The organism is Bradyrhizobium sp. WYCCWR 13022 (genome assembly GCF_030435535.1).
Classification (GTDB): domain Bacteria; phylum Pseudomonadota; class Alphaproteobacteria; order Rhizobiales; family Xanthobacteraceae; genus Bradyrhizobium.
Genome location: NZ_JAUIZJ010000020.1, coordinates 1 through 54,950 on the forward strand (window position 1 = coordinate 1; position 54,950 = coordinate 54,950).

The following is a 54,950-nucleotide window of genomic DNA, read 5'->3' on the forward strand; positions in this document are numbered from 1 at the left end:
ATGGCCGTGCTGATCGCCACCCCAAACTGCTTGGCGGCTCGATTGCGGGACATCCCGCCCTCGATCGCAGACACGACACGCTTACGGAGATCCAGAGAATAAGGCTTGCCCATCCATGCTGGCCTCCTATCCAGCCAGCATGGTGAATCAGAAACACACTGATTTGGGAATCCCAAATCGATTCAACCTAACCTCATCCCGCTTTAGACTAGAGGCAGCCGCCTCTGCCGCGTTCGGGGCAGAGCCGCGAGGCGCTCGACAGGGTGAAGAGGAAGCGCGGGCTGCGCCGCTCGTTGTGGGCTCAAGATCGACCGTTCATTCGTGCTCGATCTGCTCGCCGATTCCTACGATGCCGCGATCGTCGGCTCGACCATCGGGCTCAGCAAGCAGCCTGGCTTGGCCGTTGTGGCCGGAGGAATCGAAAACCGCGCGACGGCCGACTTCCTGGTCAGCATGGGATGCGAGGCGGGGCAGGGCTATTTCTTCGGCCGTCCGATGCCTGCCGACGCGTTCGATACCCAATTTTTGTCAGTTGGGCTCGAAGCTGTCAGTGCCGCCCGAACCTGTTTGCGCTGGTCCTAGCGTCGACGCGCGACAGCTACGCCAAAGAGGAACGCAACGAACAGGCTTGCCAAGGGAGCCTCGCGCGTGATCGCCGCGACCGTAGAGAGCGGCCGGCCCGGCTTTCGTGCTTCACTGATCGCGTAAGTGAGGCGATCGACGGCGGCGCGCAACCCTCCGGCAACCTCGCCGATGGTGTGGGACACGTCTGTGGCCGCATCGATGGCGCGCTCGGTCATGCCGGGCTGAGGGTTGGGCTGCGGTATGTCCATGCTCAAGCTCGCGTCCTTCAGACCGAACGAAGAAACCGAGGCCGGCACCTTTGGCTATCCGCGCGTGCGCTCGTTTTGAACAGCGGGTCAGATGACCTTTGGCTATCCGCGACAGGCGCCGTTTTGAACGGCGGGTGCCGGCCTTGCTGGGAAAATGCGGCGCGCAGGAATTTGTTCCGGTTTCCCCGTGAAACGACGGGTGCGAATCTCTGTTAGGCTGGTGCAGCCTTGCTGACCCCGGGAGATTGCCGTGACCGATCAAACCATCGCGGATCGAGCCCGGCGCATCGCGTTGCTGGGCGCGCCGATCGACATGGGCGCTTCACAGCGCGGCACCCTGATGGGTCCTGCGGCGCTGCGGACGGCCGGCCTTGCAACGCTGCTCGAAAGCCTGGATTTCGAAGTCGTCGATTACGGCGATCTTTCCGTGGCCGAGGTCAGGGATCTCGCTGATACGCCGCCGGAGAAGGCCAATCATTACCGCGAAATCCAGCGCTGGACGCGCGTGCTCAGCCGTCGCGGCTATGAGATCGCGCAAACCGGCGCCCTGCCGATCTTCCTCGGCGGCGACCACACGCTGTCCATGGGGTCGGTCAATGCGATGGCGCGCCACTGGCGTCAGCGCGGACGCGAGCTGTTCGTGCTCTGGCTGGATGCCCATGCCGACTACAACACGCCGGAGACGACCATCACCGCCAACATGCACGGCATGTCCGCGGCGTTCCTGTGCGGCGAACCTGGGCTCGACGGCCTCCTGGGCGATGATCCACGGGCTTCCGTCAATCCCGATAAACTCGATCTGTTTGGTGCACGTTCGATCGACAAACTCGAAAAAGAGCTGATGCGCACGCGCCGGATCAGGATTGTCGACATGCGTCAGATCGACGAGTTCGGCGTTGCCGTGTTGATCCGGCGCGTCGTCGAGCGGGTCAAGGCGAGCAACGGCGTGCTGCATGTCAGCTTCGACGTCGATTTTCTCGATCCTTGCGTGGCGCCCGGCGTCGGCACCACGGTGCCGGGCGGTGCGACCTATCGTGAAGCGCATCTGATCATGGAATTGCTGCACGATTCCGGCGTAGTGGGATCGGTCGACATCGTCGAGCTCAACCCGTTCCTGGACGAGCGCGGCCGCACCGCGCGCACCGCGGTCGAGCTGATCGGCAGCCTGTTCGGCCAGCAGGTCACCGACCGGCCGACGCCCAGCAATGCGATCGCGCCGGGCGAATGACGGTCGGCAGCTTTTCTGCCTTATGCGGCAGCCTTGTCCGACTTCATCCGTCGCGCCATGCCGCAGAATGCGCCAAGTCGCTGAGCAACGAAGACGTCAACGCCGTGTCGGCCTATATCCAGAACCTGAATGGGCTTGTGGGAGCGGATACGACACGCGATGCCAAATCGCTCGCGGCAATCAAGATGCCGGACCGCGACAGGTTCGTCCGCGATGCGAGACCCGACGTAAAGTGAACGATGCAGGATGGGCAAGTTCCAGGCATTGGCTCGGAACTTGCTAGTTCAGGCGCGGAACTCGCGGGCCGCATTTGAATTGACCTGCGAGAGGAAAACGATGGGTTCTTCGATGACAACTGACCGCTTCGCAAACTCCATGTCGTCAGCGCTTCGCCATCCCGGCGTAATCGCGCTGATCGTGGCCGGCGTGACCATCTCCGCGATGTTGATCGTTGATCATGGGCCCTGGAGCCGCGCCAAGACCCAGCCGGCTCATGTCGCGATGTATGCGACCACGGGCGAGGCCGCCCACGCCGCAGGCGCCAAGGTGCTTCCGACCGAACCAAAATCCGCACTCGAGCCGGAGCGGCCGGGGCCGAAGACGTCCCCGACCATCAATCCGGTGCAGCCGTAAACGTCAGCTCTTGCGGCCGTAGCTCAGCAATCCGCCCGTCGCCTTCGGCGGGTGGGCGCGAAGGGCTTCAGCGTGCCCGCCGTGTTCGCGGCCTTCGTGTCGCCGCTCTAGCCAATCACCGACGAGCCCAGCAAGGCGAGGACGGCCAGCGCCATCAGCGCGGTGCCGAGCCAGCCGAGCGCGACCAGCCATGACCGGGCCTTGAAGCGCCCCATGATTGTCCCGTTCGAGACGATCACCATCATCATCGCCATGATCGGGACCGCGACGATGCCGTTGAGCACGGCGCTCCAGACCAACATGTGGATGGAGTCGATTCCCGTAAAGCCAAGGCCGAAGCCGATCACGGTCGCGGCGGCGATGATGGTGTAGAAGCCGACCGCCTTCTCCGGCTTTGCCTCCAGCGTGGCGCGCCAGCCGAAAATTTCGGCAACGCCATAAGCCGCCGAACCCGCCAGCACCGGGATCGCCAAAAGCCCAGTGCCGATGATGCCGAGTGCGAACAGTGCAAAGGTGAAGTTGCCGGCGAGCGGGCGCAGCGCGTCGGCCGCTTGCGTCGCCGAACTGATGTTGGTGACGCCGTTGGCGTTCAGCACCGAGGCCGTGGTGAGGATGATGAAGAAGGCGATGCCGTTCGACAGCAGCATGCCGACCGCGGTATCGGCCCTGATGCGCGCGATTTCAGGGTCGCCGCCGCTCGGCAGGTCGCGCAGCGGCCTGTCGCGCTTGCCCTGGTTCATCTCCTCGACCTCTTGCGATGCCTGCCAGAAGAACAGGTAGGGGCTGATGGTCGTACCGAGGACCGCGACGACCATCATGAAATAATCGGCGTTGACGGTTGCCTTCGGCCACACCGTAGCAAGCAGCGCCGTGCCCCATGGGATCTTGACGGTGAAGGCGGTGGCGACGTAGGCGAACAGCGTCAGCGTCAGGAATTTCAGCACCGGCGAGTAGCGGCGATAAGGCACGAACACCTGGAGCAGGGTCGAGCCGGCTGCGAAGATCAGCGCGTGCTCGTGATTGAGCCCGCCGATGACCAGCGAGAGTGCCTCCGCCATCGCGGCGATGTCGGCGGCGATGTTGAAGGTGTTGGCGACGACGAGCAGCGTCACGAGCCCCATCACCAACCAGCGCGGTGCGAGCTGCAGGACGTTGGCAGCTAACCCCTTGCCGGTGACCCGGCCGATCTGCGCGCTGACGAGCTGGATGGCGATCATGAACGGCAGGGTCAGAAAGATCGTCCAGAGCAATCCGTAGCCGAATTGCGCGCCCGCCTGCGAATAAGTCGCGATTCCCGACGGATCATCGTCGGCGGCGCCGGTGATCAGACCAGGCCCCAGCCGCCGCAACAGCAGCAACGGAGCGGACTTCGCCGGCGCGTCCGAGCGCTCGTGGCCGGCGAGGTGATAATGCGATCGGTTCGACAGGGCTCACCCTCCGGAATTTACGAATTCAAGGCTTAAGCGCGAACATGGCCGGAAGGTTCCATACCCGGCCGGCAATGCGCCACGCACGCGGCGTCACCGCGTGCGTGGCCTTTCCGTTGCGCGGTCTAGCTCCACTTCAAGACAAGCCTGCGACCCGCTTGCGGGGACGCGCGACACACTTGCACGCGGCACGTTTAAATTGTAGGGAGCCATCATGAGCCATCGCCTGATGCCGACGAAGGTCATTCCGCTCGTTGCCGATCGGGCGGACGCGCTCATGCGCGACGGCTACCTTCTGCTCCGCGGTGCGGTCCCCGAAGGCTGGCGCGATGCGCTGCGGGGTGCCTTCGATGCCGGTGTGTGCAGCGGCGAGCAATGGGCGGCGCCCCGTGGCGCCGGCTGGCGCCATGCCCTGGTCGATCTCGATCCGATCGTGCAGCGAACCTGTCGTCTGCCGCCGCTGCTGGCGGCGGCGGCCGAGATGCTGGCCGGTCCGTTCTTTCTCGCCCAGGTCGAGGGGCGCGAGCCGCTGAGGGACGGCGGCCATCAACCCTTGCACCGCGATGGTGTGGGCACCAAGACGGTCGCAGCCCTGGTCTTCCTCGACGATTACGGGCCGGACAACGGTGCGACGCGCCTCGTTCCGCGTCCTCTCGACTGTGGCGAGCCGGACGAAGCCTCGTCGCTGATCAGCGTGGGAGAGGCGGGGGACGTCCTGGTGTTCGTTGCCGACTTGCCGCACGGCGCGACCCGCAATCGCTCCGGCGCGCGGCGACGTTCATTGCTGTTGAGCTTCATGCCGGCGCGCATGCGCGAGGCACAGGAGTCCAGCCGGGCTCTGCGCAACGTGCGCATGGACACGAGCGAAATGTTCGTCCCTGGGGAGCGCGGTTCGCCGGTCTAGGACAGTTGCGACAAATGCAGATAGCGGCCGTCGAACTGGGCGAGCTCCTGGAGCTTGTGCTCGTTGAGAATCCTTACCGTGCCGCGCTGAAGCTCCAGGACGCCGTCGACCCGCAGTTCGCGGAGGATGCGATTGGTGTGAACGCTGGTCACGCCCATGGCCTCGCCGAATTGCTCCTGGGTCAGCGGGACTGCGAAGGTATTGTCGATCACGCGGCCGATCAGGCGCAGCCGCTCGCGCAATTCGACGATCAGATGCGCGAGCCGATTGTAGGTCGAGCGCTGGCCGACATTGACGATCCACTCCCGGGACACGGCGGCATCCACCAGCGTATCGCGCCAGAACATGTCGCCGACACCGGGGCGCTGGCCGATGAGATCGTTCAAGGCCTTGTGGGCGACGAAGGCCAGCGTGCAGTCGGACAGCGCAATCAGGTCGTGGTCGACGGTCGGGAAATGGAGGTTTTGCAAGTTAGGCAGGTCGCCGGGAATGTGGATCGACAGGATCTGGCGCCGGCCATCCGCGATCGTCTTGGAACGGACGCAGAAGCCGTCGGCGATCAGGCAGCATTCGCTCGGTTGTTCGCCGTCACGCAGCACGGCTTGGTTTTCGCGAAAGTTGCGGAGTGTGAACGGCAGCGCCGCGAGGGCTAGCAGATCCCGGTCATCCGCACCGGTCGTCGTTTTCAGGCGCTGAAATAGCGGCGCCCAGATCATGTCGCTCGTCACGTCGCTCGATCCCCCACGCGCCTGAGCACGTGAGGGCCAGAAAGCACAGACCCCGGCTTGTTGCGGATAACAAAGGTTAAGTGACGTGGGCCCGGTTTTTCAACATTGTGGACGACAGGTTAGTGAGAGACGACACAACAAATGTTAAGTGTCGCAGGCGAGCCCCACGGCGCAGGTTCGTTTCGGAACGGCCGGTGCATCGCGACGTTCTCAGGTTAGGAGGACGTCGCGATGGACCATCTGACGAAGCGTGAACAGCCGGATCGGAGCAAGATCAACATGCACGAGGCCTGGGAGGTCAAGTACTGGACCCATGCGCTCGGCATCTCCAGGGAGGAGCTGCAGCAGGCCGTCGACAAGGTCGGTAATTCGGCAGCCGCCGTCCGCAAGGAGCTCGCGCTCTAACTCGCGACGTTCGACCCGGGACCCGATGGTCGCAGGTTTGCTTACTTGATGCTGACGAACATGCCCCAGGCCGCGGCGAGCGCCGCGCCGGTGAAAACGATCACCGGGCTATCGCAGAAGGTGCCGCCATAGCTGCACACGTCATGTCCGAACGAGCCGAGTTCGTGACGGCCCGCCGAATAGAACAATCCTGAAAGCCCGAGCAGTCCAGCGGCGACGTAGTACATGGCTCCCTCATGCGAGAACGGACATGTGCCAACATGGCGCGAACAGATTTCATTCCACCGAATACGGTTCGTCGCATTCGATTAAAGTTTGATCATTCGGCTGAACCTGCATCCGCTCCGGCGACACAAAGACAAGCAGGGCTGTTGCCTTGGCCGCACTCGCGCAGGAGAACGTATGTTTGCATGAACCCCGCTCTTGATCTCCTTTATCGCCTCGTTGCGATCGGGTTCGGTATCTATTGTGCCCGCAAGGCCTGGCATGGCTATGTCGAGAGAAAGATCCTGTTCGTCAGTGACGACTGGTGGGATTGGTCGAGATGGTCGCGGCAGGAGTTTTGCCGCGACACCATGCCGATCCGGTACTGGATACAGATGATCGGAACGGCCGGCGGCGCGCTGCTCTGCCTCGTCGGCGCGATCGTCGGGTGGCAGCCGAGCAGCTGAGCGTCATGGTCCCGGGCGATGCGGCCTGCACTGACGACGAAACAATTGAAACATGCCTGAAACCAGATCGTCCTGAACTCCCTCGCAGCCGGACCCGACCAACCGAGCGAAAAGGAGAAAGCCATGATCCAGGTCGGTTCGAAGGAAGAAGTCGCGTTGCTGCTGGCGCTGTTTGGGACGCATACCCAGCCCGTCAGGATGCCGAAGCCAAAATCACCGCGCAGCTAAGGCGTACCCATGGCTGGCCTGGCTGATTGCCTGAGCTTTCTGCGCTTGCTGATCGCGAGGGGAGATCCAAAAGGTATCCCGCTGGCGACAGGCGCCATCGACGACTACCTGGCGATGGCGCCTGTCAGCGCACGCAGGCGCGGCCTGCGCGTGCTCCAGCAGGACGCGCTCGAACTGCACGTCAGCTCGGTCGGCGTGCAGCGCTCCTTCGCCGAGACGGTCGACGCCTATATCGAGCGCAAGCTGACGGAAGAGTAGGTGCGCTCGGGGCCCCGGCTCTGCGTGTCCAAGAAAGGGTTGGCATCGCTCTTGCTCCACGACGTCTCGAACCCGGCCCGGCCCATCGGGCCGTTTCAGAATGAGGCGATCACATGCAGTCAACGTCCCGTTTCGAAGCGACCGCGTCCTTGCAACTCCACGCCCTGATCTCCGATCTGCACTGGCGGATCCAGATGCTCGAGAGCGACATTGCCGAGGAGGAGCGCAACGCCGGCAATGCCGATCCCGGCAGCCCGACCTATTCCATGCTGGCGCAGGCGTTGCGTGCGCGCCGGGACAATCTGCGGACCTCGGTTGCCCTGCTGGAAGCGCGGGTCGAGCGGGCGGCGCAAATGTCGCGCGCGGCTTAGACTAAGCGGCCGCTCGGTCTTCCGAACGCGCATTTTGGCCAACATAGGTCGGTTTTGCCTGCGGCTCGAAGCCGCTGGGGACGACATTCTTCGACCCGGTTCGGAACAAGTGTGCACTTTGGCACTTAGGAACTCCGCTACCTCGGAGTTTCAGGTCGTGACCGACAAGACGGAAGTGGAGGACTACAGGCCCGGCCGCGCGCAGCCGAGGCCCTCCTGTCCGACATGCAAGACGCCGTCGCGCTACATCACGTCGATGCTGGACGTGCGGCGCGACCGGTCTATCCTGATCTATCGATGTGACACCTGCCGCGAAGAAATCTGGCAATGATGTCGAGGGAGACGATGTCATGAAGGATTACCAGACGCAGCTCGAGAAGCTGCGCAAGGATGCCGCCGAATGCGCCTTGATCCGCGATCTTGCTACCGACAAATCCAAGCGTGAGCTGTTCGAAAGGCTCGCAAGCCATCTGACGGTGCTGGCGGACCAGGTCGAACTGGCGATACGAGATCACACGTCCGGCTCCGCAGCTTGAGCGATCCCGAAATACGACGGACCGCACGCGCAAAATTCTTCGATCTGGTTCACCTTCGAGTTGAAGGCTTCAGACCTGAGATCTCAGCTTCAGGCCTCTGGCGGCCACGTGCCCTTCAGCAAGCCGATCTTCCGGCCAAGCTGCCAGACCTCGACATCGCCGCGGCGCGCGAGCCGCTGTGCGTAGGCGAGCGCAGTCGTGTCGCTGGGAGCCTCGAAGGCCTCGGCGGAGCGGAAGACGCCGTCTTCGCCGACGAGATAGGCTCGGTATTGCTGGGTCATGTCGGCGCCCTCAGGCCGCGCGAATGCAGCCAGGCGTCGATCTGCATGGCCATCTCGTCCTGCCGCGCGCGGAGCAGCAGCATCTCGCGGTGGCGTCCCGGCGCAAGCGCGCGTGCTTGCTCGCGCAATTGCGCGGCTTCGTCTGCGAGCCTCTGATGAAGTGTCCTGGTCTGCTTGAAACGACGTCGCTTCAACATGGCGCTGCTTCCTCTTTCGAGTGGGGCGGGAGCGCGACGGGCGTTCTCATCACCGATATCTGCCACGGACCTTGCGGTGATGTTCAACTGTACGACTTGCCTCGCAGAGAGTCTGCATCATTTGATAGGTTCGCGAAGAAACTTCTCCGCCGTTTTCAATGCGTTGATTGCGCACTTTGAGCCGCTTACTCATTTTGTGCGAAGGCCGAATTTAGAGTTCACTTTTGAACAAAGCAGCGAGCCCTGGCGACGCCGCGGGCTTGCCGATTCCGGCGGTGCGCACGACGGTCTTACACTGGGCCGAACCATGTCGTCAGCGTCTCCAGAAGTCCGTCTCCGATCTCATCTCCGACCCACGCCACGTGTCCATCGGGCCTCACCAGCACGGCTTTCGGCGCGGCGACCAATCCGATTGCCGGAAGCTCCCATGTGCCGTCGTAGACGGCATCGACGCGCGTGACGCGATCGGCCCAGGGCGAGATGTCGAGCCGATGAGAGTGGGCGAAATGGAACAGCACGCCGCGCGGATCGTGCAGCAGCGTGAACAGCCGCAATGCGCGGCCCTCGATGTGCAAGGGGAGATCGGGCATGCGGCGGCCGAGCAGGGGATGCCCGCCGCCGAGGTCATAGCGGATGTCGAGCCCACTCATCATCGCGCCAAAGCGCTTGCGTGGCTCGTCCATCGCGAGCAGCTCGGAGACGATTTCGCGCGCGGCGTTGCGGCCCTCGTCGTTGCGGCGGAGAAGGGCGATCTGCGCCCTGGTGTTGCGCAGCACGCGTGCGGCCACGCCATGGCGTTCGACATGGTAGGTGTCGAGCAGGCTGTCGGGCGATTTGCCGTTCACCACCTGCGCCAACTTCCAGCCGAGATTGACCGCATCCTGCAAGCCTGTGTTGAGGCCCTGTCCACCGACGGAGTGATGGATATGCGCGGCGTCGCCGGCGAGCAGCACGCGCCCCCTGCGATAGGAGACGGCCTGCCGTGCCGCATCGGTGAAGCGCGAGATCCAGGCCGGGCTGTGAGCGCCGAAATCGGTGCCGTACACGGCGACCAGCGCATCGCTGAGATCGCGCAAGCTTGCTTCGCCGCTGCGTGCGAGCGTTGCTTCCGTCACGACCACCAGCACGCGTCCGTTTTCCGTCCTACAGAGGCCGTGAAAGCCGATTGCATCGTGACGCAGACCCCATGCCGGCGTCTCGCGCATCTCGACTTCGGCCATGAGGTTGCTGAGCGTCGGCTCGGAGCCGGCAAAATCGATGCCGGTCAGCTTGCGCACCAGGCTACGACCGCCGTCGCAGCCGATCAGATAGTCCGCGCGCAAGATTTCGCCGCTCGCAAGCCTCACGTCGATGCCGGTGTCGTCTTGCGTGAAGCCCGCCACCTCGCGATTGCGATAGACGGGGACGCCGAGCTCCGCGACCCAATCGGCCAGGATGCGTTCGATATGGCCCTGCCGCAGCGCGAGTCTGTAGGTGTGCCGGGTAGGCAGATCGCCGATGTCGAGCCGCTCCCAGGCAAATCCCGCGAGCTGGATGATGGTCCCTTCGCGCAGGAAGCGATCGGCAACGCCGCGCTGATCGAGGATCTCGATGCTGCGCGCGTGTAAGCCTCCGGCTCGCGTGCCGGTGAGGTCCTGGCTGGCGCGGCGCTCGACGATGGCGACATCGGCCTTCGCGAGCGCCAGCTCCGCCGCCAGCATCAATCCGGTCGGCCCGCCACCGGCGATCACGACGGCATGGTCGGCCGGCGCTGCCTTCTCGTTGCGAGTTGGCAACGCGCGGGCGGTGCGCCGGCGGGACGTCGGAAGCAGGACAGGCATGTGGTGACCCCTCTCGGTGCTGTGAGGCGCGGGGTGTACACCGACGTCGGGAGCTTGAAGCAAGTCCCTTGCGCACCACATATCAAGCTGGGAGGAAGGGCGCGGGCTCGCCAGATCGTTGGTTTGACACATCGGGCAAAACACTGGCACAATGGCATCATCGAAATTTTGGTTCAGCCCGCGCGGAACAATCCGCCGCGGGCATTTTTAATGCCGCCGTCCTGATCGGAGTGCACGCATGAGCCCGTCCGGTTCCCTCGTCGCGATCCTGCCCTGCAATGACCTCGATGCGTCGGAGCGGTTCTACAACCGCTTGGGCTTTTCGCGCCCGGACTGCGATCGGCCAGCTGCCGGAGAGGCGGACACCTATCGCATATTGTCGAACCGGCAGGGCGGATATCTGCATCTGACCAATGCAGTCGAGGGATGGTTGAGCCCGGGCCGAAACCCTCTCGGGCTTTATCTCTATCTCGAGGATGTCGACGCTGCCGCGCGCGAATTTCAGCAATCAGCGGAAGACAAGCCGTGGGGGATGTACGAGTTTGCGCTGTCCGATCCGGATGAGACGTTGGTGCGGATTGGATGGCCGAGCCGGCTGCGCGGTGGGGGCAATCGTTCGTCTGCAACTGGCTGAGGCCGGCCTCTATACGGTCCGCCGAGCCCACCAAGCTTGCTCGTTTGACACGTCGGGCAAAACACTGGCATTATCGCATCATCGAAAAAGTTTGGCTCAGCCCGCCGGAGTGATCCGTGGCGGGTTTTTTTAATGCCGTCTCGCTTGTCGTGAGATCGCAGCGTCGCCATCGCGACGGGCCGCGATCCAATTGCAACTCGAGGTTTGACACGTCGGGCAAAACACCGGCATAATGGCATCATCGAAACGAGTTTGTCAGGCCCGCGCGGGAGCATCCGCTGCGGGCTTTTTCGTTTCGATCTCAGGAATCGGACGGCGTCCGGCGCATCGCGGCCTCGCCCTCGTTGAAAGGCCTTCGTGGAACGCCGATCAGCGCGCCGCCGTCCGAACCACTTTGTTGGCCGTGCACGCGCGAACGTGCCGGCCGGCGGCGCGAGCCTTTGCTTGCGCCGCCGCGGTCCCCGGAGGGGATAAGTTCGCGCCGAAACGATCGCGCTTCGTCTCGCGATCTGCCGCACTGTTATTTTCTTGGAGAAGCGATGACGCTCTATCTGATATCGCTCGCGCTGGCGGGCCTGATCGCAATTGTTGTGTGGGAGAGTTTCGCTTGAGTGACGGTCTATGGCATGAGCCAGACAAGCTGATCGGCTACTGCGTGACGATCTATTTCGCGAAGCTCCTTGTCTGGGACAAGGTTCTGGGCCTCGGATCGACGCATCCTCTGACGGGGTTTGCGGCAATCACCGCAAATCTCGTCGTTTCGTTCTACTTCGCCAAGCGCGGCTTTGAGAATGTTGCAAGGATCATCAAGCGGTGAAGATGCCAGACGACGAGATCAGGGCAGTCTTGGCCGAGACATTGGCCGAACAACAAAAGCACCAGCAGGAGAGTATCGATGCGATCGTGTTGAAAGCGGTGGCGTCAGTGTTGGCGTCCTTTGGCATCGAAGACGATGACCGAAAGGAGATGAGGGCGGACTTTCAGCACCTGCGGCGGTGGCGAAGGAGCGTGGAGCAGGCACAGAGCTATACGTGTAAGGCGGTCATTACGGTGATTGCGGCCGGCCTGATGGGGGCTGTCTGGTTCGGAGTGAAGGTCGTGCTGAGCAAGTAAATTTCTGGTCGTGGCGCCGCCGTCGCACTGCCAATCCAATTCGATAAGTCATGCCATGTACAGAATCCCGTATGGTCGATGCTTCAGATGATGACGTTGCCGATGCCTTGACTGATCTGCATCGACTGACGTTCTTCGATGCCGCGGCCATGCCGGATTTCGAACTCGGGGCGTGGTGGCTTGCCCACCAATGTGATAATGCAGTCGCCTTCACAGGCGTCGTGCCGTCCACCTATGCACGAAATTGCGGCTCTTTTTCCAGAGTCGGAGTCTTGCAGCGGCATCGGGGCTGGGGACTTCAACTTCGTTTGATGCGGGCGGTAGAAGCGCGGGGCCGGCGCATGCGATGGAACGGCATCGTTTCAGACACGACGGATAACAGCTTCTCCGCAAATAATTTCATTCGGGCGGGCTATCGGCTCTATGAGCCCGAGGCGCCGTGGGCCCGGCCGCATATGCTTTATTGGCGAAGGTCGCTTCGTTGAGCAGGTTTCCCGTGGCGCGGAAGGCGGCTCGAAACGTAAATGGAGTGCGGCGCTGAAGTAGGCGCTGCCTTGCCGCCTGGAATGCATAAGGACCCGGCAGCTTGACCGCTGCCGGGTCCTTTTGCGTTTCGAAGTCTTGCTGCCGAGGTACTTGCGAAGTCCGGCCTCCCGGGCTTTAAGTTCACTTGCAGCAAATTCGGCGAGCACAAGCCGATGTAGGGGAGCGCCCGGGATGTCCACCAAGCCTCAATTGCCTGAGCGCCCGCTTCGGGCGGCGGGAAGGCCAACCGCGCTTGATGGTCTGCTAGTCGTGGATTTCACGCGCGTGGTCGCGGGGCCCGCCTGCACACAGACGCTCGCCGATTTCGGTGCACGAGTCGTCAAGATCGAGAACCCCGATGGCGGCGACGACACGCGCGCCTACGAGCATGCCGAAATCGGCGGCGAGAGTGCGGCCTTTCTCAGCCTGAACCGCAACAAAACCGGCATCGCGCTCGATCTCGTCGTGCCGGAGGCGCGCGAGATTGCGCTCGATCTGATCCGCAAGGCGGACGTGGTCGTCGAGAATTTTTCCAGCGGCGTCATGAAGAAGTTCGGCCTCGACTACGAGGCGGTCGCGCCGCTCAACCCGCGCCTGGTCTATTGCTCGATTTCCGCTTACGGACGCACCGGACCCTTCGCCTCGCGTCCGGGCTTTGACCCTATCACCCAAGCAGAGAGCGGCTTCATGTCGCTCAATGGATTTGCCGATGGTCCAGCGGTTCGCACCGGCCCGCCCATTGTCGACATGGCGACGGGGATGTCGGCCTGCAATGCGATCCTGCTGGCGCTCCTGGCGCGGGATCGGCTCGGCCGAGGTCAGCATGTCGAAGTCGCGCTGTTCGATGTCGCGATGGGCATGACTGGATTCTACGGGATGGCCTATCTGATCAACGGAGAGAATCCCGGACGGTTCGGCAATTCGCCGAACGGGTCGCCCACTGTCGGTGTCTACGAGGCATCCGATGGTCCGCTCTACATGGCTTGCGCCAATGATCGGTTGTATCGACGGCTGGTCGTCGAGGTAATGAACCGTCCGGATCTCATCAATGAGCCTCAGTTCGCCACGCGCAAGGCGAGGTCCGAGAACAAGGAACTGCTGCGTGCGGCCATCGCGGAGGTGTTCGCCGGCGACACGCTCGAGAACTGGATGGCGAAGATGAAACTAGCCAACATTCCGGTCGGCTATCTCCGAACCGTCGAGGAAGGTTTCAACGCGCCCGAGGCACGCGAACGCGCGCGCTTGAGCCGAATCCCGCATCGCACGGCGGAGTGGGTTCCGAACATCGAGCCGCCGATCAGCATGAGTGTGACGGCGGCAATCGATCCAGTGGCTGCGCCGCTGCTGGGCGAGCATACGGAAGGCGTCATGCGCGAGACGCTTGGTTACGATGAGAAGCGGATTGCGATCTTGACCGAAAAAGGGGTGTTCGGACGGCGCAGGCCGTGACCTCGGACCGAGCGCGGCAATTGCTTGATTTGGCCAGGTTCCCGCCGCATAAATATATGAGAGCGAGGGACACGAATGGCGCCAGGTCAAGAGCCGAGGATGGGGCAGTCGGTAGCGACGGTCTCCGGCGAACGAGCCTATGCGACGATGATTGCCAAGGCCCGGTCGCTTGTGCCGCAATTGCGGGAGCGCGCGGCTCGCACGGAGGAGCTGCGGCATCTGCCGCCGGAGACCGAGCGGGACCTGCATGATGCCGGCCTGTTCCGGATGCTTCAGCCGAAGCGCGTCGGCGGTGCCGAACTCGATTACGTCGCCCTGATCGACTGCGCCGAGCTGCTGGGACGGGCCGACGCATCGGTGGCGTGGAATTTGGCCAATCTGGCGAGCCACCACTGGATGCTCGGCATGTTCGAGCAGCGTGCGCAGGAATTGGCTTGGGGGAAAGACCCCGACGTCCTGATTGCGTCGTCGTTCATCTTCCCCGCCGGCCGCGCCCGGAAGGTCGAGGGCGGATACCGGCTGCACGGAAGCTGGCCTTTCTCATCCGGCGTCGGCTCATGCGCGTGGAACATGCTCGCGAGCGTCGTGTCATCCGACGATGAGGCCGACGGTATAGAATACCGCATCTTTCTGCTGCCGAAGGCCGACTACAAGATTCTCGACACCTGGAATGTCGCGGGATTGCGCGGCACCGGGTCGTCGGATGTCGAAGTCAGGGATGCCTTTGTACCAGAGCATATGACGGTCGCCGTGGGCGATCTTGCAGGAGGAGCGACGCCCGGCAGCAAGGTGAACCCGAATCCGTTGTACGCGCTGCCGGTGTTCTCGCTGTTTCCCTATGTTCTCTCTGGCGTCGCGCTCGGGAATGCGCAGGCCTGCCTGGACGACTATACGGAAGTCGCGCGTCATCGCATCTCGACGTACAACCGCGCCAAGCTGAGCGACTTCCAAAGCACGCAGATCAAGATCGCCGAAGCCTCCGCCAAGATCGATGCCGCGCGCCTGATCATGCGCTCGGCCTGTATCGAGGCGATGGAGCATGCGCGGCGCGACCATCCGCCCGACATGGCGACCAAAACCAGATATCGGCGAGATGGGGCTTTCTCGGTCAATCTGTGCACGGATGCCGTCTCGATGCTGTTTGCGGCGAGCGGGGCGCGGGGATTGTTCACAACTGGCGTGCTGCAGCGCCAGTTCCGCGATGCGCATGCGATCAATTCTCACCTGGCGTTCAATTTCGATGCGGCCGGAACCAATTATGGACGCGTGGCACTCGGCCTGCCGTCCGAGAATCTTACGCTGTGAGGCCGGCCGATGAATGATCTGCCTAAGCAGCCGGCCATTCCCGACCCGGCCAACGAACTCGCGAGCGACAGTTCGTCGATCGATCCTCGCGATTTTCGCAACGCCCTCGGTACCTACGGAACGGGTGTCACGATCATCACGGCAACGGCCGCCGACGGAAAGCCGTATGGCATCACCTGCAACTCGTTTGCGTCGGTCTCCTTGAATCCTCCCTTGGTCCTTTGGAGCCTTGGAGTTTATTCATCAAGCCTGACCGTGTTTCAGAACGCCAGCCATTTCACCGTTCATGTGCTGGGCACCTCGCAGCAGGCGCTTGCAGACAAATTCGCAAAGTCGTCGGAAGACAAATTCGCCGGCGTGGAGTGGATACCGGGCCTTGGTAACGCTCCGGTGCTTGCCGAGAGCGTGGCGAATTTTCAGTGCCGATCCGTCAATCGTTATTATGGCGGTGATCACGTGATCTTTCTCGGCGCGGTCGAGGCCTACGCCTACCACGCCAAAGAGCCGCTGCTGTTTGCGCGGGGGACGTATGGCCGGTTTCTGGCTGACGACGAGCGCAAGAAGCCGTAAGGCGATTCAGTCGTCTGTTGCCGAGAGCTTGTAGATTTCCAAGGCGTCCGCGTCTGCGCCGCGCGCAGCTTTGGCGAGCCTGAAAATCTGTCCTGCCAGGGTGGCCATCGGCACCGGCGTTGATGTTGCCTGGGCGACGTCGGCGACCGTGTCGAGATCCTTCAGCATCGTCGCAATGTGACCGAGCGGTGGCGAGTGGATGCCCTGGACCATGCGCGGCACGAAGAGCTGAAGCGGGATCGAATCCGCAAAGCCGCCGGCAAGCGCTTCGGGCAGCCGGCTTGCGTCAATTCCCGCATTGGAGGCAAGGCGCGTCGCCTCCGCAAGCACGGCCATCGCGCATCCCACGATCACCTGGTTGCAGAGTTTTGTGGTTTGGCCGGCGCCGGTCGGACCCATGTGGGTGAATCGGCGCGCCATGGCCAGCACATAAGGCCTCGCCCTCTCGATATCAGCTGCTTCACCGCCCGCCATGATGGCCAGTGTCCCTTCCTCAGCACCCTTGGTGCCGCCGGACACTGGCGCATCGATCCAGCTCGCGCCGTTCGCACCTTTCAATCGTGCCGCGAGATCGCGCGCGGCGTCAGGGTGAATCGACGAGAAGTCGACCACGAGCTTGCAGGCGCCGGGAGCCGTTGCAAGACCCTCCGGCCCGAAAATCACCTCTTCGACGGCGGCGGCATCGGTTACGCACATGAAGACGATATCGCAATTCGCCAAGAGGTCACGAGGTGTGTCAGCAGGCTTAGCGCCTGCCTCGATGAGCGGAGCTGCCTTGCCTTCCGAACGGTTCCAGACGTTGACGTGATAACCGGCCCTGAGCAGCCGAAGGGTCATCGGCGTCCCCATCAATCCAAGGCCGAGATAGCCGAGCCTCTCGACGCCCTGCGGGTTTACCTTGCTCGCATCAGCCATAGGTTGCCTCTTTCTGTCGCGGCGCAACGCCACCCGACCGCTGCGCACCATACATAACGTGTCTCGCAGCGAAACCGACCGGCTTGCATGGCTTGCCTGATTGTTTGAACCATGAAACATTTAGGTTGGTCGGGTTGGGTGGCGTCGGTGGGCGCCGGAGCAACGGAGTGGGCACGATGCGGGCAGTTTCGAGGTGGATGCTGGCAATGGGGGCTGTGGCGGCCATGATAGCCGGCGCGAGCCCCACAAGGGCCCAGCAGACGATCCGCGTGGGCTGGACCATCCCGGCGGAGGAATCCAAATACTGGATGATGCGCAGGCCGGCCGAATTTCCCGATATCGGCAAGGCCTACAATATCGAATGGACCCAGTTTCAGGGCACTGCGCCCATGACGCAGGCCTTGGCGGCCGGCGCACTGGATTGCGCAACACAAGCGCCGCTCTCGCTCGCCAACGGCGTGGTCGGCGGCAATCTTAAGGCCTACATCGTCGCCCAGCATGTCTTCGAGAAGCCCGGTGGCTTCTCGGTCTATTGGGCGGTCATGGATGATTCCCCGATCAAGACCATCGCAGATCTCAAGGGCAAGACGGTCGGCATTTCCGTGATCGGCGGCGGCACGCAAGGCCCGTTCAACCTGCTTCTGAAGCAGAACGGCGTCGATCCGGCCAAGGACATCAAACTGGTCGAGGTCGGTTTTGCCGTCTCCGAAGATGCCCTGCGCCAGGGCCGCGTCGACGCGGTCAACATGAACCAGCCTTTTGCGGCGCGGGCGGAGGCCAAGGGCGGCATCCGCAAGCTGTTCTCGTTGTCGCAGGCCATGCCGAACATCGTGCACATCCTGGAAGCCTGTCGCGCCGATTTCGTCGACAAGAACCCCGAACTGGTGAAAGCCTATGTCCGCGACATCACGTTGGGCATGAAGAAGGCGCTCGCGAACCGCGAAGAGACCTTGAAGGTCGTCAACGAAGTCCTGAAGGCGCCGATTCCGGTGCTTGAAACCTATCTGCTCAAGGATAACGATTTCGGCCGTGATCCCGGTGCGGCGCCGAATTTTCCCGCGATTCAGAAGATGCTCGACATCTATGCGGATACGGGAATGTTGCCGAAGCTGGATGTGGCGCAGTTCAAGCACCCGACGATCGTCGCGCCGCTGCAATAGGCGATTGGGTCGTCCGCCGGATCAATGAGGTGGCAATGTCCCTCCCGTGCGGGACGTTGCATGAAGATGATGCAGGCATGAAGAAGCTGCGGTCACGGACAACGACTGACGGGCTCGACCGGGCTCCGCATCGCGCCTTCATGCGTGCGATGGGTCTGGATGATGCGGCCATTGCCAAGCCGATGGTGGGCATTGTGAGCATGAAGGGCGAGCAGACGCCCTGCAATATGACCCACGACTTCCAGGTGGCCGCGGCCAAGACCGGGATCGAGGAAGCCGGCGGCACGCCGCGCGAGTTCTCGACCATCTCGGTATCCGACGGCATCAGCATGAATCACGAGGGGATGAAGTTCTCTCTGTTCTCGCGTGAACTGATCGCCGACTCCATCGAAGCCGTCGTCCACGGCCTCGCCTACGATGCGCTGATCGGGTATGGCGGATGCGACAAGACGCTTCCGGGCGTGATGATGGGCATGGTTCGCTGCAACGTTCCTTCCATCTTCATTTATGGTGGCAGCTCGCTGCCGGGGCGCGTGGACGGGCGGACGCTGACGGTGCTCGACTCCTACGAGGCTGTCGGCAGCTATATGACCGGCGATATCGACGCTGCGACGCTCGAGCGGATCGAGCGCGCCTGCCTGCCGACCATCGGCGCCTGTGCCGGGCAGTTCACCGCGAACACGATGGGGATGGTGTCGGAGGCGATGGGCCTGACCATTCCCAACGTGTCGATGGTGCCAGGAGTCTATGTCGAGCGCGCCCAGATCTCGCGGCGTGCCGGACGGCTGATCATGGAGATGCTCGAACGGGGTGGTCCGCTGCCGCGCGACATCGTAACGCGCAAATCCCTGGAAAACGGCGCGGCCATCGTTGCCGCGACAGGCGGCTCCACCAATGCCGCGCTGCATTTGCCGGCAATCGCGAATGAGGCCGGCGTCGCGTTCACGATCGATGACGTCGGCGAGGTGTTTGCCAGGACGCCGTTGATCGGAAACTTGCGGCCAGGAGGCAAGTACACGGCGAAGGACGTCTATGATATCGGCGGCGCGGCCGTCGTGATCCGCGAATTGATTCGGAGCGGACATGTCGATGGCAGCTGTCTGACTATCACCGGCCGCACACTCGCGGAGGAATATGGTGCGGCCAACGCGCCCGATGGCGAGGTCGTCTATGCGGCCCGCGCGCCGATGATGCCCGATGGCGGTGTTGCGGTGCTGAAGGGCAATCTCTGCCCTGATGGCGCAGTTATCAAGGTTGCGGGCTTGAAGAGCCAGTTCTTCGAGGGCGTCGCGCGGGTCTTCGAGGATGAAGAGGCCTGTGTCGCGGCGGTTCGAGATCGCAGCTACAAGGCTGGCGAGGTTCTGGTGATCCGCAATGAGGGGCCGGTGGGCGGTCCCGGCATGCGCGAGATGCTTGGGGTCACTGCGCTGATATACGGGCAGGGCATGGGCGAGAAGGTCGCCCTGATCACGGATGGGCGGTTCTCCGGTGCCACGCGAGGCATGTGTATCGGCTATGTATCCCCGGAAGCGTATGTCGGTGGGCCGCTGGCGCTTGTGTGCAATGGCGACAAAATCCGGATTGATGCCGCCGGCCGCCGCATGGATTTGCTGGTTGATGCGCAGGAACTCGCTGCACGTCGACGTGATTGGAGGCAACGCCCGCCGCGTCATCGTGCGGGTGCGCTCGCAAAATATGCGCGCCTGGTTGGTCAGGCCCCTGGCGGAGCAGTCACGCATGAGGGACCGGCGGAGTGGCCTTGGTTCGATTGACGTATTGCGCGCGTGAGCGGCGGCCGGTTTGGCAGGTTTCTTGCTAATCTCGTGTGACGTTCGCGCGTGAGTGAAGCGAGAGGCGGGATGAAGGTAGTGCCTTCGAGATCGAGTGAATGGGTGCGATCGGTGACGTCGCAAAAGCCGGCTTCTGCGATCATCGAGATCGATCGCGTCTCGCAGGTCTTCCAGACTTCGGCGCGCAAGGATCATTTGGCGCTATCGGACATATCATTGACGATTGAGGAGGGCGCATTCGTCTCCATCCTTGGTCCGTCCGGCTGTGGCAAGTCGACGCTGCTTTACATCGTCGGTGGCTTCGTCAGGCCGACCAGCGGTGCAGCGCGGATAAAAGGTCAGACGATCAACGGTCCAGGGCCGGATCGCGGACCGGTGTTCCAGGAATTTGCGCTGTTTCCATGGAAGACCGTGCTGGGAAATGTGATGTATGGGCCGCGCCAGCAAGGTGTACGAGCCGCCGAAGCCGAAGCGCAGAGCCGGGCGCTGATCGAGATGGTCGGCCTGAAAGGTTATGAGAACTTCTACCCGAAGGAACTGTCGGGTGGCATGAAGCAGCGCGTCGCGCTGGCCCGAACGCTTGCCTACCATCCCGAAGTCCTGTTGATGGACGAGCCGTTCGGTGCGCTCGACGCTCATACAAGGACGCGCCTCCAGAACGATCTCCTGAACATATGGGAACGCGACCGCAAGACGGTACTGTTCGTCACCCATTCGGTCGATGAAGCCGTCTTTCTCTCGGACAAGGTTGTCATGATGTCGAAGTCTCCCGGTCGTATCAGGGAAGTCATCGATATCGACCTGCCGCGACCGCGACGCCGCAACGAGCTGTTGCTCGATCCGCGCTACCAGAAATACGTCGTCGACATCGAACGTATGTTCGACGAAAGCGATGAAGCCGGTTCGCCCCCATGACACCGTCGGTGGGCATCGCGAAACGTGCAGCGCCGGTGTTGGCTTGCATCGGATTGCTGGCGGTTTGGCAGGTGGCGTCGCTCGCGATGAAGAGCGACAGCTTTCCCACGGCGTTTGAGGCGATCCGCGCAATTCCGGATATCCTCGGGGACAAGGAATCCCTGATCAATATCCTGGCCTCGCTCCGCCGTATGGCGATCGGATTTGGCATCGCCGTGCTTGTTTCGATTCCGCTAGGTCTGTTGATGGGCCGCAGCCGGGCCGTCGCAGCCTTCTTCAATCCACTGTTGATGGTGATCTATCCGGTGCCGAAGGCAGCGTTGATGCCGATCATCATGCTTTGGCTTGGCGTTGGTGACATCACCAAAACGCTGGTGATCTTCCTCGGTGTCAGCCTGCCGGTGATCTATCACGGTTTTGAGGGCGCCAAGGCCGTCGAGGAGAAGATGCTGTGGTCAGGCGCGGCAATGGGGCTTTCGCCCTTGCAGCGCCTGGTCCGGATCGTGTTGCCGGCCGCGCTCCCGGAGATCCTGACGGGGTGCCGCACCGGCCTCGTGCTGGCGCTGATCACCATGATCACCAGCGAGATGATCGCGCGCCAGTCGGGCGCCGGCAACATTCTGTTCAATGCGCTCGACATGGGGCAATACGATACGGTTTACGCGATGATCATCATCGTCGGCACGATGGGCATCTGCCTCGATGCGATCTTCGAGCGCGTCCGCGCAAGGCTCGTGCGCTGGTCGGAGCCTCAGTTTGACTTGCCGCTGAGCTTCTCATGATGCCACGTAGTCTGTCAGCAAGCGTCATCTTTGGGCTCGCGCCGATCGTGTTGGTCATCGCGCTCTGGCAGGCGCTTGTTTCGTTCGGCTTCGCGTCTGCGGTTTTGTTGCCGCCGCCGGGCTTGGTTTTCAACCGGTTGCTCCAGCAACTCGTGACATGGACATTTCAGCAGGAAATCGCGGCAACCCTTGTCCGGCTCTTTGCCGGCTTCGCGATCGCGGTCGTCTTCGGCGTCAGCATCGGCATTGCGGCCGCCGCGAATTCTGCGATCAATGCCGTCGTTCGGCCGATCGTGCGCGTGTTGGCGCCATTGCCGAAAGTCGCGCTCTACCCGGCGCTGCTGTTGTTGCTGGGCTTCGGCCATGGATCGAAGATCACGTTGGTGGCGGCGGACGCGCTCTTTCCGATATTGCTGTCGACCTACTATGGCGCATCGACAGTCGAACAGAAGCTGATCTGGTCGGCCATGGCGGCGGGTACGCCACGCTACGAGATCCTGTTCAAGGTCGTCTTGCCGGCGGCGATGCCGTCGATCCTGACTGGATGCCGGATCGGCCTTGTCATTTCCTGCATCGTGGTGTTCCTGGCCGAGATGATCACGTCGACGGACGGGCTGGGCCACGCCCTCGTGACAGCGGCTCGCACCTTCCAGGCGGTCGATATGTTCGTGCCGCTGATCACGATCTCGCTTCTGGGGTTGATTCTCAACGCGTTGTTGGGTGCGGTGCGATCGTTTCTCTTGCGGGGCTTTCCCGAAGCGTGACTTGGCGAACAAGAACAGAGGACCGGGAGTGAATCATGCTGGCGGATCGCATTGAGGCAAAATGGATCGACGCGTTTTGCGAGATCTTTGAGCGTTGCGCCGTCAAGGCCGGCGATACCGCGGCGATCCTCTCGGAAACCCAATCTCGCGCTTTGAATGTGCACCTCGCGGAGCTGGCCCTCCTGCGAATGGGTGCGAAGCCGTTTCACGTGGTCATGCCGACTCCGCGCAACAAGAATATCGTTCCTGTTCGCTCGACGGGCGCCAGCGAGGCGATCCAGAAGGTTGGTCCGGTCATCACTGCACTTCAGCAGGCAGGCTTCGTGGTGGATTGCACGATCGAGGGCCTTATGCATGCGGTGGAGACGCCCGAGATTCTCAAGGCCGGCGCGCGCATCCTGGTGATCTCCAATGAACATCCCGAGGCGCTGGAGCGGATGGTGCCGGATCCGGCACTGGAGAAGCGCGTTCGCGCGGCGGCCAAGATGTTGCGCGGGGCCAAGCGGATGCGGGTCACCTCGAAGGCCGGGACGGCGCTCGACGTCGACATGATCGGAGCGTCGACGGTTGGCGTCTGGGGCTGGACGGACAAACCCGGTACGCTGGCGCATTGGCCGGGTGGCATCGTCGTCAGCTTTCCCAAGAGCGGAACGATCAATGGAACGCTGGTGATGGCGCCCGGGGATATCAACCTCACGTTCAAGCGCTACCTGACGTCGCCGGTGAAGATGACCCTGAAGGACGATTACGTCGTCGACCTGGATGGCGAGGGTGCCGATGCCGCGATGATGCGCGCCTACCTCGCCGCCTGGGGCGATCGGGAGGCCTATGCTGTCTCGCATGTCGGTTTCGGTATGAACCCGGGAGCGCGCTATGAGGCGCTGTCGATGTACGACCAGCGCGACACCAACGGCACGGAGATTCGTGCCGTCTCCGGCAACTTCCTGTTCTCGACCGGCGCCAACGAGTTTGCTGGTCGCTACACGGCGGGCCATTTCGACTTGCCGATGATGGGGACGACCATCCAGCTCGATGGGGTCGCGGTGGTCCGGGAAGGTGTCCTCCAGGACGTATTCGGCTAGCTGCGGTCGCGCACGGGCGGTCGAGCCAGGTCGAAGTGCCTGAGCAAGTCGACCATGGCCTGGAGCCGCTTCACGCGGTAAGCATCAACGTCCATGCCTGAGTAGTCGAGGAACCCGGCGCCTGTGCGCAGGCCGATCCGGCCTTCATGCATGTTGCGCGAGATGACCTCTGGCGCCCGATAGCGGTCGCTTCCCAGTGCGCCCTCCAGATACCGGCTGGCGTAATACAGAATGTCGCCGCCGCCCCAGTCGATGAATTCCAGCAGTCCGAGCACGGCATAGCGGAAGCCGAAACCGTAGCGGATCGCCTTGTCGATCTCCTCGGCGCTGGCGACGCCTTCTTCGACCATGCGCGCGGCCTCGTTCATCGCCAGCGCCTGGATGCGCGGGACAATGAAGCCGGGAGTCGCCGCGCAGACCACGGGGACCTTGCCGATGCCTTCGAGCAACGCCTTGACCTCGTCGATGATGGTGGGGTCGGTGGCTTTGCCGGGCGACACCTCTACCAGCGGGATCAGATATGCCGGGTTGAGCCAGTGCACGTTGAGGAAGCGCCGCGGATTTTCGATTGCTCCGGAGAGATCGTCGACGAGGATAGTCGACGTGGTCGATGCGATGATCGTATCTGGGGCGACCTGCCTTGAAGCTGCCCCCAGCACCTCGCGCTTAAGCTCGACGACCTCGGGTACGCCTTCGAAAACCATTCCGGCTTTGGACAGCGCGGCGCCGCTTTGGCTCGCCTGCACCACTGAAACCCGCGCGATCAGCGGATCAACGTCCGCCGCGGTCAGCAACCCGAGCTTCGCGAGGCTGGCAAAGGTCTTCCTGACCTCGCTGAGTGCATCCGCTCCGAGCTGGGCGAAATCCTCCGCTGAACGCGCCTTGATGTCGATCATCGTGACCGTGTGTCCCGCATAGGCGAACGCGACCGCGATCCCCCGGCCCATGCGACCGGCCCCGAGGCAGGCAATGTTGGTGCGACTGCTCATCAGTCAAAACCCTTCGCGAAGCAGTGTCTGCAATTCGGCCTTGTGAAGCTTGCCAAGCCCCAGCGTCTCCAACGTCCGGCCGCCTTGCGTAAAGTCCTCGCCGCAGATTGCGCCGCCGATGGCGAGGAATGCCTTGGCGAGCGGCGTAGCGACGCCAGCCAGTTCAGCCGCAGACACCAGCAGCGACAATCCGAGCCGCAGATCCTCACGCATGTAGCGGTGCTCGGTCAGCACGATCCGTTCGCGCCAGTCGCCGGAGTCCGTCAGGCGGTCATGCGAACCGCGGCCATACATCCAAATCTCGCCTTCCTTCGCGTAGTGGTGCGCAAGTGGAAAGTGCGGCGCGCCATAGCCTAGCGCCTCGCGCACGGCGATCCGCTCGGCATCGAGGGCGTCGGTCACGCGCCGGATAGCGGCCTGCGTTCCTTCCTTGTGAATGTCCCATCGCTCGAAATGCTCGATCGGGCCCGCGTTCATCACGATCAGCGGCGGATGAATGATGCAGCCCGCATTCATCAGCGCGCCAGACAGCGCGTCACCGCAGGGCTCGATCACATCAGGAAAGGCGCGTCCAATTACCTCGAGCGCGTGTGGCGCCTGGTTGAGCGGGAACACGCCGACCGGCAGCCGCTTGGCGCGGATGGTGATGGCGACCTCGAACGGTCCGTGCTTGCGGGTGAGCCAGGGCAGCGTGCCAGTCTCGGCAAAGCTCGCTTTGGCACGGTTCCCGGCGTCTCTCGCGGCCTGCGCGAAGATCATTGAGCCGAATGTCGCAGGTGGCAGGAAGACCACCTGGCCATCACGCAGATGCGGGGCGAGTAAACGTGCGATGTCCTCCTGCGCGAAAGCGGGAGCAGGGCAGAGGATCAGTTCAACCTCGCTGACCGCCTCGGCGATATCGGTCGTTACCAGCGCCAGCTTTACGTCGTGACGGCCATTGTGGTCCTTCAGCAGGATGCGCGAGCCGACGGCACGATGTGCGTCGACCTGTTTCGCGTCCCGGCGCCACAGTCGAACCTCGTGCCGCGACAGCGCAAAATCGCCCGCGGCCGCGTAAGAGCCGTTTCCCCCGCCCAGAACCGCAATCTTCAAGATGCTTCTCCTTACGTGCGCGACTGCGCATCAAGCTGCTTCAGCAGAAAATGCTGAACCTTGCCAAGCGCTGTGCGCGGCATGTCGGCGACGAAGACGATGTCGCGTGGAACCTTGTAGCGCGCAAGCTGGGCTTGAACGTGCGCTCTCAGTTCGTCCGCTTCGAGACGGCAGCCGGATCGCCGGATGACGTAGGCGATGGGCACCTCGTCCCAGCGCGGGTCCGGCCTTCCGATCACGGCGCATTCGCTGACATCGGGATGCTCGAGCAGCACCCGTTCGACTTCGGCGGGATAGACGTTCTCGCCGCCGGAAATGATCATGTTCTTCTTGCGGTCGCGGACCCAGAAATAGCCATCGGCATCGCACAGGCCGATATCGCCGGTACGATACCAGCCGTCGTGCAGCGCATCGCGCGTGGCGTCCGCATTGCCCCAATATTCGAAGAACACGTTGGGCCCGCGCACCGCAATCTCGCCGGGTGTGCCCGCGGGCACCTCGTTGCCGGCCTGATCGATCACCTTCGCTTCGCAGCACAAGCCTGCCAGTCCGGTCGATCCCGCTCGCGACAGGTCCCCGCCGAGGCGGGTATAGACCGCGATGGGGCAGGTTTCCGTCGAGCCATAGACCTGGAGCACCGGCACACCGCGCGCGACGAAGCGATCGATCAGGTGCGCTGGCACGATGGTCGAGCCGGTGGCGACGGCTTTCAGCGAGGAGAGATCCGTTGTCGCCCAAGCCGGGTGCTCGCTGACGGCCTGAATGATTGCGGGCACCATGACCGTCAAGGTCGGCTGTTCTCGTTCGATCGCGGCGAGCGCGGTGTCCGGGGTGAAGCGGGCGTGGATTGTGACGGTCGCACCAAGCTGGAGCGCCGCGGTCGTCTGAATATTGAGACCGCCAACATGGAAGAACGGTAGCACCGTGAGGATATGATCGTCCGACGTCATGTTGTGCATGTGCTGGCTCATCACGCCGTTCCAGAACAGCGCCTCCTGCCGCAGCACCGCGCCCTTCGGCCGTCCGGTTGTCCCTGACGTGTAGACGATCAGAAGCGGGCAGGAGAGATCGGTGTGCGGGTTGCGCCCGCTACTTCCCCTTCGTGCCAGCAGGCTTTCGAGGGTCGTGCCGCGCGGTGGCGAGAAATCGAGGCCAATGACCGCAGTCCCCGGCGCGAGTTCGGAGAGAACGCCCTCAAACGCCTGCTCGAGCACCAGCACCTTGGCGCCGGCATCGGTGAGGATGAAGAGCTGCTCGGCGATCGCCAGCCGCCAGTTCAGGGGTACCAGCATCGCGCCGAGCCGCGCACATGCGTAGAGCAGAACCAGATAGTCGGGCCGGTTCAGGCTCAGGATCGCGACGCGGTCGCCGCGTCCGACACCGCACTCATGCTTCAGGGCTGTCGCAGTCCGTTCGATGCGATCGGCAAGCGCCGCGTAACTCAGCCGTCCGCCTTCAAAGGCAATGGCTGTCTTCTCTGGCGCAAACGCCGCGTTGCGATCGATCAGACTACAGAGATCCACCGTCAGTCGTCCGTTTCGCCGGCCTCGTAAAGCGCTTCGCGGCCGATTCGGTCGAGGCAGAGCTCGGCCGTCCAGGGCAGCATCAGCGAGCCGCAGCGGCTGTCGCGATAGATGCGCTCCAGCGGAAGTGACCGCAGCATGGCCTGACCGCCGCAGGTACGGATCGCGAGTGCCGCGAGCTCGTTGGCACCTTCCATGACCGAATATTGTGCGGCGTAGGCGCGCAGCACTTGCTCCTTGCTCGGATTGGCCCGGGCTTCTGTAACGGCCTGGAACCAGATCCCCTTGATCTGCTCCAGCTTGACCTGCATTTGCGCGACCGCGATCTGCTTGGTCGGGTACATCCGGCGCTTGACCGGCGGCATGCCTGGGACCTCGCCACGCAGATAACGCACTGTGAAATCATAAGCGGCTTGCGCAAGGCCCATATAGGTCGGAGACAGCGTCAGGAACATGTGCGGCCAGCGCATCGCGGCCTGGAAATAGACACCGCGCGGCATCAGCGCGGAATCGTCTGGCACGAACACATCCTTGAACAGCAGCGTTCTCGAGACGGTGCCGCGCATGCCAAGTGGATCCCAGTCGCCGACGACGGAAACGCCGCGCGATTTCGCTGATATCGCCAGGTAGAGCGTATTGCGGCGCGAGGCTTTCTCGCCTTCCTCGATCTCGGTGCAGAGTACGCCGTAATAGTCGGCATGGCCGGAGAGCGACGCAAAGATCTTCTTGCCGTTGACGATCCAGCCGCCTTCGACCGGCTTGGCTTCCGTGCCGAAGGCAACACCGCCCGCGGCTGCGGCGCCGCCCTCGGAGAAGGGTTGCGAGTAGATCGCGCCGTCTTCGACGATGCGCTTGTAGTGGACGGCCCGCCGCTTTTCGTGTTCGGCGCGGGTCTGCGCATCCATGTCGAGGTCATCGGCCAGAGGCCCCGACCACAGCGTCGAGCAGACATGCATGTTCCAGGTGAGCGCCGTTGCTCCGCAATAGCGGCCGATCTCCGCAGCTGCCAGTGCGTAGGTCTGGTAGTTGGCACCTAGCCCGCCGTGCTTCTTGGGTACGGCGATGCCGAGCAGGCCGACGCGGTGCAGGTCGCGATAATTCTCGGTCGGGAAGATCGCCTCGCGATCGTATTTCGCGGCGCGGCCAGCGAATACGCTCTGGCCGATCTCGCGTGCCCGCGCGATGATCTCGGCCTGTTCGTCGTTCAGGCGGAACGCCACTGGATCGAAGATCGGCGCATCCAGCGCGACCCTGTCGCTCGTGCCGATCGTCTTGCTGACTTGCATGGTCATTGCGCAGTCACCCGTGTTTTGCGGCAATAGAATCGACGAAGCCGCCGAGGGCCTTGTCGAAGGCGTCAGGCCGTTCGAGGTTGGCGAGATGGCCGACGCCGGAGAGTTCGACATATTTGGCCGCAGGAATGTAGGTCGCGGTCTTTGCCATCATCGGCGCAGGGGCATTGTTGTCCTTGGAGCCGGACACCAGCAGCGTTGGGACCGATATGTCCTTGAGCGTGCTGCGCTGATCGAAGCCGATCAATGCCAGCATCATGGCGCGATAGGTTGCTTCAGGCACGCTTGCCATGCACTCGCGCGCCAGCTCAATTCCCTTGGGATCGGGATCGTCGCCAACGAGCTCATTCACCAGAGACGGTGCCAGAGACTTCATGGTCTCTCCACGGTCGAGCGGACCCAGCCGCGCGGCGATGAACGATTTCTGCCAGTCGCCGTCGGCCTTTCCGAAGGCGGGGCTGGTCTGTGCCAGAACGACCGCACGTGCCAGTTTCTGCGATTGCACCAGCCATTTCTGGACGATCATGCCGCCGATCGAATGGCCGACCAGAATGGGATTTGTCGCGCCAATCTGCTGGATGAATTGCTGGAGGGCATCGGCCAGGGCAGCGATGCTGACGTCGGCGAGCGGCGCCGATCCGCCGTAGCCCGGCATGTCCCATGCGATCGCGCGAAAACGATTGCCGAATGTAGCAAGCTGCTGTCGCCAGGCCCGCGCCGCGCCGCCGATGCCGTGCAGGAAAATCAGAGGTATCGCGTCTGGATCGCCCGCGGCTTCGTAGGCGAAGCGTCCATCCCTCGTTGTCATTGGTGCAGGCTGCGACACGCGGCATCCTCTTTCTTGCCCGGCGATGCTAACAGGCTTGTGTGGGATGGGAAGAGATAATTTTATACTTAAAGCAATTTTCGGGCCGGTCTCCCGCGGAATCCGTTCGCGGCGTGGATCCGCGCTTTCGTTGCAAAAATTTGAAGGTTAAAATATATCGGAAGAACGATCATCGAGCGCAGGGAGCAAGCGCATGTCCGGATTGCCGCATTCGCCGCACGCGCTGGTAACAGGTGGCGGCCGCGGCATCGGCCGTGCGATTGCGGCGGCTCTTGTCGGCGCTGGCGCCGCCGTGACAGTGCTCGGCCGGAATGCGGCTACCCTCGAAGATGCGATCAAAGCGGGTGCCGCGCACCATGCCGCCGTTGCCGACGTCTCGGACGAAGCTGCCCTGAGGGCAGCCATCGCCGCAGCGCATGCGCGAAAGCCGATCGATATCCTGATCGCCAACGCCGGCAGCGCCGAATCCGCGCCGTTTGGGAAATCGGACAGTGCCCTGTTTACGCGCATGATGGACGTCAATTTCATGGGCGTTGTCCATGCCATCAGCGCCGTGTTGCCGGGGATGAAGGACCGCCCTTACGGGCGCATCGTCGCGATTGCATCCACAGCCGGGCTCAAGGGTTATGCCTATGTCAGTGCGTACACGGCGGCCAAGCACGCCGTGGTCGGTCTCGTGCGCTCGCTCGCGCTTGAATTGGCCAGCAGCAACGTCACGGTGAATGCGGTGTGTCCCGGCTTCACCGACACGGATCTGGTCGCCGGCAGCATCGACAACATCATGAGGAAGACCGGGCGCACCCGCGAGCAGGCGATCGCCGAACTTGCCAGGCACAATCCGCAGGGGCGCCTGATCACGCCACAGGAAGTGGCGAATGCCGTGCTTTGGCTGTGCAGCACGGATGCGAGCGCAATCACGGGTCAGGCGATTGCCGTCGCCGGCGGCGAGATCTAGCGTGCGTGAGCGGGCGCGGAACAAGAAAGCGAAGGAGATCGCATGAGCAGACCAGCCAATCCCGTCACCTTGCCGCTCTCGGACTATTCGCCGCAGCACTTCTTGCTGGCGGTGGTCGACGGCGTCGCCACCGTGACGCTCAACCGTCCGGAACGGAAGAATCCGCTGACGTTCGAGAGCTATCGGGAACTGACCGATTTCTTTCGCGCCTGCGCGTTCGACGATGCGGTCAAGTCGATCGTCGTCACCGGTGCCGGCGGTAATTTCTCCTCTGGCGGGGACGTATTCGAGATCATCGGCCCGCTGGTGAAAATGGACACCAAGGGGCTGACCGCATTCACCCGGATGACCGGTGATCTCGTCAAGGCGATGCGGGCCTGCCCGCAGCCGATCGTGGCGGCGGTCGAGGGCATCTGCGCCGGTGCCGGTGCGATCATCGCTATGGCGTCCGACATGCGGCTTGCCGCAAGCGGCGCCAAGGTGGCGTTCCTGTTCAACAAGGTGGGGCTTGCCGGTTGCGACATGGGCGCCTGCGCGATCCTGCCGCGGATCATCGGCCAGTCCCGCGCTTCCGAGCTTCTTTACACGGGCCGATTCATGACCGCGGAAGAGGGCGAGCGCTGGGGCTTTTTCAGCCGTATCGTCACGCCGGAGCAGGTGCTGGCCCAGGCGCAATTGCTGGCCAAGCAGGTCTCGGAAGGGCCGACCTTCGGCAACACCATGACCAAGCGGATGCTGGCGATGGAATGGGCGATGTCGGTGGAGGAAGCGATCGAAGCGGAGGCCGTTGCCCAGGCCCTGTGCATGACGACGGCCGATTTCGAGCGCGCCTACGAGGCCTTTGCCAACAAGGTCAAGCCCGTCTTCAGGGGCGATTGAGCGGCCTTTCCCGTTGGGAGGCCCGGGACGGGGACTTGCGCAAAATTATTTTAGGCTTAAAATAGTTTTCATGGCCGGGGTGAATTGGCGAGGCTCCCATGAAAGTCGCGATCATCGGTGGTGGACCTGCGGGTCTCTACGCAGCGATCCTGCTCAAGAAGCAGCGCCCGAGCGCCGATATCACCGTGTACGAGCGCAATCGCGCCGACGACACCTTTGGCTTCGGCGTTGTGTTCTCGGATGCCACGCTCGACAATTTCGAAAAGCACGATCTTCCGAGCTACCGCCGCATCACCCAGGAGTTTGCCTATTGGGATGATATCGCCGTGCATTTTCGCGGCACGGTGCACAGGGTCGGCGGCAACGGCTTTTGCGGCTGCTCGCGGCAGAAGCTGCTTCTGATCCTCCAAGAGCGGGCGCGCGAGCTCGGTGTTGTCCTGCAATTCGAAGTGGATATCGACGACGAGTCTCGCTTTGCCGATGCCGACCTCATCCTGCTCGCCGACGGCGTCAACAGCCGTTTTCGCGAGAAATACGCTGAGCACTTCCAACCGGAAGTCGACCTCCGCGCCAACAAGTTCGCGTGGATGGGATCGACCAGGCCGCTCGATGCTTTCACCTTCATCTTCCAGGAAACGGAGTGGGGACCCTTCATCGCCCATGCCTACCAATATGAGGCGGGCCACTCGACCTGGATCTTCGAGACCGATCCGGAGACGTTCGAGCGGGCCGGGCTGACGGGACTGAACGAGACCCAGTCCGCGGCGAGGATGGCCGAGATCTTCGGCTGGTTCCTCGATGGGCACAAGCTGCTCACCAACCGCTCGATGTGGCGCAATTTCCCGATGATCCGCAGCAAGCGCTGGGTGAAGGGCAACATGGTGTTGCTCGGCGATGCCAAGGCGAGCGCGCACTTCTCGATCGGCTCCGGCACCAAGCTTGCGATGGAGGACGCGATCGCGCTGGCCGAGGCGATGGCGAAGGCGCCCGACATCAAGGCCGCGCTGGATGTCTACGAGCACGGCCGCCGCGAGGAGGTCGAGAAGACCCAGCACGCCGCCGACGTCTCGCTGGTCTGGTTCGAGCACGTCGACCGCTTCTGGGATTTCGATCCCGTGCAATTTGCCTTCGGCGTGATGACGCGCTCGAAGGCGATCACCTATGACAATCTGAAGCTTCGTGCGCCCGATTTCGTCGCCGAGGTCGAGAAATCATTCGCGAGGCAAGTGCGCAGCAACGGCTTCGACGTCAGCACCGACGAGCCGATTGTGCCGCTATTCCAGCCATTCCGGCTTCGCGAGATGGAGGTCCCGAACCGTGCCGTGATGTCGCCGATGTGCATGTACTCGGCGAAAGAGGGCGTTCCTGGTGATTTCCACCTCGTGCACTACGGCTCGCGCGCGATCGGCGGCGCCGGCCTGATCTTTACCGAGATGACCTGCGTCAGCCGCGAGGCCCGGATCACGCCCGGCTGCGCCGGCCTGTGGAATGACGAGCAGGAAACTGCCTGGCGCCGCATTGTTGATTTCGTCCACGGCAACTCGGCTGCAAGGATCTGCCTGCAACTCGGGCATGCCGGCCGCAAGGGCGCGACCAAGCTGATGTGGGATGGAATCGATCGTCCGCTGGACGAAGGCGGCTGGGATGTGGTCTCGGCGTCGCCGCTGCCCTATTTCCCCGACAGCCAAGTGCCGCGCGAGCTCGATCGCGCCGGCATGAATACGGTGAGAGATTCGTTCGTCGCGGCAGCCGAACGCGGCGAGCGCTGCGGTTTCGACATGCTCGAGCTGCACTGCGCCCACGGCTATCTGCTCGCCAGCTTCATTTCGCCGCTGACGAACACGCGTACCGACGAATATGGCGGCTCGCTCGAAAACCGGCTGCGCTTTCCGATCGAGATTTTCGAGGCGCTGCGGGCGGTGTGGCCGAAGCACAAGCCGATGTCGGTGCGCATTTCCGCGACCGACTGGGCTGACGGTGGCGTCACCGGTGACGATGCGGTTGCCATCGCGCGCGCCTTTGCCGAGGCTGGCGTCGATCTCGTCGACGTCTCGACCGGGCAGACGGTCCGCGATGGGCAGCCGGTCTATGGCCGCATGTTCCAGACGCCATTTTCCGACCAGGTCCGCAACGAGGCGCGGGTGGCGACCATGTGCGTCGGCAATATCACGACCGCGGACCAGGCCAACACCATTTTGGCCGCGGGCCGGGCCGACCTCGTCGCACTCGGACGGCCGCATCTGGTCGACCCTTTCTTCACCATGAAGGCGGCGGCCTGGTACGGAGCGGACGACGCATTCTGCCCACCCCAATATTTGCCGGGAAAGGACCAGATCTTCCGCAACAGCGTGCGTGATCGGCAGGATCTCGAAGAGCTGAGAATTAAGGCTAAGCCCAAGACCCGGGCGGAGCTCAAGGCGGAGGCGACAAAGCCGCTTGCGGCCGAGTGACCGCCCGTGCGACGTTAACCCCGTTGCCTGGCGTGTTTTGAGTGGAGTTGAGGGCGATGAAGGCGATTATCGTCGGCGGCGGTATCGGTGGTCTCACCACCGCCTTGATGCTGCGGGCCCGCGGCATCGGCTGTGAGATCTTCGAGCAGTCCGATACGATCCGCGAACTCGGCGTCGGTATCAACACGCTGCCGCACGCCATGCGCGAGCTCGCCAGCCTTGGCCTGCTGCAAAAGCTTGACGACGTCGCAATCCGCACTGACCAGCTCTACTACCTCAACCGCCATGGCCAGGAGGTCTGGCGCGAAGCGCGCGGCGTGGACGCAGGCCATGATGTCCCGCAATTCTCGATCCATCGTGGCCGCCTCCAGGGTGTTATCCATCGCGCCGTCGAGGAGCGGCTTGGAATGGAGGCGATCCACACCGGCTGCCGACTTGGCGCATTCACGCAGGACGAGGGTGGCGTCACCGCTTACTTCTTCGATCGCGCCGGGGCGCACATCCACACGGCGCGCGGCGATATCCTGATCGGGGCCGACGGCATCCACTCGCGCGTCCGTGACACGCTGTTCCCGAACGAAGGGCCGCCGTGCTGGAACGGCTTGATGCTGTGGCGCGGTGCGCGCGACTGGCCGCTGTTTCTCACGGGTAGGTCGATGATCGTCGCCGGTGGCCTCAACGCCAAGGTGGTGATCTATCCGATCGCGGAGGGATCGAGCCAGGCGAGCCGTCTCACCAATTGGGCGGTGCTGGTGAAGGTGGGCGAGGGCAATGCGCCGCCGCCGCGGAAGGAAGACTGGTCGCGGCCGGGCCGGCGCGAGGAACTGATGCCGCATGTCGCGCGCTTCTCGGTGCCCTATGTCGATGTGAGGAGCCTCATCTCGGCGACGCCCGAGTTCTACGAATACCCGACCTGCGACCGCGATCCCTTGCCCTATTGGTCGTCGGGACGCGTCACCCTGCTCGGCGATGCCGCCCATCCCATGTATCCGGTCGGCTCGAACGGTGCCTCGCAGGCGATCCTCGATGCGCGCTGCCTCGCCGACGCGCTGGTGCGCGCCGAGCATCCGCGGCAGGCCTTGATGGAATACGAGAAGAAGCGCTTGCCGATGACCGCGGACATTGTCCGCTCCAACAGGCGAGGTGGCCCCGAGGGCGTCATCGACGCCGTCGAGCAGCTCGCGCCCGACGGCTTCGACAATATCGAGAATGTGCTGAGCTATTCCCAGCGGGAGGCGATCGTACGCGGCTACGCTACCAAGGCCGGATTCGCCGCGGTCCCGGGACTTGCGGCAGTGCGCGCGTAAAGCGGCCGCTAGCCGGCGCCGGGCGGCGGCGGCAGGAAGTGGATGTTGAACTCGGCGGCCATCGCCACGACGTCCTCCGGCTTCTGCTCCTTCATGTTGTGAAGGCCCCAGAACAGGTCGAACAGTTTTTTGGTCGGTGACACCCAGAACAGCACCTTTGCGGTCTGGTCCGATTTGTTGAAGATGCCGTGCGGCACACCCATGCCGAGCCGGATCAGATCGCCGGGCGTCGCCTGCGCTTCCGAATTGCCGAGCACGAAGTCGAGCTTGCCCTCCAGCATGTAGAGATATTCGTCCTGGTCGGGATGGATATGCGGCGGCACGAACGTGCCCGGAGGCAGCGTGGCGTGCCAGGAGAAACTGTTCTCGGTGTTGCTCTTCGGCACATAAGTCTGGCCGAGGATGTTCCAGGAAATGCCCTGGATGCCTTCGTTAGCCCGCGTGATGCCGGTGATTTCGCTCTTCATTGCAGTCCTCCCATAACGCGACGCGCAGTGTTAGTTCGCCTTGCATTCCTTGGCATAGCGGTCGCCGTAGTTCTCGAAAACTTTTTGAACGATCTCGGTCTGGAATTTGCCATCCGGGCGCTTTGCGACCTTGGTCAGATAGAAGTCCTGGATCGGATAGCCATTGATGTTGAACTTGAACGAACCACGGAGCGACGTGAAGTCCGCTTTCCTCAGGGCCGCCGAAACAGCGTCCTTGTTGGAGAGATCGCCCTTCACGCTCTTGACGGCGCTGTCGATCAGCATCGCGGCGTCATACGCCTGCATCGCATAGGTCCCGGGCACGCCGTTATAGGCGGCCTCATAGGCGGCAACAAATTTCTTGCTCTGGGGATTGTCCAGATTGGGCGCCCAGTTCGCGCCGCCGAACATGCCAACGGCCGCGTCCTGCTGCGCCGGCAGGGTTGATTCATCGACCGTGAAAGCCGAGAGCACCGGAATGCTGTCGGCGAGACCAGCCTGCTTGTACTGCTTGACCAGGTTGACGCCGAGGCCGCCCGGCATGAACGTGAAGAGGGCATCGGGCTTCTGCGACGCAATCTTGGATAGCTCCGGCTGGAAGTCCAGCGTGTTGAGCGGCATGTAGGACTCTTCGACGATCTCGCCCTTGTAGTCGAGCTTGAAGCCGGCGACCGAGTCCTTGCCGGCCTGATAGTTCGGCACCATGAGATACATCCGCTTGTAGCCGCGATCCTGCGCGACCTTGCCGAGGATCTCGTGCACCTGATCGTTCTGATAGGACGTCACATAGAAGAACGGGCTGCAATCCTTGCCGGCAAACGTCGAAGGCCCGGCATTCGGGCTGATCAGGAATACCTTGGCCTCCGTGACCGGCCGGTGGATCGCCTGAAGGACGTTGGAGAAGATCGGACCGACCACGAAGTCGACCTTGTCGCGCTCGAGCAGGCCCTTGACCTTAGTTACCGCCGCGTCGGGCTTCAATTCGTCGTCGACCACGACGACCTCGACATCGCGCCCACCCATCTTGCTGCCGAGATCTTTCACCGCGAGGGCAAAGCCGTCGCGAACCTGCTGGCCGAGTGCGGCCGCTGGTCCTGACAGAGTCACGATCAGGCCAAGCTTGAGCTTCTCCTGCGCGAGGGCAGGGCTCATCGCGGTGCCGAGAAGAAGTGTGGCTGCGGCCAAGGTCAGTTGCGTCTTCATGATTGATCCCCCCGTGACATCAGGGCTCGCATTGCAGGCCCGGTACTCCAATCCAAGCTTATGCCGATGACGGCGCTCGCGGCAAGCCAAGCTCAGGGCGCCGCCATCTTGCAGGCAGCGGCGCATGCAAGCGGCGCGCCAATTATTTGAAGCCTAAAGAAACTGCCGTGCGGTCGATTGTTGCAGCTTTGGGCTTGCGGCCGGCGTCGATTTATTTGAAGCTCAAAACGTTGGGGAATCCGAGCCGGCGCCAATGCCGGCCGTGAGTGACTGCATCGAGATGCTCGATTCCGAGACCAAGGCCGTCGAAACGCCGGAGGACCATGCCGATGAGCTTCGGTTGTGGTTGCGCCTGCTCACCTGCACGACCCTGATCGAGGGCGAGGTCCGCGGCCGACTGCGGGAGCGCTTCGATGTCACGCTGCCACGTTTCGACCTGATGGCGCAGCTCGACAAGGCGCCCGACGGCATGACGCTGTCCGATGTCTCCAAGCGCATGATGGTGTCCAACGGCAACGTCACCGGCCTCGTCGAGCGCCTCGTGGAATCCGGCCATCTCGACCGCCGCACCTCGGAAACCGATCGCCGTGTCCAGGTGATCCGTCTCACGAAACTCGGTCGTGCCGAGTTTCGCAGGATGGCCGCTGAACACGAGACCTGGATTGCCGATCTCTTCGCCGATCTGACGCCCAAGGATGTGCGCGAACTGATGCGATTGCTGGCCAAGACCAAGGCGTCGGCGCAGAAATCGGCCGCGCGTCGCCGGCCCTAAGCCCATCGGCGGGCCAGCCGCCAAGCCCTTTTGCCGCAGGAAAATGCTTGGGATGCCAAAATCGGCTATTGCGCCAAATTGTTTTAAGCCTAAAATGTTTTCCAGTGAGTGCTGCCGGGTGCTTTCCATGCGCAAAGGAGCGTGCGATGGCCAACGCCGCCAAGGTTCAAGTCTCGGGCTCGCATGACGCAAACGCTGCGACCGCCCATGTCGATACGTTCGGTCGGCAGCATCTGCCGCCGCCGGATCTGTGGCCGGAGTTCATTTTCACGCGGCCGGAGCTGCGCTATCCGGCGCGACTGAATTGCGTCAGCTATTTCCTCGACCGGTGGGTCGAGCAGGGGCACGGCGATGCGCCTTGCGTCATCAGTCCTGCCGTCAGCTATTCCTATCGCGAACTGCAAGCGCTGGTGAACCGCATCGCCAATGTGTTGGTGAGCAAGCTCGGACTTGTGACCGGCGGCCGCGTGATGCTGCGTTCGGCCAACAGCCCGATGATGGTCGCGACCTATCTCGCGGTGATCAAGGCCGGCGGCATCTGTGTGGCGACGATGCCGTTGCTGCGCGCCAAGGAGCTATCCTATCCGATCCAGAAGGCGGAAATTGGGCTCGCGCTCTGCGACGGCAAACTCTCCGACGAGATGGAGAAGGCAAGGCTCGTCGCCCCCGGTCTCAAGCACGTGGTCTATTGGGGCAATGGGACGCCCGACTCGCTCGAGGCGCTGATTGCGGACGCGAGCCCCGAGTTTACGGCAGTCGATACCGCCTCCGACGACATCTGCTTGATTGCCTTCACCTCGGGCACAACAGGCGATCCGAAGGGCACCATGCATTTCCATCGGGACATGCTGGCGGTTTGCGACGGCTATGCGCGCAACATCCTGCGGGCCGAGCAGAAAGATCGCTTCGTCGGTTCCGCGCCGCTCGCCTTCACCTTCGGCTTCGGCGGCGTTCTGTTCCCGATGCATATCGGCGCTTCCTTCGTCGTCCTGGAGAAGACGACGCCCGACGACATCCTGACGGCGATCGAGCGGTACAAGACCACGGTTTGCTTCACGGCGCCGACGGCGTACCGCGCCATGATCGGCAAGCTGCCCGGCCGTGACATATCCTCACTGCGAAAGTGCGTCTCCGCGGGCGAGACGCTGCCCAAGCCGACGTTCGATGCCTGGCTGAAGGCCACCGGCATCAAGCTGATGGACGGGATCGGTTCGACCGAGTTGCTGCACATTTTCATCAGTGCGACCGAAGACGAGATTCGCCCTGGTGCGACGGGTAAGCCCGTTCCCGGCTATGAGGCTAAAATCGTCGATGACGACGGCAACGACGTGCCGGCAGGCACGATGGGAAAGCTCGCGGTGCGCGGGCCGACCGGTTGCCGCTATCTCGCCGACGAGCGTCAGCGAAAATACGTCCAGAACGGCTGGAATATCACCGGCGACACCTATCTGATGGATAGCGACGGTTACTTCTGGTACCAGTCGCGCTCCGACGACATGATCGTGTCATCCGGGTACAATATCGCGGGCACGGACGTGGAAGCAGCGTTGCTCACGCACCCTGCGGTCGCCGAGTGCGGCGTCGTCGGTGCGCCGGACGAGGCGCGCGGGATGATCGTGAAAGCCTATGTCGTTGCCGCGCCCGGCGTGACGCCGGATGCCAGGCTCGCAGCCGAATTGCAGGAGCATGTCAAACGCGAGATCGCGCCCTACAAATATCCGCGCGCGATCGAGTTCGTGACGCAGTTGCCGAAGACCGAGACCGGAAAATTGAAGCGCTTTGCCTTGCGGCAATTGGCGCAGGCGGCTGCGACGTCCTCGGGCGTCGCGGCCGAATGAGATGAGGATCGAGAATTGTCCGTGACAACGCCGAAAGGCCCCCAGCTTGCTGTGCTACCCACCGCCGCCGAGGACGACGCCGGTCCCAGGGCGCAGGTGCTTCAGCCATCCGGCTGGCCGGTGCCGAAGGGCTATGCCAACGGCATGGCCGCCGAGGGGCGCATCGTCGTCACGGGCGGTGTGATCGGCTGGGATGCCCAGGAGCGTCTCGCCGACGGCTTCGTCGCGCAGGTGCGCCAGACCCTGAGCAACATTGCCGAGATTTTGGCAGAGGCCGGCGCGCGGCCCGAGCATCTGGTTCGTCTGACCTGGTACGTCGTCGACATGGAGGAGTATCTGACGAATCTGAAGGAGCTCGGCAAGATCTACCGCGCGACCTTCGGCGCACATTATCCGGCGATGGCGCTGGTCCAGGTCGTGCGCCTCGTGGAGCAGGCGGCACGCGTCGAGATCGAGGCCACCGCCGTCATTCCTCGTTGAGTCGCGATTCCCGTCTCAGCTCGCCTTGGCGAGATCATCGTCCTCGGGCGAGTTCAGATAGACGCCTGACATGGTGTCGACCCAGCACAGATGGTCGTGCACCTTCTTGACACCTTCAACGTTTTCCGCCGCAACGATCGCCGCTTGCCGGGAGCGTTCCTCGGTGATGACGCCGCTCAAGTGAACGATGCCGTCGCGCACGATGACGTTCAGCCCGAACGGGCACCAGTCGTATTTCTCCATGGCATCGATGATGCGGCCGCGGATGTGATCGTCGTCGGCCGTCGGATCCGGCACTTCGCGGGCAAGGCCCGCCACCGCCTGCAGAAGATTGGCGCGCGACACGATGCCGACGACCTTGTCGCCGCGAACAACCGGCAGGCGCTTCACGTTGTTCCGCTCCATGAGGTCGACGATCTCCGCGAGCGCGGTATCCTCGGTGATGGTGACGGGTGAGGTGGTCATGACCTCCGCGACCTTGCGGCCATGCTCGTGGACGAAATCGCCGGCCGATTTGCCGGCGCCGAGGATGAACCGCAGCCAACGGCCGCGCTTGCGGCCAGTGCCGATTTCGCTGCGGCGGATGAAGTCGCCTTCCGAGACCACCCCGACCAGCTTGCCGCCGTCGTCGACGACGGTGAGGCCGCTGACGTGACGCTTCAACATGATGTTCGCGGCTTCGACGATGCTGGTGTCGGGGGTAACCGAGATGACCGACCGGGTCATGATTTGGTGGGCGCGCATGGACTGCTCCGCTTGTCGAACTTCGTTGGGGAATTTCTAGATCAGGCGCTGGGGTGCGGTTTGACGTAGGTCAAGCCGAGGAGGTCGGTCCCTCCCAGTGAAGCGATCGTGATCAATCCTCCGGAATTGATGCAGCTCAACGTTTTTGCAGCGGCTGGTCATATCGTCTCGCAGACCAGATGCGAGCGAGATTTTTTGGCCATGAGCGTCGTGCAGATCCTTCCTCGGACCGAAGAGCCGGTGCTGCCGGCACCTCCCGTCGAACCGGTCGCAGGCGTGGTTCCTGTTGCGACGCGTAACGAACCGGCTGCCGAGAAGCCGGCGGCCGCGCCGATGTCGGAGCCTTACCCTGTGGATCGCGCGTTCCATGCGATGCTGGCGCGGTTTACGGGCGGGATTTCGCCGGCGGCCTTGCTGCTCGCCTGGTTCGATTGGAGCTTTCACCTCGCCGCGGCGCCGCAGCGCCGGATGGAGATTACCAACGATATCCTTCGTGACACGGGTCGACTGCTGGAAGTTGCCGCGCACGCGATGTCATCGGGCCAGAAGCCCTGGTCGGTGATCCGGCCGGAGGGGCGGGACCGCCGCTTCAAGGAGCCGCAATGGGAGGCGGCGCCGTTCAATATTTTTGCGCAGGCGTTTCTGCTCGGAGAGCGCTGGTGGCACGATGCTACGACCGGGGTGCGTGGCGTCTCGCGCGCGAATGACGCCATCGTCGAATTCTCGGTGCGCCAGATGCTGGACATGCTGGCGCCGTCGAACTTTGCGATGACCAACCCGGAGGTGCTGGAGAAGGCCTTTCAGAGCGGTGGCGAAAATTTCGTTTTCGGCTGGCAGAACTGGTACGGCGACCTGGTACGAATGCTGTCGGCCGCGAAGCCCGCCGGCAATGAACAGTTTGTCGTCGGCAGGACGGTCGCGGCGTCGCCCGGCAAAATCGTCTACCGCAATGAGCTGATCGAGCTGATCCAGTACCGTCCGACGACCGTACACGTGCGGCCCGAGCCGATCCTGATCGTGCCGGCCTGGATCATGAAATACTACATTCTCGATCTGTCGCCGCAGAACTCGCTGGTCAAATATCTCACCGATCAGGGCTTTACCGTCTTCGCAATCTCCTGGCGCAACCCGGATGCCAGGGATCGGAACGTCGCGTTCGACGATTATCGCAAGCTCGGCGTGATGGCTGCGCTGGATGCGATCGAACGAATTGTGCCGGGTCGGAAGACCCACGCGCTCGGCTATTGTCTGGGTGGCACGTTGTTGTCGATCGCCGCCGCCAAGATGGCGCGCGACGGCGATGATCGTCTCGGCACCATCACGCTGCTTGCCGCGCAGACGGACTTCACCGAGGCCGGCGAACTGACGCTGTTCGTGAACGAAAGCCAGGTCGCTTTCCTCGAAGACATCATGTGGCAGCGCGGCTACCTCGATACGGCGCAGATGGCCGGCGCGTTCGCGCTGCTGCGTTCGAACGACCTGATCTGGTCGCGGCTGTCGCATGATTATCTGATGGGCGAGGCGGCGGCGCCGAGCGACCTGATGGCCTGGAATGCGGATGCGACGCGGCTGCCTTATCGGATGCATTCGGAATATCTGCGCAAGCTGTTCCTCGACAACGATCTCGCCGAGGGGCGTTATCAGGTGGAGGGCAAGAGCGTCTCGCTGTCCGACATTCATGCTCCGATGTTCGTCGTCGGTACCCTGACCGACCACGTGGCGCCATGGCGATCCGTGCACAAGCTCCACTACCAGGTGGATGCCGACCTGACCTTCCTGTTGACGAGCGGCGGCCACAATGCCGGCGTCGTCGCGCCGCCCGACGAGCCCGGACACAGCTATCAGGTCATGACCAAGGCAGCGGACGCGCCCTATATCGGCCCGGATGAATGGCTGAAGCTGGCGTCGCATGTCGAGGGATCATGGTGGCCCGAATGGAGCCGGTGGTTGATCGCGAGATCGGGCAAGCCCTGCGATCCGCCGCCGATCGGGTATGGTGACATCGATGGCTTGCCCGATGCCCCAGGGGACTACGTTCGGACCTAGTCCTCGGGGTCGAGATCGGGCGTCAGGTCGGAGGCGCGGAAAGGCTTGGTCTTTTCGAGTTTGCGATACGCCGTCGAAGCGGTGCGCAACAGCTTCTTTTCCCGCTTGCGGTCGAGAAAGCGAATGCCGGCCTCGGGGACGGCCTCGTTCAGCGAGGCGGCCAACGTCTGGCCGCGTGCGTCGTCGTTCAACTGTCCGAGGGATTTTTGCGCCCTGCGCAACTGCTTGAGGATCGACTTCTGCTTCGTCAGCGACTTGTCGGCGAACAGATCCTCCAGCGACTCGATTGAATAAGTCAGTCGCTTGTTGAGGATCCGCAGCTTGTGCCGTCTTTCGACGTCGAGCTTGCGGAGCTTCCTCGCCTTCTTGAGCAGCGTCCTTTGCCATTCGATCAGTTGCGCCATTGCGTGGTCGGCGAGCGGGCAGCGACGCAGCCTGATGGCCTCCTTGCTGCGCCGGGTCGACCAGGGGCCGCTATCGATCCAGCTCGTGGTCTGTTCGACCAAGCGGCGATATCGCACCGACTGCAGCGCACGGGCCAGCAGGCGGTGGCTCTCGGCGCGTTTCTCGTCCCAGTGCTGGAGCTCGGCGATCACGGCGAGTTCGTCACCGGCTTCCGCTACGACGCGTTCAATCGCGACGTCGAGGTCCCGTACCATGCCGAGCTGGCTGTTCAGCCATTTCAGCTCGGTCCAGACTTTGGGGCGCAGCGCATCGTCGACCATGGGCGAAAAGAAACGAATCGCGGTCCTCAGATGGGTCAGCGCGATTCGGATCTGATGCAGCGCCTCCGGATCGCCACGGCAGGTGCCGTCATGCTGGGCCAGGACCGCAGCGAGGTGACGGCGCGCGATGATCCGAAATGCTGTGTCGCAGGCCATGCCGGCGCTGAGGCGGCCGGGCAACCTACGGCCCGCCGCAGGCCAGGCGCTGCCGAGCATTGTCGAATTCGTGCTGGGTCGCGCCATCCTAGCCCGCGCCAATCAGATTGCCTTGCCTGCCGTCAGTGATCGCGTTCCGGCAGCCCTGGAGCGTCTGCGCTTGCGTCCCGGATGCATCGATGATCGTCCAGTCGACGTGGCCGATATTATAGTGCTCCTGCAACGCGGCAACCTCTTGCGTGGCATCCGACGCGTCGTCGCTGCGGTTGCCGATTCGAGCCTGCCGGGTCGCCAGATCAGCCACCAGAAACAGGCCGGTGAGAGGCACGCCGCTATCCTGGGCCAGCTTGGCGAAGGCGTCTCTTTCGGCATCGCGGGCGAACACGCCGTCGACGATCACCGAATGACCCTGGGCCAGCACGCGGCGGACGCGCTCGGCCAAGGTCGCGTAGACCCGCTCGGCAAGCTCGGGCGTATAGGCAGATGGCGGCAGCCGCTCCGTGTTGGCGACCCCGAACATCTGCTTGCGAATGACGTCGCTGCGCAACACGACGGCGCCTGGTTGCGGCGCGACGATCGGCGCGAGCGCGCGCGCCAGAACCGATTTGCCGGTGCCCGACAGTCCCCCTACCGCGATCAGACGGGGAAGGGGAGGCTGGATCAGCGTCCGGGCGAGACCGAAATAGCGACGGCCCTCGTCAACAATCTCGGCGTCGTCGGAACGGGCCGGCTTCAGCCGCGCCAGCGTCACCTGGGCGCGGATAGCTGCGCGGATCGACATGAACAGCGGCAGCGCGCCGAGCGCGTCGAGATTGTCGAGCGGCGTTGCGGCGAGGTACCGGTTCAGAACGACGTTTGCGGCAAGCGGCTGATCGTGGTGCAGCAGGTCCATCAGCGTGAATGCGAGGTCGTAGAACACGTCGACCGTCGCCATCTGTGCATCGAACTCGATGGCGTCGAACAGGACAGGCCGTCGCTCGATCAGCACGATGTTCGCAAGATGCAGATCGCCGTGGCACCGGCGCACGAAGCCCAGGCGGGCGCGCTCTTGAAGCAAGGATCGGACGCGCAGGAATGCGGCGTGCGAGGCCTGCGCAAGCTGCTCGATCTCTGCTGCCGGGAAACGATTGCCGCACCGCAGGCCATTGCTGTTGCCCTCGATCAAGGCGGGGACGGAGGAAACCCATGCCTCGCCGTTGGTGGGCGTCGCGGCTAGGTGCGAGGCCGCGATTGCGTCCGCGATGGCCGATGCAAAGTCCGAATCGAACCGTCCGGCCTTCGCCAGATGATCCAGCGTCTGGTTCTCGTCGAAACGCGCCATGTCGACGGCATATTCGATCGGCCGGCCGTGGCCGCCGATCGTCACCGACCCGTCCGGCTCCTCCGTGACGGCCACGATGCCGTGATAGATTTGCGGCGCGTGCGGCCGGTTGATCCTGACCTCCTCCTCGCAGGCCGCCTTGCGTTTCTCGAGTGTCGAATAGTCGAGGAACGGATACTTGACCGCCCGCTTCACCTTCAGCGCCCGCGCCCCGTCGAGGAAGACCGAAGCCCCGTGCGTATCGATCCGCTTCACGCCGGCATGCGCGGTCAGTGCCGCAAAAATCCGTTCCTGGGTCGTCGAATTGACTGTCATCGCTGCCGGCATCATGCGGATGGGGGCGCCAAGCGGTCCGGCCGCAAGCCGAGGTAACGCTTACTCCGGAGCTGCGACCAGTTCTTGACTTCCGTCAAGGCCTGTCGTCGGCTGGCGATGCGGAGTATTCCCGGCTTGAGGAGGATCAAGCGCCCGGACCGAAGGCGGCCTATTCTGGCCGCCAAGGAGAATCCGATGCCCATCAAGGACGTCTTTCTGCCGCTCGTCGGCGAACCCCAGGCTCCCACGCTGGCTGCAATCGAGAAGTGCGTTGCCGTTGCCGCCGATCTCGGCGCCAGGATCACGGGGCTCGCGCTCGCGAACGATGCTTTCGTGCGGCCGAAAGTGGTGTTCCCTGACGACCCGGAGGCCGCCGCATTCAGCAATGTGCGCGAGGCGGGCGAGATACAGCAACTGCTGAATGCGTTCACCAACGCAGCCTCGCGAGCCGGCATTCGTGCCCAAAGCCGATCGGGCAAGGTGCCGGCGGACCAGATCGCATCGACTTTGGCCGAGCATGCGCGCTTCAGCGACCTCGCGTTGATCCCGGTGAAGCCGCACCACAGCCGAACCGAAAACCTCGTTGAAACATTCTTGTTCCACTCCGGGCGGCCGTTGCTGCTATGTCCAGAGGAGCAGGTGGAGGCGCTGCGGCCCGAATTCGAGAACGTCATGATTGCCTGGGACCATTCGGCGCGTGCCGCGCGCGCGGTCGGCGACGCACTACCCATCCTACAAGCCGCCGCTGTGGTGCGCGTGATCACCGTGGCTGACGACAAGGACGATACGATCACGCAGTCCGGCAACAGTCTCGTCCATCACTTGAGGGAACACGGGATCTATGCCTCGTTCGAGACGGTGAAGGGCAACGGCAGCTCGATTGGTAAGGTGCTGGGAAGCTGGGCACAATCCCATGCCGTCGACGCCATCGTCATGGGCGCTTATCATCATTCGCGCCTGAACGAGACCGTCTGGGGCGGCGTGACCAAGACCGTCATCGGCCAGCCACCATGCTGGGTGATGATGTCGCACTAGGTGCGTTTCAGCCTCCATCCGGGTTAGCTTCCGTCGGACCCGTTGCCCGATCGAACGATTGTGATCATGTCGACTTATCGCCTGAAAAACCTGTTGTCGCCCCGATCGGTCGCGCTGGTCGGCGCAAGTGCCCGCCCGGCGTCCGTTGGGCGCGCGGTCCTCGAAAACATTGGCAAGGCGGGGTTCAAAGGGCAGTTCGGCCTGGTAAACCTGCGCCATGCCGAGATCGGCGGCGTTGCCGCGGTGAGCCGGCTGGAAAAGCTTCCGTTCGTGCCTGAGTTGGTCGTCATCACTGCGCCCGCGCGCGAAGTCCCTGAAATCATCGACCAGGCCGGCCGGCGGGGCTCGGCCGGCGCCTTGATCGTCTCGGCGGGGCTCGGGCACGGACCGGGATCGCTCGAGGAAGCTGCCATCGCCGCTGCCCGCAAATACGGCATGCGGCTGATCGGTCCCAATTGCCTCGGCATCATGATGCCCGGCGCAAGTCTCAATGCGAGCTTCGCCGCGCACATGCCCGGGGCAGGGAACCTCGCGCTGATCTCGCAATCGGGCGCGATCGCGGCCGGCATGGTGGATTGGGCTGCCCAGCGTGGCGTCGGCTTCTCCGGCATTGTCTCGATCGGCGATCAGATCGACGTCGACATCGCAGATTTGCTCGACCACTTCGCGATGGATCACAAGACCCGTGCCATCCTGCTCTACATCGAGGCCATCAAGGATGCGCGAAAGTTCATGTCGGCGGCGCGCGCTGCCGCCCGTGTAAAGCCTGTCGTCGTGGTGAAGCCCGGTCGCATGGCTCAGGGTGCGAAAGCGGCCGCTACGCATACGGGCGCACTCGCCGGTGTGGATGCGGTCTATGATGCAGCCTTCCGCCGCGCCGGAGTCCTGCGCGTGTCGGATCTGCGGGAGCTATTCGATTGTGCCGAGACGCTCGGTCGGATCGGATCGCCGGCGGGAAAGCGTCTCGCGATTCTGACCAATGGCGGTGGCATCGGCGTCCTGGCTGTCGATCGGCTCGCGGACCTTGGCGGAATTCCCGCCCCCATGAAGCCCGAGACGCGCGAGAAGCTCGATGCGGTGTTGCCGCCGACCTGGTCCGGCGCCAATCCCGTCGATATCGTCGGCGACGCGGATGCCTCGCGTTATGCGGCGGCGCTGGAGGTGCTGCTCGACGATCCCGGCAATGATGCGGTCCTCGTGCTCAACGTGCAGACCGCGATTGCATCGGCCGCCGCGATCGCGACGACCGTGACGGAACTCGTCGTCAAATATCGCCAGAAGCACCGCAGTTGGGCCAAGCCCGTGCTGGCAGCCTGGGTGGGGGCCGATCAGGAGATCATTGCGACGCTGTCGGCCGCCGGCATTCCGAATTACCCGACCGAAGACGATGCAGTGCGCGGCTTCATGCATCTGGTGCGGCATCGCGAGGTGGTCGACGAATTGAGCCAGGTGCCGCCGGCGATGCCCGATACGTTCGTGCCGGATGTCGCGACGGCAAGGCAGATCGTCGCGACGGCCATGGCCGACGGGCGCAAGTGGCTCGAGCCCGTCGAGATCAAGCATCTGCTTGGGTGCTATGACATCGCGATGGTGCCGACCTATGCGGCTGCCGATGTCGAGCAGGCGGTCAGCTACGCGGAGGAGGTGTTCGCGCAGGGCGACACCGTCGTGCTCAAGATCCTGTCGCGCGACATCATCCACAAGTCCGACGTCGGCGGCGTCGTGCTCAATCTGACCACGCCGGCTGCGGTGCGCGGGGCCGCTGCCGGCATATTTGCGCGGGCGCGGAAGTTGCGGCCCGAAGCCCGCATTGACGGTGTCATCGTGCAAACGATGGTCGTCAAGGCCAAGGCGCGCGAACTGATCCTGGGCCTTGCCGACGATCCCACTTTTGGCACGGTCGTCGTGTTCGGCCGGGGCGGCACGGCAGTGGAGATCATCAACGACAAGGCCTTGGCTTTGCCGCCGCTCGATTTGCAGCTCGCTCGCGACCTGATCGAGCGGACCCGCGTCTCGCGATTGTTGCAGGCTTATCGGGACGTGCCCGCGGTCAAGCCGGACGCCGTCGCCATGGTGCTGGTGAAGCTGGCGCAGATGGCGGCGGACATCCCCGAAATTCGCGAGCTCGATATCAACCCGCTGCTCGCGGACGAAACCGGCGTGACGGCCGTCGATGCCCGTGTCGCGGTGGGACCGCCGCAGCCGAAATTTGCCGGCTCAGGCCCCGCCAATTTCGCCGTTCGCGCCTATCCGTCGCAATGGGAGCGCCGCCTTGCGCTCAAGGACGGCTGGCACATTTCGGTTCGTCCCCTGCGTCCCGAGGACGAGCCGACCATTCACGAGTTCCTGGGTCACGTTACGGCCCATGATCTCCGCCTGCGCTTCTTCGCGCCGATGAAGGAGTTCACCCACGAGTTCATCGCACGCCTGACCCAGCTCGATTATGCGCGCGCCATGGCGTTCATCGCGTTCGACGAAAAAAATGAGATGGTCGGCGTGGTCCGGCTTCACTCGGACTCGATCTATGAGAGCGGCGAATACGCGATCCTGCTGCGGTCCGACCTCAAGGGCAGGGGGCTTGGTTGGGCCTTGATGCAACTGATCATCGACTACGCCAGGTCGGAAGGGCTCAAGACCATCTCGGGCGACGTGCTCAAGGAGAACGTCGCGATGCTCGAGATGTGCCGGCAGCTCGGTTTCGAGATCAAGCCGGATCCCGCCGAGCCCGACATCTGCGACGTCCGGCTGAAGCTCTGACGCTCGCCGGTCAGGAGTGTGCTTCGGGCGCGGTGTCTGCGGCGGATTCCCTGGTCGTCTTTCGCATGTTCTTGACGATGACGGCAATCAGAGGCACCAGAACCGGCACGATCGTGCTGAGCGGATGATGAACCGCGCCGGTCAATTGGCCCTGAAACGCCCGGGCTTCGATCTGGAGGGCCTCGATCGACGTGTCATGGATTTCATTGGCGAGCTCGATGTCGCGGCCTGAAGGCGGGCGTCCGGCCGCGATGAACAGAGCCGCCGCGATGGCGAAATTGATCGCTCCGAGGACGGCGGCCGCAGCGATCGCGCTCCAGATCTGGAGTAGCGCGAAATAGGCTGATAGTTCCAGCATCAGGAGCCCGAATGCGGCGATCAGCGCCGCGAACGCGCGCAGGCCGAACCCGACCAGCAGATGACGAAGCCTGATATCCGCTATGATCCTGTCCGTGCGCCACAGTGCGCGCAGATGCTTGATCACATTCTCCGTATTCACCTAGTGCCTCCTCAGCATGAAGCCGACGACCACGCCGAGCGCGAAGGCGGACGCGAGCGAGGCCACGGGGCGTCCTGCGACGAGATCGTGGAGTTGCTCCTGCTCTTCGCTGACGGTCTCGCCCAGTTCGGCCAGCGCGGCCTTGATCTGATCGGCGAGGGCCTCGGCATGGTCCTTCGATGTCTCGAACATGTCCTCCCCAGCCGTGCTCAGCAGACGTGTGACGTCGACCTTCAGGGCTCTCAGCTCGTCGCTCATTCTGCCGGTGTCGAACATGGGCGGTCTCCATTGAATGGCAGGAGCCTATGCGAGCGAACCCGATGACGATTGATTTGCGTCAATGAGGGGAACAGACCTATGTTTGAGACAAGTCAATCGAGCCGGCCTGTGCCGGCCTAGAAGACAGCGATTGGGGCCGGTCGCCCCATGAGGATATGAGCGTGAATTCGGAACCTCTGTTGCTGGCCACCCCCTCTGGCGATGCGCTCAAATTGCGACCCGAAGGGCCGTGGATCGCAGCCAACGTGTCTGCGCTCGAGACGCTCTGCAGGACGGTTGGCGCGGAAGTTGATCGATCGCGAAGCGTAACGCTCGACATGTCGGGCATCGGTGCGCTCGACACGCTCGGCGCCTGGATTCTGGAAAAGCTGTCGCGCCAGGCTGCGTCATCGGGAAGGCCAGCCGAGATCGTCGGCGTGGCGGATCAATTCAGCGGTCTGTTGGCGGAGGTGCGGCAGGTCAATCGACACACGCCTGCGCCGGCAGCCGCACCCAATCCGGTCCTGCTGAGATTGAACGATCTCGGCAAGGCCACGGTCGGCGCCCGCGAAGACATCGCGGTCTTCCTGCAAATGCTCGGCGCCCTGTTTATCGCCGTGATCGGTGTCGCGCGGCGGCCCCGCTCGCTGCGGCTGACATCGCTGGTCTATCAACTCAACCGGATCGGGTTCCAGGCGATTCCCATCGTCGTGCTGATCACCTTCCTGATCGGCGCCATCATCGCCCAACAGGGGTTTTTTCATTTCCGCAGGTTCGGCGCGGAGTCCTACACTGTCGATATGGTGGGCATCCTCGTCCTGCGCGAACTTGGCGTGCTGATCGTCGCCATCATGGTCGCGGGACGCTCGGGAAGCGCCTACACGGCCGAGCTCGGTTCGATGAAGATGCGCGAGGAGATCGATGCGCTCTCGACCATGGGGCTCGATCCGGTCGACGTCCTGATCCTGCCGCGCGTGGCTGCACTCGTCATCGCGCTGCCCATTCTAGCCTTCATCGGATCGATTGCCGCGCTGTATGGCGGCGGCCTCGTCGCACAGTTCTACGGCGATATGGGACCGTCGATCTACATCGCGCGGCTGCATGAGGCCATCTCCGTCACCCATTTCGAGGTCGGTATCCTCAAGGCGCCGTTCATGGCGCTGGTGATCGGGATCGTCGCCTGCAGCGAGGGATTGCGTGTCAAGGGCAGCGCGGAGTCGCTCGGCCGGCAGACGACCACGTCGGTGGTCAAGTCGATCTTCCTGGTGATCGTGCTGGACGGCCTGTTCGCGGTCTTTTTCGCCTCGATCGGGATGTGACGATGCCCGAGGCGCAGGCAGAGTTCGCGATCGGCGTCCATGATCTCGTGGTCGGCTTCGGCCGCCAGACCGTGCTCGATCATTTGTCGCTCGACGTCCGCCGCGGCGAGATCCTCGGGCTGGTAGGAGCGTCCGGAGGCGGCAAGTCGGTGTTGATGCGGACCATCATCGGCCTTATTCCGCGTCGTAGTGGCACCATCGAAATCATGGGACGGCCGATCGGTGGCACGCATGACCAAAGCCGGGCGGCGACGTGGGGCATCCTGTTTCAGCAAGGCGCGCTGTTCTCATCGCTGACGGTCAAGCAGAACGTGCAGTTTCCGCTTCGCGAAAATCTCGCGCTGTCGCAGGAGCTGATGGACGAGATCGCGATCGCCAAGCTCGAGATGGTCGGGCTGCGGGCGCAGGATGGGGACAAATATCCGTCGGAGCTATCCGGCGGTATGACCAAGCGCGTGGCGCTGGCGCGCGCGCTCGCGCTCGATCCGCCGATCCTCTTCCTCGACGAGCCGACATCCGGCCTCGATCCGATTGCCGCCGGGGATTTCGACTCGCTGATCCGGACGCTGCAAAAGACACTGGGGTTCACGGTCTTCATGGTCACCCATGACCTTGCGAGCCTCACCACGGTCTGCGACCGCGTCGCGGCGCTCGCCGACGGCAAGATCGTGGCGATAGGGCCGATGCGAGAATTGCTGCAATCCGAGCACCCGTGGGTGCGCGCCTATTTCCACGGCAAGCGCTCGCAGATGCTGCAACATGAAATGAGATGAGACATGGAAACTCGCGCGCCCTATGTGCTGATTGGCGGCTTCGTGCTGGCCGCGATCGTTGCGGTTTTCGGCTTCGTCTATTGGCTGAACAACAGCGGCGGCATCGGGCCGCGTACGAATTACCACGTGCAATTCCAGGGGCCGGTGCCGGGTCTTCTGGTCGGCGCCGGCGTGCTGTTCAACGGCATTCGCGTCGGCGAGGTGACGCAGCTCGGTCTTGCGCCCGACAATCCGCGCTTCGTCAGCGCCACGATCTCGGTCGCCGCAACGACGCCGGTGCGCACCGACACCAAGGTCGGGCTCGATTTCCAGGGGCTGACCGGCGTGCCGGTGGTGACGCTGGAGGGGGGCATGATCGTCGCCAAATCCGGCGAGCCATTGACCCTGATCGCCGAGGCCGGCGCGGGCCAGAGCATGACCCAGGCTGCGCGCGATGCCCTGCGGCGCGTCGACACCGTGCTCGAGGACAATTCCGGCCCGCTCAAGGATACCATCGCCAATCTCAAGACGTTTTCCGACGGCCTGGCGCGCAACACCGGCAAGATCGACGGCATTCTGGCTGGCCTCGAGAAGATGACCGGCGGTGGCACGCCTGCGCAAAAGGTTACCTACGATTTGCTCACGCCGCGGGATATTGGACCGGTCGGTAAGACGCTTTCGGCGTCGCTATCGATTCCGGAGCCGACCGCCGTCGCGATGCTTCAGACTCAGCGCATGCTGTTCGCGCCGGTTGGCGACATCAAGGGCTTCGCCGACTTCCTCTGGGCCGACAGCATTCCCAAGCTGGTGCAGGCGCGGCTGATCGACAGCTTCGAGAATTACGATATCGCGCACGCCCCGCTACGGACGACCGATTTGGGGCAGGCGGACTACCAACTCCTGATCGACATCAGGCGTTTCCGCATCGCCACGGAGGGCGAGACACGGGTCGAGATCGGACTGTCGGCGCGGATCGTCGACAAGAGCGGGAAGGTGATCGGATCGCGTCTGGTGGAGACCAGTGAGAAGCTCGACAAGATCGAGCCGGCCGCGGCCGTCGACGCCTTCGACGCAGCCTTCGCCCGCATCGCCAGGGAATTGATCGGCTGGACGGTGCAGATGGTGTGATGCTCGAAACTATTTGAGCGTCTTGAGATAGGACAGGAGATCGTGGATCTGGTCCGGCTCGAGCTCGAAGGCGGGCATGTCGGCGTGGCCGGTATAGATACCTTCGGCGAGCGCTTCTTCCAGGGAATCGATCGGGTAGCGCTGGTCCAGCGTTCTGAACGGTGGAGCGATCTTGAGCGGGCTGGCGGAATGGCGGTCGATGGCGTGGCAGCGGGCGCAATTGACCCGCGCATAGGCCTTGCCACGCTGCTCCGCCGTCGGCGCAGCGAGCGCGGGAGTGATCAGCAACAGCCCAATCAAAGTGAGGGGCAGCACATTTCGCATGGAAATTGGTCCGGTCGAACTCTTGACCCAGAATAGGAGCGGGGACGGGCGCCAAATTTGATCTGGGTCAACAGGCTCTGGCGCAATGCAGTAAAAATGCATTCAGCGCGGTGAACTCCTTTGGTTGCGGAGATTCGGGGGCGCTTGGAGCGGTGGATGAAGGCTTCCGTGACGATGATTGAGCCGAACAGCCATTTTTGCGACGATTGCGCGGTTCGCGGCTTCGCAGTGTGTGCATCGCTGGACCCGGCCGAGCTCAGGGAGTTCGAGCATCTCGGACGCCGGGTGCATTTCGCCGCAGGAGAGACCGTGTTCTCCGAGGAGGAGATCACGACCTCGTTCTACAATCTCCTCGAAGGCGTGATGCGGCTCTACAAGCTGCTGCCCGATGGTCGCCGGCAGATCGTTGGCTTTGCGCTGCCTGGCGATTTCCTGGGGATGAATGTATCCGGCCGCCACAATTTCTCGGCCGATGCGATTGGTGCGGTGACGGTGTGCCAGTTCGCGAAGGCGCCGTTCGGGCGCTTCATCGAGGACCGGCCGCATCTGCTCAAGCGCATCAACGAACTGGCGATACGGGAGTTGAGCCAGGCCCGCGACCACATGGTGCTGCTCGGCCGTCGTTCGGCGGATGAAAAGGTCGCGACGTTTCTGCTCTGCTGGCGCGAGCGGCTGGTCTCGCTCAAGGGAGCGTCGAACACGGTGCCCCTTCCGATGAGCCGGCAGGACATCGCAGATTATCTTGGACTGACCATCGAGACCGTCAGCCGTACCTTCACCAAGCTGGAGCGGCACGGGGCGATCGAGATCGTCCATGGCGGCGTCAGCCTGCGCGATCCCGCGCGAGTCGAGGCGCTGGCTGCGGCCTGATTCCCGGCCGCGCCAGACTACTGGCTCATTTTTGATCCCGATCAAAGACGCCGGCCACGCGCCGCGGATAATGGCTCAAATCCGTGGGAGGGCACGATGCCGATTGACGCGCTGCTGGTGACCATTGTGGTCGTAGCCATCTTTGTTGCGTTCGCCGCAGCGCTGGCTTGGGCCGACCGGCAGACCAGCACGGGCCGACTCGATTCCGATACGAAGCGCTGAATTTCCCGAGATCGCACTCGCTTTTGGCGCGGCAGCCGCGGCTTCCGCGGCTCATTGAGCCTGTTTCGCGGTGCTCGGGCCCTGCCGCGCGTTGCTGTATCCGCAACTCTGCATCGGCCGAAACGCATCGACGCACCCTGTGGGTGCGCCGTCGTGGGCGCAATCGCGGCATTTTAACAACACTTGCTTCAAGCTGTGTTCGTGCTTTCCGGTTGAAAAGCCTGAGAACGTTGACTACGCAGGAACTCCAGTGCCTCGCAGTCTTAGGAGCCCCGCGGCGTGCCTCAGGACAAGACCGGCGACCCCCGCCAATCGGCGGGAAACAAACTATCGGTCCTGCGCAAGCACCCGATCTTTGCGGATCTGGAGCCAGAGGCTCTCGATCAGCTCTGCCGCTACGCCAAGCACTCCACAGTCAAGCGCGGTGCGACGATCGCTGCCAAGGGAGATCCCGGCAACAATCTGTTCGCGGTGATCTCCGGAACAGTGAAGATTTCCTCCTCGTCGCCTGATGGCCGGAATGCCATCCTCAACCTGATCGGTCCGGGCGAGATCTTCGGCGAGATCGCCGTGCTCGATGGTGCACCGCGGTCGGCGGATGCCACCGCCAACACCAATTGCGAACTCTACATCATCGACCGCCGCGACTTCCTGCCGTTCGTGAAGAGCCAGCCGGCGCTTGCGATGAAATTCATCGAGCTGCTCTGCGCGCGGCTGCGCTGGACCAGCCAGCAGGTCGAACAGGTGATTTTGCAGAATCTGCCGGGCCGGCTCGCGAGCGCGCTGCTCGGTCTCACGGAGGAGCGCAAGTTCGACTCCGGCAGCGGCACCCTCGCGATCACCCAGCAGGAGATCAGCGAGATGGTCGGCATGACGCGCGAG

At 63.2% G+C, this 54,950-nt stretch carries 60 protein-coding genes and 2 pseudogenes (1 of these 62 running past the window's edge); 40 read left to right on the forward strand and 22 right to left on the reverse strand.

The genetic code is table 11. From position 1 onward, the window contains the following. The coding region (locus tag QY049_RS26155; protein ID WP_301270072.1) for an IS630 transposase-related protein at window positions 1–113 on the reverse strand (113 nt) is incomplete at its 3' end. Window positions 114–297: 184 nt separating this feature from the next. On the opposite strand from QY049_RS26155, the pseudogene QY049_RS26160 reads away from it, so the two are divergent. Further along, a pseudogene (locus QY049_RS26160) lies at window positions 298–582 on the forward strand (EAL domain-containing protein); the annotation flags it as partial. Here QY049_RS26160 and QY049_RS26165 read toward each other — a convergent pair. Further along, complete coding sequence (locus QY049_RS26165; RefSeq protein ID WP_194481428.1) at window positions 579–833, reverse strand: hypothetical protein; 255 nt, start codon at window positions 831–833, stop codon at window positions 579–581. The pseudogene QY049_RS26160 and the gene QY049_RS26165 overlap by 4 nt on opposite strands. Before the next feature lie 250 nt (window positions 834–1,083). Here QY049_RS26165 and rocF point away from each other — a divergent pair, with 250 nt between their 5' ends. From rocF to QY049_RS26180, 3 genes and pseudogenes are all read left to right on the forward strand, one after another. Further along, on the forward strand, window positions 1,084–2,061 hold the full coding sequence (rocF, locus tag QY049_RS26170) for an arginase (RefSeq protein WP_301270099.1): 978 nt from the start codon (window positions 1,084–1,086) through the stop codon (window positions 2,059–2,061). Between the two features lie 9 nt (window positions 2,062–2,070). Continuing rightward, window positions 2,071–2,297: pseudogene (locus QY049_RS26175) on the forward strand (cytochrome c); the annotation flags it as partial. 100 nt (window positions 2,298–2,397) lie between these two features. Continuing rightward, the gene (locus tag QY049_RS26180) at window positions 2,398–2,694 is read left to right on the forward strand and encodes a hypothetical protein (RefSeq protein ID WP_194482659.1); all 297 of its coding nucleotides are present in this window, start codon (window positions 2,398–2,400) and stop codon (window positions 2,692–2,694) included. 107 nt (window positions 2,695–2,801) lie between these two features. On the opposite strand, the gene QY049_RS26185 is transcribed toward QY049_RS26180, so the two are convergent. Then, window positions 2,802–4,049 carry an NRAMP family divalent metal transporter gene (locus tag QY049_RS26185; protein ID WP_194482660.1) on the reverse strand — a complete coding sequence of 416 codons (1,248 nt, stop codon included), beginning with the start codon at window positions 4,047–4,049 and terminating at the stop codon, window positions 2,802–2,804. Between the two features lie 286 nt (window positions 4,050–4,335). On the opposite strand from QY049_RS26185, the gene QY049_RS26190 reads away from it, so the two are divergent. Continuing rightward, entirely contained in the window at window positions 4,336–5,025 is a 690-nt protein-coding gene (locus QY049_RS26190) for a phytanoyl-CoA dioxygenase family protein (protein WP_301270100.1), read from the forward strand. Here the strand turns inward: QY049_RS26190 and QY049_RS26195 are convergent. Next, window positions 5,022–5,753: a Crp/Fnr family transcriptional regulator gene (locus tag QY049_RS26195; RefSeq protein ID WP_301270101.1), complete on the reverse strand. Its 732-nt coding sequence runs from the start codon at window positions 5,751–5,753 to the stop codon at window positions 5,022–5,024. The genes QY049_RS26190 and QY049_RS26195 overlap by 4 nt on opposite strands. Window positions 5,754–5,984: 231 nt before the next feature. Here QY049_RS26195 and QY049_RS26200 point away from each other — a divergent pair, with 231 nt between their 5' ends. Then, a complete protein-coding gene (locus tag QY049_RS26200) occupies window positions 5,985–6,158 on the forward strand; it encodes a DUF3606 domain-containing protein (protein ID WP_194481433.1) in 174 nt (57 codons plus the stop codon). Window positions 6,159–6,199: 41 nt separating this feature from the next. On the opposite strand, the gene QY049_RS26205 is transcribed toward QY049_RS26200, so the two are convergent. Further along, window positions 6,200–6,385, reverse strand: a complete 186-nt coding sequence (locus QY049_RS26205; RefSeq protein ID WP_194481434.1) for a hypothetical protein — start codon at window positions 6,383–6,385, stop codon at window positions 6,200–6,202. A 183-nt stretch (window positions 6,386–6,568) separates the two neighbouring features. Here QY049_RS26205 and QY049_RS26210 point away from each other — a divergent pair, with 183 nt between their 5' ends. The 5 genes from QY049_RS26210 (at window position 6,569) to QY049_RS26230 (ending at window position 8,222) form a co-directional block, all read left to right on the forward strand. Continuing rightward, window positions 6,569–6,829, forward strand: a complete 261-nt coding sequence (locus QY049_RS26210; protein ID WP_301270102.1) for a hypothetical protein — start codon at window positions 6,569–6,571, stop codon at window positions 6,827–6,829. 237 nt (window positions 6,830–7,066) lie between these two features. After that, complete coding sequence (locus tag QY049_RS26215) at window positions 7,067–7,315, forward strand: hypothetical protein (protein ID WP_194481437.1); 249 nt, start codon at window positions 7,067–7,069, stop codon at window positions 7,313–7,315. A 113-nt stretch (window positions 7,316–7,428) separates the two neighbouring features. Next, entirely contained in the window at window positions 7,429–7,686 is a 258-nt protein-coding gene (locus QY049_RS26220) for a hypothetical protein (protein WP_301270103.1), read from the forward strand. 157 nt (window positions 7,687–7,843) lie between these two features. Then, the gene (locus QY049_RS26225; protein ID WP_194481440.1) at window positions 7,844–8,017 is read left to right on the forward strand and encodes a hypothetical protein; all 174 of its coding nucleotides are present in this window, start codon (window positions 7,844–7,846) and stop codon (window positions 8,015–8,017) included. 19 nt (window positions 8,018–8,036) lie between these two features. Next, window positions 8,037–8,222: a hypothetical protein gene (locus QY049_RS26230; RefSeq protein ID WP_194481442.1), complete on the forward strand. Its 186-nt coding sequence runs from the start codon at window positions 8,037–8,039 to the stop codon at window positions 8,220–8,222. An 89-nt stretch (window positions 8,223–8,311) separates the two neighbouring features. Here the strand turns inward: QY049_RS26230 and QY049_RS26235 are convergent, their stop codons facing one another. The 3 genes from QY049_RS26235 to QY049_RS26245 form a co-directional block, all read right to left on the reverse strand. Continuing rightward, window positions 8,312–8,503, reverse strand: a complete 192-nt coding sequence (locus tag QY049_RS26235) for a hypothetical protein (protein WP_194481443.1) — start codon at window positions 8,501–8,503, stop codon at window positions 8,312–8,314. Next, complete coding sequence (locus tag QY049_RS26240; RefSeq protein ID WP_194481445.1) at window positions 8,500–8,700, reverse strand: hypothetical protein; 201 nt, start codon at window positions 8,698–8,700, stop codon at window positions 8,500–8,502. Before QY049_RS26240 ends, QY049_RS26235 begins: the two co-directional genes overlap by 4 nt. A gap of 290 nt (window positions 8,701–8,990) precedes the next feature. Further along, window positions 8,991–10,520 carry an FAD-dependent monooxygenase gene (locus tag QY049_RS26245; protein ID WP_301270104.1) on the reverse strand — a complete coding sequence of 510 codons (1,530 nt, stop codon included), beginning with the start codon at window positions 10,518–10,520 and terminating at the stop codon, window positions 8,991–8,993. Window positions 10,521–10,758: 238 nt separating this feature from the next. Here QY049_RS26245 and QY049_RS26250 point away from each other — a divergent pair, with 238 nt between their 5' ends. The 7 genes from QY049_RS26250 (at window position 10,759) to QY049_RS26280 (ending at window position 16,116) form a co-directional block, all read left to right on the forward strand. Further along, the gene (locus tag QY049_RS26250; RefSeq protein WP_301270105.1) at window positions 10,759–11,154 is read left to right on the forward strand and encodes a glyoxalase; all 396 of its coding nucleotides are present in this window, start codon (window positions 10,759–10,761) and stop codon (window positions 11,152–11,154) included. Between the two features lie 607 nt (window positions 11,155–11,761). Then, window positions 11,762–11,971 carry a hypothetical protein gene (locus QY049_RS26255; RefSeq protein ID WP_194482917.1) on the forward strand — a complete coding sequence of 70 codons (210 nt, stop codon included), beginning with the start codon at window positions 11,762–11,764 and terminating at the stop codon, window positions 11,969–11,971. Further along, entirely contained in the window at window positions 11,968–12,267 is a 300-nt protein-coding gene (locus QY049_RS26260; protein WP_301270106.1) for a hypothetical protein, read from the forward strand. The genes QY049_RS26255 and QY049_RS26260 overlap by 4 nt, the downstream gene beginning before the upstream one ends. 71 nt (window positions 12,268–12,338) lie before the next feature. Then, window positions 12,339–12,752 (forward strand): GNAT family N-acetyltransferase, encoded by a 414-nt coding sequence (locus QY049_RS26265; protein WP_301270107.1) that lies wholly within the window; start codon window positions 12,339–12,341, stop codon window positions 12,750–12,752. A gap of 232 nt (window positions 12,753–12,984) precedes the next feature. Then, complete coding sequence (locus tag QY049_RS26270) at window positions 12,985–14,241, forward strand: CaiB/BaiF CoA-transferase family protein (RefSeq protein WP_194481454.1); 1,257 nt, start codon at window positions 12,985–12,987, stop codon at window positions 14,239–14,241. A 75-nt stretch (window positions 14,242–14,316) separates the two neighbouring features. Beyond that, complete coding sequence (locus tag QY049_RS26275) at window positions 14,317–15,546, forward strand: acyl-CoA dehydrogenase family protein (protein ID WP_194481455.1); 1,230 nt, start codon at window positions 14,317–14,319, stop codon at window positions 15,544–15,546. 9 nt (window positions 15,547–15,555) lie between these two features. Further along, on the forward strand, window positions 15,556–16,116 hold the full coding sequence (locus QY049_RS26280; protein ID WP_194481457.1) for a flavin reductase family protein: 561 nt from the start codon (window positions 15,556–15,558) through the stop codon (window positions 16,114–16,116). A 6-nt stretch (window positions 16,117–16,122) separates the two neighbouring features. Here the strand turns inward: QY049_RS26280 and QY049_RS26285 are convergent, their stop codons facing one another. Further along, window positions 16,123–17,031: an NAD(P)-dependent oxidoreductase gene (locus QY049_RS26285; protein WP_301270108.1), complete on the reverse strand. Its 909-nt coding sequence runs from the start codon at window positions 17,029–17,031 to the stop codon at window positions 16,123–16,125. Between the two features lie 176 nt (window positions 17,032–17,207). Here QY049_RS26285 and QY049_RS26290 point away from each other — a divergent pair, with 176 nt between their 5' ends. From QY049_RS26290 to QY049_RS26315, 6 genes are all read left to right on the forward strand, one after another. Continuing rightward, a complete protein-coding gene (locus QY049_RS26290) occupies window positions 17,208–18,191 on the forward strand; it encodes an ABC transporter substrate-binding protein (RefSeq protein WP_301270109.1) in 984 nt (327 codons plus the stop codon). 77 nt (window positions 18,192–18,268) lie between these two features. Further along, window positions 18,269–19,963, forward strand: coding sequence for a dihydroxy-acid dehydratase (ilvD, locus tag QY049_RS26295; RefSeq protein ID WP_301270110.1), 1,695 nt, complete (start codon window positions 18,269–18,271; stop codon window positions 19,961–19,963). Window positions 19,964–20,050: 87 nt separating this feature from the next. Continuing rightward, window positions 20,051–20,896: an ABC transporter ATP-binding protein gene (locus QY049_RS26300; RefSeq protein WP_301270111.1), complete on the forward strand. Its 846-nt coding sequence runs from the start codon at window positions 20,051–20,053 to the stop codon at window positions 20,894–20,896. Further along, complete coding sequence (locus tag QY049_RS26305; protein WP_301270112.1) at window positions 20,893–21,678, forward strand: ABC transporter permease; 786 nt, start codon at window positions 20,893–20,895, stop codon at window positions 21,676–21,678. The genes QY049_RS26300 and QY049_RS26305 overlap by 4 nt, the downstream gene beginning before the upstream one ends. After that, the gene (locus tag QY049_RS26310; protein ID WP_301270113.1) at window positions 21,675–22,442 is read left to right on the forward strand and encodes an ABC transporter permease; all 768 of its coding nucleotides are present in this window, start codon (window positions 21,675–21,677) and stop codon (window positions 22,440–22,442) included. The genes QY049_RS26305 and QY049_RS26310 overlap by 4 nt, the downstream gene beginning before the upstream one ends. A gap of 35 nt (window positions 22,443–22,477) precedes the next feature. Beyond that, window positions 22,478–23,524, forward strand: a complete 1,047-nt coding sequence (locus QY049_RS26315) for a peptidase M29 (protein WP_194481470.1) — start codon at window positions 22,478–22,480, stop codon at window positions 23,522–23,524. Here the strand turns inward: QY049_RS26315 and QY049_RS26320 are convergent. Genes QY049_RS26320 through QY049_RS26340 form a run of 5 tightly spaced genes read right to left on the reverse strand, consistent with a single transcriptional unit; the run spans window position 23,521 to window position 29,228 of the window. Then, the gene (locus QY049_RS26320; RefSeq protein WP_301270114.1) at window positions 23,521–24,513 is read right to left on the reverse strand and encodes a 3-hydroxybutyryl-CoA dehydrogenase; all 993 of its coding nucleotides are present in this window, start codon (window positions 24,511–24,513) and stop codon (window positions 23,521–23,523) included. The genes QY049_RS26315 and QY049_RS26320 overlap by 4 nt on opposite strands. A 3-nt stretch (window positions 24,514–24,516) precedes the next feature. Then, window positions 24,517–25,605, reverse strand: coding sequence for an NAD/NADP-dependent octopine/nopaline dehydrogenase family protein (locus QY049_RS26325; protein WP_301270115.1), 1,089 nt, complete (start codon window positions 25,603–25,605; stop codon window positions 24,517–24,519). A gap of 11 nt (window positions 25,606–25,616) precedes the next feature. Then, window positions 25,617–27,128: a class I adenylate-forming enzyme family protein gene (locus QY049_RS26330; RefSeq protein WP_301270116.1), complete on the reverse strand. Its 1,512-nt coding sequence runs from the start codon at window positions 27,126–27,128 to the stop codon at window positions 25,617–25,619. 2 nt (window positions 27,129–27,130) lie between these two features. After that, window positions 27,131–28,420, reverse strand: a complete 1,290-nt coding sequence (locus QY049_RS26335; RefSeq protein ID WP_301270117.1) for an acyl-CoA dehydrogenase family protein — start codon at window positions 28,418–28,420, stop codon at window positions 27,131–27,133. Between the two features lie 7 nt (window positions 28,421–28,427). Then, complete coding sequence (locus QY049_RS26340; protein WP_301270118.1) at window positions 28,428–29,228, reverse strand: alpha/beta fold hydrolase; 801 nt, start codon at window positions 29,226–29,228, stop codon at window positions 28,428–28,430. Between the two features lie 211 nt (window positions 29,229–29,439). Here QY049_RS26340 and QY049_RS26345 point away from each other — a divergent pair, with 211 nt between their 5' ends. From QY049_RS26345 to QY049_RS26360, 4 genes are all read left to right on the forward strand, one after another. After that, on the forward strand, window positions 29,440–30,201 hold the full coding sequence (locus tag QY049_RS26345; protein ID WP_301270119.1) for an SDR family NAD(P)-dependent oxidoreductase: 762 nt from the start codon (window positions 29,440–29,442) through the stop codon (window positions 30,199–30,201). A 42-nt stretch (window positions 30,202–30,243) separates the two neighbouring features. Continuing rightward, window positions 30,244–31,080 carry an enoyl-CoA hydratase family protein gene (locus tag QY049_RS26350; RefSeq protein WP_301270120.1) on the forward strand — a complete coding sequence of 279 codons (837 nt, stop codon included), beginning with the start codon at window positions 30,244–30,246 and terminating at the stop codon, window positions 31,078–31,080. Between the two features lie 98 nt (window positions 31,081–31,178). Then, the gene (locus QY049_RS26355; RefSeq protein WP_301270121.1) at window positions 31,179–33,530 is read left to right on the forward strand and encodes a bifunctional salicylyl-CoA 5-hydroxylase/oxidoreductase; all 2,352 of its coding nucleotides are present in this window, start codon (window positions 31,179–31,181) and stop codon (window positions 33,528–33,530) included. Between the two features lie 56 nt (window positions 33,531–33,586). Further along, window positions 33,587–34,837 carry a flavin-dependent oxidoreductase gene (locus QY049_RS26360; RefSeq protein ID WP_301270122.1) on the forward strand — a complete coding sequence of 417 codons (1,251 nt, stop codon included), beginning with the start codon at window positions 33,587–33,589 and terminating at the stop codon, window positions 34,835–34,837. An 8-nt stretch (window positions 34,838–34,845) separates the two neighbouring features. Here the strand turns inward: QY049_RS26360 and QY049_RS26365 are convergent, their stop codons facing one another. Continuing rightward, on the reverse strand, window positions 34,846–35,304 hold the full coding sequence (locus QY049_RS26365; protein ID WP_194481488.1) for a cupin domain-containing protein: 459 nt from the start codon (window positions 35,302–35,304) through the stop codon (window positions 34,846–34,848). Between the two features lie 30 nt (window positions 35,305–35,334). After that, window positions 35,335–36,507, reverse strand: coding sequence for an ABC transporter substrate-binding protein (locus QY049_RS26370; RefSeq protein WP_301270123.1), 1,173 nt, complete (start codon window positions 36,505–36,507; stop codon window positions 35,335–35,337). 253 nt (window positions 36,508–36,760) lie between these two features. Between QY049_RS26370 and QY049_RS26375 the strand changes: the two genes are divergently transcribed. The 3 genes from QY049_RS26375 to QY049_RS26385 all read left to right on the forward strand — a co-directional run bounded on the left by QY049_RS26375 (window position 36,761) and on the right by QY049_RS26385 (window position 39,597). Beyond that, window positions 36,761–37,279 (forward strand): MarR family winged helix-turn-helix transcriptional regulator, encoded by a 519-nt coding sequence (locus QY049_RS26375; protein ID WP_194481492.1) that lies wholly within the window; start codon window positions 36,761–36,763, stop codon window positions 37,277–37,279. A gap of 146 nt (window positions 37,280–37,425) precedes the next feature. After that, window positions 37,426–39,117, forward strand: coding sequence for a benzoate-CoA ligase family protein (locus QY049_RS26380; RefSeq protein WP_301270124.1), 1,692 nt, complete (start codon window positions 37,426–37,428; stop codon window positions 39,115–39,117). Window positions 39,118–39,138: 21 nt separating this feature from the next. Next, the gene (locus QY049_RS26385) at window positions 39,139–39,597 is read left to right on the forward strand and encodes a RidA family protein (RefSeq protein WP_301270125.1); all 459 of its coding nucleotides are present in this window, start codon (window positions 39,139–39,141) and stop codon (window positions 39,595–39,597) included. Between the two features lie 15 nt (window positions 39,598–39,612). Here the strand turns inward: QY049_RS26385 and QY049_RS26390 are convergent, their stop codons facing one another. Further along, the gene (locus QY049_RS26390; RefSeq protein ID WP_194481497.1) at window positions 39,613–40,341 is read right to left on the reverse strand and encodes a CBS domain-containing protein; all 729 of its coding nucleotides are present in this window, start codon (window positions 40,339–40,341) and stop codon (window positions 39,613–39,615) included. A gap of 201 nt (window positions 40,342–40,542) precedes the next feature. Between QY049_RS26390 and QY049_RS26395 the strand changes: the two genes are divergently transcribed. Further along, window positions 40,543–42,387, forward strand: a complete 1,845-nt coding sequence (locus QY049_RS26395) for an alpha/beta hydrolase (RefSeq protein WP_301270126.1) — start codon at window positions 40,543–40,545, stop codon at window positions 42,385–42,387. On the opposite strand, the gene QY049_RS26400 is transcribed toward QY049_RS26395, so the two are convergent. Then, entirely contained in the window at window positions 42,384–43,355 is a 972-nt protein-coding gene (locus tag QY049_RS26400) for a CHAD domain-containing protein (RefSeq protein ID WP_301270127.1), read from the reverse strand. The genes QY049_RS26395 and QY049_RS26400 overlap by 4 nt on opposite strands. A gap of 1 nt (window position 43,356) precedes the next feature. Beyond that, window positions 43,357–44,904 (reverse strand): bifunctional aminoglycoside phosphotransferase/ATP-binding protein, encoded by a 1,548-nt coding sequence (locus tag QY049_RS26405; RefSeq protein WP_301270128.1) that lies wholly within the window; start codon window positions 44,902–44,904, stop codon window positions 43,357–43,359. A 195-nt stretch (window positions 44,905–45,099) separates the two neighbouring features. Between QY049_RS26405 and QY049_RS26410 the strand changes: the two genes are divergently transcribed. After that, window positions 45,100–45,939 carry a universal stress protein gene (locus tag QY049_RS26410; protein WP_258766082.1) on the forward strand — a complete coding sequence of 280 codons (840 nt, stop codon included), beginning with the start codon at window positions 45,100–45,102 and terminating at the stop codon, window positions 45,937–45,939. Between the two features lie 66 nt (window positions 45,940–46,005). Then, window positions 46,006–48,696 carry a bifunctional acetate--CoA ligase family protein/GNAT family N-acetyltransferase gene (locus tag QY049_RS26415; protein WP_301270129.1) on the forward strand — a complete coding sequence of 897 codons (2,691 nt, stop codon included), beginning with the start codon at window positions 46,006–46,008 and terminating at the stop codon, window positions 48,694–48,696. A gap of 10 nt (window positions 48,697–48,706) precedes the next feature. Here QY049_RS26415 and QY049_RS26420 read toward each other — a convergent pair whose 3' ends face one another. Both QY049_RS26420 and QY049_RS26425 read right to left on the reverse strand, forming a co-directional pair. After that, window positions 48,707–49,195 (reverse strand): phage holin family protein, encoded by a 489-nt coding sequence (locus tag QY049_RS26420; protein WP_194481508.1) that lies wholly within the window; start codon window positions 49,193–49,195, stop codon window positions 48,707–48,709. Next, entirely contained in the window at window positions 49,196–49,471 is a 276-nt protein-coding gene (locus QY049_RS26425) for a hypothetical protein (protein ID WP_194481509.1), read from the reverse strand. A gap of 164 nt (window positions 49,472–49,635) precedes the next feature. On the opposite strand from QY049_RS26425, the gene QY049_RS26430 reads away from it, so the two are divergent. From QY049_RS26430 to QY049_RS26440, 3 genes are read left to right on the forward strand one after another with little or no spacing between them, the layout of a single operon-like run. After that, window positions 49,636–50,772, forward strand: coding sequence for an MlaE family lipid ABC transporter permease subunit (locus tag QY049_RS26430; protein ID WP_301270130.1), 1,137 nt, complete (start codon window positions 49,636–49,638; stop codon window positions 50,770–50,772). Window positions 50,773–50,774: 2 nt separating this feature from the next. Next, complete coding sequence (locus QY049_RS26435) at window positions 50,775–51,545, forward strand: ABC transporter ATP-binding protein (protein WP_194481513.1); 771 nt, start codon at window positions 50,775–50,777, stop codon at window positions 51,543–51,545. A 3-nt stretch (window positions 51,546–51,548) separates the two neighbouring features. Further along, window positions 51,549–52,652, forward strand: a complete 1,104-nt coding sequence (locus QY049_RS26440; RefSeq protein ID WP_301270131.1) for an MlaD family protein — start codon at window positions 51,549–51,551, stop codon at window positions 52,650–52,652. Between the two features lie 9 nt (window positions 52,653–52,661). Here the strand turns inward: QY049_RS26440 and QY049_RS26445 are convergent, their stop codons facing one another. After that, window positions 52,662–52,976, reverse strand: coding sequence for a cytochrome c (locus QY049_RS26445; RefSeq protein ID WP_194481524.1), 315 nt, complete (start codon window positions 52,974–52,976; stop codon window positions 52,662–52,664). A 156-nt stretch (window positions 52,977–53,132) separates the two neighbouring features. Here QY049_RS26445 and QY049_RS26450 point away from each other — a divergent pair, with 156 nt between their 5' ends. The 3 genes from QY049_RS26450 to QY049_RS26460 all read left to right on the forward strand — a co-directional run. Then, window positions 53,133–53,846, forward strand: a complete 714-nt coding sequence (locus QY049_RS26450; protein WP_194481526.1) for a helix-turn-helix domain-containing protein — start codon at window positions 53,133–53,135, stop codon at window positions 53,844–53,846. A 96-nt stretch (window positions 53,847–53,942) separates the two neighbouring features. After that, on the forward strand, window positions 53,943–54,068 hold the full coding sequence (locus QY049_RS26455) for a hypothetical protein (protein ID WP_258766085.1): 126 nt from the start codon (window positions 53,943–53,945) through the stop codon (window positions 54,066–54,068). Window positions 54,069–54,347: 279 nt separating this feature from the next. Next, window positions 54,348–54,950, forward strand: partial view of a Crp/Fnr family transcriptional regulator gene (locus QY049_RS26460; protein WP_194481528.1) — the 5' portion only. Its footprint extends 126 nt past the window's final position; 603 of the gene's 729 nt are visible here — the first part of the coding sequence; its start codon is at window positions 54,348–54,350; the stop codon falls past the right edge of the window.

Coding starts and splice junctions, on each gene's coding strand:
- QY049_RS26425 (WP_194481509.1), bottom strand. CDS start 49,471: ATGTTCGACACCGGCAGAATGAGCGACGAGCTGAGAGCCCTGAAGGTC.
- QY049_RS26310 (WP_301270113.1), top strand. CDS start 21,675: ATGATGCCACGTAGTCTGTCAGCAAGCGTCATCTTTGGGCTCGCGCCG.
- QY049_RS26230 (WP_194481442.1), top strand. CDS start 8,037: ATGAAGGATTACCAGACGCAGCTCGAGAAGCTGCGCAAGGATGCCGCC.
- QY049_RS26350 (WP_301270120.1), top strand. CDS start 30,244: ATGAGCAGACCAGCCAATCCCGTCACCTTGCCGCTCTCGGACTATTCG.
- QY049_RS26380 (WP_301270124.1), top strand. CDS start 37,426: ATGGCCAACGCCGCCAAGGTTCAAGTCTCGGGCTCGCATGACGCAAAC.
- QY049_RS26360 (WP_301270122.1), top strand. CDS start 33,587: ATGAAGGCGATTATCGTCGGCGGCGGTATCGGTGGTCTCACCACCGCC.
- QY049_RS26290 (WP_301270109.1), top strand. CDS start 17,208: ATGCGGGCAGTTTCGAGGTGGATGCTGGCAATGGGGGCTGTGGCGGCC.
- QY049_RS26370 (WP_301270123.1), bottom strand. CDS start 36,507: ATGAAGACGCAACTGACCTTGGCCGCAGCCACACTTCTTCTCGGCACC.
- QY049_RS26355 (WP_301270121.1), top strand. CDS start 31,179: ATGAAAGTCGCGATCATCGGTGGTGGACCTGCGGGTCTCTACGCAGCG.
- QY049_RS26190 (WP_301270100.1), top strand. CDS start 4,336: ATGAGCCATCGCCTGATGCCGACGAAGGTCATTCCGCTCGTTGCCGAT.
- QY049_RS26415 (WP_301270129.1), top strand. CDS start 46,006: ATGTCGACTTATCGCCTGAAAAACCTGTTGTCGCCCCGATCGGTCGCG.
- ilvD (WP_301270110.1), top strand. CDS start 18,269: ATGAAGAAGCTGCGGTCACGGACAACGACTGACGGGCTCGACCGGGCT.
- QY049_RS26305 (WP_301270112.1), top strand. CDS start 20,893: ATGACACCGTCGGTGGGCATCGCGAAACGTGCAGCGCCGGTGTTGGCT.
- QY049_RS26285 (WP_301270108.1), bottom strand. CDS start 17,031: ATGGCTGATGCGAGCAAGGTAAACCCGCAGGGCGTCGAGAGGCTCGGC.
- QY049_RS26405 (WP_301270128.1), bottom strand. CDS start 44,904: ATGACAGTCAATTCGACGACCCAGGAACGGATTTTTGCGGCACTGACC.
- QY049_RS26245 (WP_301270104.1), bottom strand. CDS start 10,520: ATGCCTGTCCTGCTTCCGACGTCCCGCCGGCGCACCGCCCGCGCGTTG.
- QY049_RS26315 (WP_194481470.1), top strand. CDS start 22,478: ATGCTGGCGGATCGCATTGAGGCAAAATGGATCGACGCGTTTTGCGAG.
- QY049_RS26450 (WP_194481526.1), top strand. CDS start 53,133: ATGAAGGCTTCCGTGACGATGATTGAGCCGAACAGCCATTTTTGCGAC.
- QY049_RS26270 (WP_194481454.1), top strand. CDS start 12,985: ATGTCCACCAAGCCTCAATTGCCTGAGCGCCCGCTTCGGGCGGCGGGA.
- QY049_RS26215 (WP_194481437.1), top strand. CDS start 7,067: ATGGCTGGCCTGGCTGATTGCCTGAGCTTTCTGCGCTTGCTGATCGCG.
- QY049_RS26240 (WP_194481445.1), bottom strand. CDS start 8,700: ATGTTGAAGCGACGTCGTTTCAAGCAGACCAGGACACTTCATCAGAGG.
- QY049_RS26275 (WP_194481455.1), top strand. CDS start 14,317: ATGGCGCCAGGTCAAGAGCCGAGGATGGGGCAGTCGGTAGCGACGGTC.
- QY049_RS26205 (WP_194481434.1), bottom strand. CDS start 6,385: ATGTACTACGTCGCCGCTGGACTGCTCGGGCTTTCAGGATTGTTCTAT.
- QY049_RS26250 (WP_301270105.1), top strand. CDS start 10,759: ATGAGCCCGTCCGGTTCCCTCGTCGCGATCCTGCCCTGCAATGACCTC.
- QY049_RS26300 (WP_301270111.1), top strand. CDS start 20,051: ATGAAGGTAGTGCCTTCGAGATCGAGTGAATGGGTGCGATCGGTGACG.
- QY049_RS26375 (WP_194481492.1), top strand. CDS start 36,761: ATGCCGGCCGTGAGTGACTGCATCGAGATGCTCGATTCCGAGACCAAG.
- QY049_RS26410 (WP_258766082.1), top strand. CDS start 45,100: ATGCCCATCAAGGACGTCTTTCTGCCGCTCGTCGGCGAACCCCAGGCT.
- QY049_RS26400 (WP_301270127.1), bottom strand. CDS start 43,355: ATGGCGCGACCCAGCACGAATTCGACAATGCTCGGCAGCGCCTGGCCT.
- QY049_RS26320 (WP_301270114.1), bottom strand. CDS start 24,513: ATGAGCAGTCGCACCAACATTGCCTGCCTCGGGGCCGGTCGCATGGGC.
- QY049_RS26220 (WP_301270103.1), top strand. CDS start 7,429: ATGCAGTCAACGTCCCGTTTCGAAGCGACCGCGTCCTTGCAACTCCAC.
- QY049_RS26180 (WP_194482659.1), top strand. CDS start 2,398: ATGGGTTCTTCGATGACAACTGACCGCTTCGCAAACTCCATGTCGTCA.
- QY049_RS26340 (WP_301270118.1), bottom strand. CDS start 29,228: ATGACAACGAGGGATGGACGCTTCGCCTACGAAGCCGCGGGCGATCCA.
- QY049_RS26390 (WP_194481497.1), bottom strand. CDS start 40,341: ATGCGCGCCCACCAAATCATGACCCGGTCGGTCATCTCGGTTACCCCC.
- QY049_RS26365 (WP_194481488.1), bottom strand. CDS start 35,304: ATGAAGAGCGAAATCACCGGCATCACGCGGGCTAACGAAGGCATCCAG.
- QY049_RS26345 (WP_301270119.1), top strand. CDS start 29,440: ATGTCCGGATTGCCGCATTCGCCGCACGCGCTGGTAACAGGTGGCGGC.
- QY049_RS26455 (WP_258766085.1), top strand. CDS start 53,943: ATGCCGATTGACGCGCTGCTGGTGACCATTGTGGTCGTAGCCATCTTT.
- QY049_RS26265 (WP_301270107.1), top strand. CDS start 12,339: ATGGTCGATGCTTCAGATGATGACGTTGCCGATGCCTTGACTGATCTG.
- QY049_RS26210 (WP_301270102.1), top strand. CDS start 6,569: ATGAACCCCGCTCTTGATCTCCTTTATCGCCTCGTTGCGATCGGGTTC.
- QY049_RS26435 (WP_194481513.1), top strand. CDS start 50,775: ATGCCCGAGGCGCAGGCAGAGTTCGCGATCGGCGTCCATGATCTCGTG.
- QY049_RS26200 (WP_194481433.1), top strand. CDS start 5,985: ATGGACCATCTGACGAAGCGTGAACAGCCGGATCGGAGCAAGATCAAC.
- QY049_RS26235 (WP_194481443.1), bottom strand. CDS start 8,503: ATGACCCAGCAATACCGAGCCTATCTCGTCGGCGAAGACGGCGTCTTC.
- QY049_RS26165 (WP_194481428.1), bottom strand. CDS start 833: ATGGACATACCGCAGCCCAACCCTCAGCCCGGCATGACCGAGCGCGCC.
- QY049_RS26440 (WP_301270131.1), top strand. CDS start 51,549: ATGGAAACTCGCGCGCCCTATGTGCTGATTGGCGGCTTCGTGCTGGCC.
- QY049_RS26335 (WP_301270117.1), bottom strand. CDS start 28,420: ATGACCATGCAAGTCAGCAAGACGATCGGCACGAGCGACAGGGTCGCG.
- QY049_RS26395 (WP_301270126.1), top strand. CDS start 40,543: ATGAGCGTCGTGCAGATCCTTCCTCGGACCGAAGAGCCGGTGCTGCCG.
- QY049_RS26280 (WP_194481457.1), top strand. CDS start 15,556: ATGAATGATCTGCCTAAGCAGCCGGCCATTCCCGACCCGGCCAACGAA.
- QY049_RS26445 (WP_194481524.1), bottom strand. CDS start 52,976: ATGCGAAATGTGCTGCCCCTCACTTTGATTGGGCTGTTGCTGATCACT.